A 56,258-nucleotide genomic window follows, 5' to 3' on the forward strand; every position below is an offset into this window, starting at 1 on the left:
AGCGGCAGGTAGCGCTCGGCCAGGATGTCGGCGTGGTGCGCTTCGTGACCGGCCAGGATGTAGAGCAGGGCGTCCACGGTGGCAGGCTGGCCGTTGGCGGTGCCGCCGCGCTGCCGCTGCTCCGCCGTGAAGCTCTGGCACAGGGCCAGGGTAGCCTGACGCACGGCCGCGTACTCGGTCAGCAGGCTGGCCAGCGTCCGGTCGTCGGCGCCGGAGTGTTCGGCGTAACGGTTTTCGTCGAAGCCGGGCAGTTCCTGGCTGTCGGCGCGGGCGAAGCGCAGGGCGCGGTAGGCGAAGATGCGCTCGGTATCGGCCAGGTGCAGCACCACCTGCTTGATGCTCCACTTGCCGGGGGCGTAGCGCAGGGTGGCCTGCGCCTCGCTCACGCCGGCCAGGAGCTGGTGCAGGGCGGTGGGCCGCACCCCGAGCATCTCGAGCGGGTCAGCACCGCGGGCGACGCGGCGAATGTAGGTATCGAAGTAGGGCGGGTAGGTGCCCGGCACCGGGCGCAGCAGTTCGGACATAAGGCGGGCGAGAGTTGCGGGCGTAAGTTACGGGCCGCGCCGTCGCCGGCCGCCGCGGATTCCGCTCATCTTCATGATCTTTTGGTAACATTTAGGTAACATTGTAGCCCTCACGCAGAAGTAACTTTGCCTTCCCACTTAACACGACCTCATGTCGATGAAATCACCTTTACTACTTGGTTTGTTAAGCACTGGTTTACTGAGCTTTGCAAGCCAGGCAGCTTACGCTCAAACCCCGGTCGCGTTGGGCAGCACGCCCTACACCGAGAACTTTGACAACCTGGCATCGGGTCTGCCGGCGGGGTTCGGGGTATACACCGGCGCCTCGGCTACGGCCCCGGGCACGGCGGCTACGTTTGCCCCGGCCAAAGCGGCGTGGAACGCGACGGCCGGCGGCTTCAAAAACGTGGCTTCGGCCACGGGCCTGACGGCTGCCTCGACCGTGGCCGACCAGGATGCGTCGACCAACCGCGCGCTGGCGCTGCGCCAGACCGGTAGCCTGGGAGACCCGGGCGGAGCCTTCGTGTTTCAGGCCGCCAGCACCAGCGGTAAAACCGATTTCGCGGTCAGCTTCAAGCTTCAGTCCCTCGACAACTCGGTGGGCCGCACGGTGAACTGGACGGTGGACTACGCCACCGGCGCCACCCCCACGGCGTTTACCCCGCTGGCTTCGGGCACGGGCAGCACCTCGCCGACCTTCGGCAGCAACACCATCACGGCCAGCTTCGGCACGGCGCTGGACAACCAGGCCGGCCCGGTGTGGATTCGCGTGGTGGCCCTGGCGCCCAGCACGGGCTCGGGCAGCCGCCCCACCTCCGCCATCGACGACTTCTCGCTGAGCTGGCAGGGCAACCCCAACGCCCCGACGCTGACCACCTCGGCCACGACGCTGGCCTTCGGCAGCCAGAACATCGGCACGACTTCGGCCGCGCAGAACTACACCCTGACGGGCGCCAACCTGACCACGGGCGTGACCGTGGCCGCCACCGGCCCCTTCACCGTGTCGAAGGACAACACCACCTTCGCCAGCTCGGTGACGCTGACGGCGGCGGAAGTGGCCACGGCCAAGACGCTGTACGTGAAGTTTGCCCCGACCGTGGCCGGCCCGGCCACCGGCACCCTCACCCACACCAGCACCGGCGCCAGCACCCGCACCGTGACGCTGACGGGCACGGCCCTCGACCCGAACCAGACCAGCTTCGACTTTCAGGCCTGCACCGGCACCACCTCGATTTCCGACGGCTGGACGCAGTTCAGCGTGAGCGGCCCGCAGACCTGGGCCTGCACCAGCTTTGGCCGCGACCCGCAGAACCCGGCCGGCACCACCGCTTTCCCGAGCGGGGTGCAGATCAACGGCTTCGCTAACGGCACCAACGTGCTGAACGAGGACTGGCTGATTTCGCCGGTGCTGAACCTGAGCGCCACCACCTACCCCCTGCTCTCCTACTGGAGCCGCGTGGCCTTCAACGGCGCCCCGCTGAAGCTGATGGTGTCGACCAACTACTCCGGCTCGGGCAGCCCGCTCGCCGCGGGGGTGACGTGGACCGACCTGAACGGCTCGTTCCCGGCCACCGGCACGGCGGAATGGACGCAGACCACCAACGTGGACCTCTCGGCCTACAAGCAGGCCACCGTGTACATCGCCTTCGTGTACAACTCGACCAACGACGAAGGGGCCCGCTGGACCCTGGACGACGTGGCCGTAACGAACTCGACCACGGCCCCGCCGCCCGCCATCCGCACCAACGTGCCGAGCCTGGCCTTCGGCTTCCGCGCCGTGAACAGCACCCCCACGCAAACCTTTACGGCCACCTTCAGCAACCTGACGGCCGGCGCCACCATCACCTCCTCCGACGCGGCCTTCCAGGTATCGACCAACGGCACCACCTTCGGCAGCACGGCCACGGTGACGCCGGCGGCCGCCGCGGCCGGCCCCATCACCGTGACGGTGCGCTTCGCCCCGACCACGGCCTCGCGCAACTACACCGGCAACATCACGCTGGCCTCGACCGGCGCCACGAGCGTGGTGGTGGCCGTGAGCGGCAACACCTACGACGTGGCCAACACGCTGGAAGTGGTGAACTGGAACGTGGAGTGGTTCGGCTCGGCCACCATGGGCCCGACCAACGACAGCCAGCAGGCCACCAACGTCAGCACCATCCTCAACTCGCTGAACGCCGACATCTACGCCCTCTCCGAAGTGGTGGACACCGTGCGTCTGCGCACGATGGTGGCCGCCATGCCCGGCTACGCCTACCGCGTATCGGATTTCGGCTCGTACGCCGATGACCGCAACGACGCTGACTACGCCGACGCCCAGAAGCTGGCCTTCGTTTACCGCACCAGCGTGGTGTCGAACCCGCAGTTTAGCGCCTTCTTCCGCTGCACCGAGGCCCAGGCCTGCCCCGAGCGCAACTACTGGTCGTCGGGCCGCTTCCCCTTCGTGATGACGGCCAACGTGGCGCTGAACGGCGTGACCAAGCAGGTGACCTTCGTGCTGATCCACGCCAAGGCCAACACCAGCCCCACGGCCACCTCCTACGCCCGGCGTAAGAGCGGCGCCGACGGCCTGAAAGCCAAGCTGGACGCCGATTACCCCACCCAGAACTTCGTTATCCTGGGTGACTTCAACGATGACCTGGACCAGACCATCACCACCGGCATCACGCCGAACACCACCTCGTACAGCGCCTTCACCAACGACGCGGCCAACTACCCCGCCCCGACCCTGGCGCTGAGCCTGGCCGGCAAGAAGTCGACGGTGAGCTACAACGACGTGATTGACCACGTGGTGGTATCGAACGAGATGAACGCCTACTACATCCCCGCCTCGGCCGAAATTCAGTCGCAGGTAGCGGGCCTGGTGAGCAACTACGGCAGCACCACCACCGACCACTACCCGGTGCTGACGCGCTACTCCTTCTCGCCGACCACGGCTACGGCCAATGCCCGCACCGCCAAGCTGGGCCTGTACCCGAACCCGGTAAGCAAGTCGGTGCGCGTGGACGTGCCCGAGAAAGGCCAGAAGCTGCAGCTGGAAGTGCGCACCGCCGACGGCCGCCTCGTGCTGAGCACCAGCGGCTCGGTGGAGCGGCTGAACCAGCAGCTGAACGCCAAAGTGGGCGGCCTGCACGCCGGTATGTACGTGGTACGTATCGTGGGCGAGCAGCAGACCTACGTGGAGCGCTTCGTGAAGCAGTAAGCTGCGGCTGAGCCTTCCGGCTTCAACAAAAAAGCCCCGTTCCGGCCTGGAACGGGGCTTTTTTTAATGCAGCAAAAGTGGAGTTGATCGGCTACTGGCCCAGGCGGCGCTCAGGCTGGCGGCCGGCTAGCGGGCTGGCCGGACAAACACCAGCCAGTTGGACTGCCGGGCCGTTTCGGTGCGCAGGGTGCCCAGCGCCACCACCCGGCTGCCGGCCCGGTACCAGCCTTCGTCCCAGTCGCCCATGTCAAGGTACAGGGCGTTGTGGGCGCCGAGCTCCACGAGCTCGGCGGCAAACTGCTGCATGGTGAGCCGGCCCGCCTGGTTTTCGACCACCGCAAACCGGTGGGCGGCAAACTCCACCAAGGCCCGGCGCTGAAAGCGGCTGCCCCCGGCCGGGCGCTGGTTCCGGCCCTGGTACACCAGCAGCTCCTGCAGCAGCAGGGTGCCCTGCCGCCGGCGCACTCGGTGCAGCACGGCCTCCGGCGGCGAGTGGCCGCTGGCAATCCGCGTGATGCGGAGCGAGTCGCCGGTAATCGTCAGCACGCCGTTCAGAAACCCGACGGTGGCCCGCGCTTGCAGCGCGCGGCCGTTGCAGACCAGCAGGTCCAGCGGTTGATTGGTCGCCAGGTCGGTGTACGCGGCGGCCACGCTCAGCTGGTACTGCTGGCTGTCGGGCACCGGGCGGCGGGTGACGACCCGAATGGCCAGCTGGTTGGGGTACAACACGGTGTACTGCGTGCCGGCTTTGGTGGTTCGTCCTTCGGCCGTTACCTGCGGACGGTCGGCCCGGGAGCAGGAGAGCAGCCCGGCGACCAGGCTGAGCAGCACGCTGTTGTGCAGGATGCGCATGAATTGGCGGGTTGGCAGCAAGGCGCTTACGGAGTTCGGCTCGGGTATGGGCCCGGGCGGCAGCCCTGCTCCCACTGCGTCCGGTGCCGCCCCGCGAGGCCCTGTCCCCGCAGGTAATGAACTTCGGCCGGACGGCTGGTCGGGAACCAGGCGCGGCCCTCCCGCACCAGAATCAGCAGGCCGTCGTCGTCGCCGACGGCGGCAAAATCCTCACGGACGGGGCCGCGGTGAAAAACGGGCGCGGCCGTTTCGGCGCAGACGCGCTTGAGGGCTGCGGGCACGTCGGCCACGACCAGCCCGATTTCACTGATGCCCAGCAGGCTGGCGGCGGAAAAGGGCGCGGAACTGGCGTTGGGCAGCGCGTGGCGAGCAATGCATTCGAGCACGTTGCCGGCGGGGTCGAGAAAGTAAAAGGCGTGGGCGTTCCAGTCGGCGAAATCGGCCACGAAGCCGCCCGCGGGCACCGGCAGCAGCGGCGTGCGGGCCTGCACCCACTGCCGGGCGGCCGCCAGCTGATTGTGCGGCACCGAAAACGCGACGTGGTAAAACGGCCGCGTGCCGGCCGGCGCGGGGTAGAAGCGCAACTGCGAATAGCCGACTTCCACCCGGATGGCGCCCGGATCATCCTCGGCCACGGCCACGGTCAGCCCCAGCACCTGCCCGTAGAAATGGCGCAGCGCGGGTAGCTCGGCCGTTAGCAGACTCAGCAGGGTGATTTTCATGGCGAACCGGATACGGGCTCAACTTAGCACGCCGCCGCCGAAATCCGCGCACAACACCCTCCCGGCGCCGCGCGTACACCGGCACAACCAACCTTTTCTCTTCTCCCCAAGATGGCAACCCTCACCGAACGCGGCCTACAGATTTCCAAAAACGCGCTGTTCAACGTCTTTACCTCCCGGGCCGGCAAGCTGCTCGGCAAGCCCTTCAAAGTGGTGCTCGTGCTCAACGAAGTGGCCGACAAGCTGGCCAGCCAGGAAAGCAAGGACAACAAATTCAAGCAGCTCTTCGACGCGGCCCTGACCCTGGTGCGCCTGGTGCGCGCCTACGTCGGCGGCTCGTACCGCGAAGTGCAGACGGGCACCATCGTCTCGGGCCTGGGCGTGCTGCTCTACGTCCTGTCGCCCATTGATCTGGTGCCCGACTTCATTCCGGTGCTCGGCTTTCTGGACGATTTGAGCCTGGTCAGCTGGTTTATTGGCAAGTTTCAGGACGAAATCCGCCGCTTCCGCGAGTGGGAGGCCAGCGCCCGTTCGGCCGAGGCGTCCGCCACGGCCCTGGCCCCCGCCGCCTCGGCCAGCTCGGCCCAGAACGCGGTGGCCGTGGCCGAGTTGGGTCACTCGTAAAGCGCAGCCTCGGGCTGCGGCACCGGCGCGGAAGCCGGCTCTTCGGGGCCGGCTTTTTTCGGTTTAAGCCGGTACCACAGGCTGAACGCGAGCAGGCCCAGCCACAGAAACGAGCAACTGGCCACGATGCTCTGCACGATAACCCAGCGCACGGCGGCGTAGGAAGTCAGCGGGGGCAGCCGCCAGACGTTGTAGGCGATGCCCAGCGCCGTCGCGCCCAGCAGCAGGCCCGCCGCCCACCCGAGCCGGTGGCGCAGCGCCGGGGCCGGGCCGGCCGGCTGCCGCCGCAGCCACTGCCAGGCCCACCAGGCCAGCAGCGCCCCGCCCACGGCCGTGCTCAGCAGCTGCAGCAGCTTGCAGATGGGCATGTGCTCGAAGTACGGGAAGGGCACCTCGCGCAGCAGCAGCGGCCAGTGCTCGGCCACCCAGCCGTCGGTGTGGGTGAAGGCGTCCCAGACGTCGTGAGTAGCGGCGCCGACCAGAACCGCCGTGGCCACCCGGGCCAGGCGCCGGCCGGGGCCGAAGGCAAACGGCTCGGCGGCGGCGCGGGCCGCCCGGCGCCCGGCCCACGCGGGCAGCAGCGCCACGGCCGGGCCTTTCACCACGCCGTGCCAGAGCCCGAGCACCAGCAGGCTCAGCGGCAGGCAGAAAAAGAACAGTCCCCAGAACGAGTGCCCGAACTCGCCCTCCGCCTTCAGCTGCAGGAAATAGATGAAATCGGGGCTGAGGCTGCCCACCCACAGGGCCGACAGGGGCAGCCGCAGCGGGCGGGCCAGCGGCACGGCCGCGGCAGGATGGCTGAAGGTGAAAGGCATTGAGCGAGCGGCAGTTTCGGCGCCGGCTCTGGCGCACGAACCACTAAAGGTAACGGCAGATTCTGACGCCGGGATGAAGCGAGTCGGGTTTGCAACGTAATTTTACCCTAACCATTCCCCACACTCATTCTCTTGCTGACTCCATTCTTAACCCGCCGCGCCGCGCGCACCTGGGCCCTGCTGCTGGCCCTGGTGCTGCCCGCCGCCGCCCGTGCCGACGAAGGCATGTGGCTGCCCCTGCTGCTCAAGCAGCTCAACGAAGCCGACATGCAGCAAAAAGGCCTCAAGCTCTCGGCCGAGGACATTTACTCGGTCAACCGCGGCTCGCTCAAGGACGCCATCGTGCAGTTCGGCGGCGGCTGCACCGGCGAAATCATCTCCAACGAGGGCCTGCTGCTCACCAACCACCACTGCGGCTACGGCCAGATTCAGCAGCACTCGTCGGTGGAAAATGACTACCTCACCAAGGGCTACTGGGCCATGACGCGCGAGCAGGAGCTGCCCAACCCGGGCCTGACCGCCACCTTCATCGTGCGCATGGAGGACGTGACCGGGCCGGTGCTGCAGGGCATTCCGGCCGGCATTCCGGAAGCCGACCGCGAGAAAATCGTGCTGCAGCGCAGCGCGGAAGTGGCCCAGAAAGCCGTGGCCGGCACGCATTACAAGGCCTTCGTGCGGCCCATGTTCAACGGCGGCGAGTACTACCTCTTCGTGACGGAAGTATTCGAGGACATCCGCCTGGTGGGTGCTCCGCCGAGCAGCATCGGCAAGTTCGGCGGCGACACCGACAACTGGATGTGGCCCCGCCACACCGGCGACTTTTCGATGTTCCGCATCTACGCCGGGGCCGACAACAAGCCCGCGCCCTACTCCAAGGCCAACAAGCCCTACGTGCCGCGCCACTCCCTGCCGATTTCGCTTGGCGGCGTGCGCCCCGGCGACTTCACGCTGGTATTCGGCTTCCCCGGCCGCACCACCGAGTACCTGACCAGCTGGGGCGTGGAGGAAACCTACGCCGTGTCGGACCCGGCCAAGGTGAAAATCCGCGACACCAAGCTGCGCATCCTCGACGTGGACATGAAGGCCTCCGACAAGGTGCGCATTCAGTACGCGGCCAAGTACGCCTCGCTGGCCAACTACTGGAAGAAGTGGATCGGCGAGATGCGCGGGCTCAAGCGCCTCGACGCGGTGCGCCGCAAGCAGCAGCAGGAGCAGCAGTTTCGCCAGTGGGTGCAGGCCGGCGACGCCGCCCGGCAGGCCAAGTACGGGCAGATTCTGGGGCAACTGGAGCAGCAGTACCGCACCGTGCGCCCCTACGTGCAGGCCCGCGACTACGTGATGGAGGCCGCCCTGGGCATCGAGCTGCTGACCTACGCCAACGCCCTGCAGCAGTACGTGGACCTGATCAAGGACAAAGCCCCGCAAAGCGAAATCAACGCGGCGCTGGAGAAAACGCGCAAGGGCACCACCGGCACCTTCCGCAACATCAACATCGCCACCGACCAGAAGGTGGCCGCCGCGCTGCTGCCCATCTACGCCGAAAACACGCCCGCCGAGCTGCTGCCCGACCACATCAAGGCCCTGCGCCAGAAAAACACCACGCCCGAAGCCTGGCAGCGCTTCGTGGCCGACCTGTATGCGCGCAGCCGCCTGACCTCGGAGGAAAGCGCCCAGAAAGTGCTCGACGAGGTGGCCAAGGGCAACATCAGCAGCATCCTCAACGACCCGGCCTACCAGCTGGTGGCGCCCATCGTGGCCACGTACCGCCAGCAGGTGCTGCCGACCTACACCCAGGCCCAGGACCAGATTACGCTGCTGCAGCGCACCTACGTGGCCGGCCTGCGCGAGCAGCAGCCCCAGCGCAAGTTCTACCCCGACGCCAACTCCACCCTGCGCGTGGCTTACGGGCAGGTGGCTGGCTACCAGCCCGCCGACGGCGTGCAGTACGACTACTACACCACCCTCGACGGCATCATGCAGAAGGCCGACCCGACCAACGTGGACTTTGAAATCCCGGCCCGCCTGACGGAGCTGTACGAGAAGAAGGACTACGGCCCCTACGCCGCGGGCGGCACGGTGCCGGTGGCTTTCACGGCCACCAATCACACCACCGGCGGCAACTCCGGCTCCCCGGTTATCAACGGCCGCGGCGAGCTGATCGGCACCAACTTCGACCGCAACTGGGAGGGCACCATGTCGGATCTGATGTACGACCCGGACCGGGTGCGCAACATCACGCTGGACGTGCGCTACATGCTCTTCGTGGTCGATAAGTACGCCGGCGCCACGCACCTGGTTCGCGAAATGAAGCTGGTGAACGGCCCCGGCTCGGCCCCGGCCGAAGCCGCCGGTTCGGACGACAAGAAAGCCAAGAAGACCAAAGTGAAAGTGAAGCGCGAAAAGGCCGCGGCCGCCAACTAAGCCGCCCGATTCCGTTAGTTTCGCCGGGAGCTGCTGATGAAGCGGCTCCCGGCTTTTTTATGGCGCCTATGAAGCTTCGCTACCTGCTTTTCCCCGCTCTTTTATTACTCGCTCCCGCGGTTTCGGCCCAGCGGCTGATGCTCACCGGCGGCTACACCCGCGTGGGCCAAGCCTCGTTTCCGGGGGCGCCCTCCGGGGGCCTGCACTTCACCGCCAGCTTCGGCCGGCACCTGGTGCTGGGCCTGACGGGCTCCGCCGCCCGCGCCCGGCAGGCGTACGACCTCTACCTGCCCGGCCCCTGGTACGATATTTCACGCCCCGGACGCTGGGTTTCGCAGGTGCACAACTACGCTTACGCCGGGCACCTGCTGGTGGGCTACCGCAGCAGCTACGCCCGCCCCTGGAGCCTGACGGTGGCCCCGTCGGTCGGGCTGAACGTGGTGGGTAGTCGCGAGAAACGGGGCGGCGAAAAGCTAGGCTTCGGGCTGTGGACCAACCTGAGCTACCACCCCCGCCCCGGCAGCCGACTGCGCTTGGAAGCCGTGCTGCACCCGCGCATCCTCACCAAGGGCCCCAGAGTAACCGACGTCAGCAGGGCTTTCGGCGACGTCAACCTGCTGGTGTGCGACGCCCAGCTGGGTCTTTCCCTCGACCTGCGCCGCGACCCGGCCAAACCCTGACCTCCGCCCATGCGCCTGTATCTGCTTCTGCTTGCGCTGCTCGGCTCCTTTCACAGCCTCCGGGCCCAATCCGCACCGCCCGCCCCGCTCCTGTTGCAGCCCGCCGCCGTGTTCGACGGCCAGGCGCTGCACCCCGGCTGGGCTGTGCTCGTCGAAGGGGACCGAATCAAAGCCGTGGGTCCGGCTGCCCAGCTGGCCGCGCCCGCCGACGCCCGCACCGTGCCGCTGCCGGGCCTGACCTTGCTGCCCGGCCTCATCGAAGGCCACGCGCACCTGCTGCTGCATCCCTACAACGAAACCAGCTGGGACGACCAGGTGCTGCGCGAGTCGCAGGCGCTGCGGGTGGCGCGGGCCACCGCGCACGCCCGGCGCACCCTGCTGGCCGGCTTCACCACCGCCCGCGACCTGGGCACCGAGGGCGCCGACTACGCCGACGTGGGCCTCAAGCAGGCCATCGATCAGGGCCTCATTCCCGGCCCGCGCCTGCTCATTGCCACCCGCGCCCTGGTAGCCACCGGCTGCTACGGCCCCAAGCTGTCCGTGGACGTGGCGGTGCCGCAGGGCGCGCAGGAAGTCAGCGGCGCCGAGGAAATCGTGCGGGCCGTGCGCGAGCAAATCAGCCGCGGCGCCGACGTGGTGAAGGTGTACGCCGACTACCGCCTGAGCGCGGGCGGCCCCGCGGTGCCCACCTTTTCGCAGGACGAGCTCAACGTGCTGGTGGCCACGGCCCGCGGGTTGGGCCAGCCGGTGGTGGCCCACGCCTCCACGCCCGAAGGCATGCGCCGGGCCGCCCTGGCCGGCGTCGAAACCATCGAGCACGGCGACCAGGGCACGGCGGAAGTCTTCCGGCTCATGAAGCAGCGCGGCGTGGCCCTCTGCCCCACCGTGGCCGCCGGCGACGCCATTCTGCAGTACCGCGGCTGGCGCAAAGGCCAGGGCCCCGAGCCGGAGCGCATCAGCCAGAAAAAAGCCAGCGTGGCCGCCGCCCGCCGGGCTGGCGTAGCCCTGGTGCTCGGCGGCGACGTGGGCGTGTTCCCGCATGGCGACAACGCCCGCGAGCCGGAGCTGCTGGTACGCGAGTACGGCTTCACTCCAATGGAGGTGCTGCGCCAGGCCACCAGCGGCAACGCCCAGCTGCTGCACCTGCCGGACCGCGGCCAGATCCAGCCCGGCCTGCTCGCCGACCTTGTGGCCGTGTCCGGCGACCCCACCCAGGACGTGGCAGCGCTGCGGCAGGTGCAGTGGGTGATGAAGGGTGGCGCGGTATATCTTAGCCAGCCATGAGCAACGAAGAAGCCCTGGCAACGGTAACGGCAGCTTTGCCAATAATTGCCGCTGCCCCTTCAGAAGCTGGTTTAATTCAGGAACTGATGAAACGAGGCGTTTCGCGCGATACTGCCCGGCAGCTTTCGGGGTTTGTGCCCTCGGCTTTCGGACGGGTAGCGCTACAGCGTTATTCACCCCGCTTTCATGATGTCTACTGCCTCTTATCCGAAGTCGATGGCACCCACCTGGTTCTTCCTTTGACTGATGAGCCAATCTATTGCGCGGCACTGCTATTAGCGCAGGAAGCCGCCGCGAATGGAACCTGGAATATGCAGCTTCATCAGCTCGTGGCGCTGGGCAGTGCAGAAGTTAATGCTATCAACTCGCTGCACGAACAAGGAAGAAATATCCATGGCCTAAAGTTTACCCCGTTGATTCTTCTGTGGGATATAGGCCCCCGCACGTTGAAACCAGGCTTTGTAAATCCAATTCCGGATTTCGTACCGCGTCTTGACAACCTGAACCCAGACGCCACGAAGCAGGCAACCCCGCCCAAACCATGGTGGAAGTTCTGGTAAAAAGCGACACGTAACAGGTCAGTAAAACCAACATGTCACGTGTCTCCTGTTACTTGTCACCCCGATTACCCCGGCCGCTCTACGCCTAGGTCCTTGAGTTGCGCGGCGTACTTGTCGTAAATCACCTGCAGGTCGGCGCCGTGCTTGGCCGCGTCCACGCCGATGCTGACGTTGGCGCGGTGGAAGCGGTGTAGGTGGCTCAGGTGCGGGCAGATGACGGGCAGGTGCCCGGCCAGCAGAAAGCGCACGTACAGGTCCAGGTCTTCGGCCATGCGCAGCTGCTCGTCGTAGCCGCCCACCTCATCGAAGAGGCGGCGGCTGTAGCACACGTTGCCCTGGATGAAGTGCTCGGCCCGGAAGATGGCTTCCAACATCTTGGCGGGCGTGTCGAAGCGCCAGGCGTAGTAATCCTCGCCGGGCAGGTAGCGGCGTTCTTCATCCACGCGCAGGAAGTCGGCCACCAGCCACTGCCGCTCCGGATTCGCCTCGATCTGGGCGCCGTAGTGGTAGAGGCAGCGCTGCAAGAGCAGGTCGTCGTCGTCGAGGGGCACCAGCCAGGCGGCCGGGTCGGTTTCGTGGATGAGCCGGTTGCGGGCCGGGCCGGGCAGCAGCCGCTCGGCACCCCGGTGCTGCCAGGTGCGGAGGGGCGGGCCCTCCCAGCCGCTGGCCTCGGTGAGGAAGCGGGCCGTGTCGTCGGTGCTGGCGTTGTCGAGGATGAAGTGCTGGTACTGAGCGTCGAGCGGGGCCAGCACGCTGGCGCGCACGCTCTGCACGGCTTCGGGCAGGAAGGCGGCCCGGTTGTGCGTGGGGGTGATGACGGCGAATTGCATACGGGCTGCTTGTTCGGGCGCGGGACAAAAAAGTTGCCTTTCGGGGGCTCTTGTCAACCTTCGGGCGGCGGCTGGCGTTAATTCGGGCAACTCTTCCCGCCGCCGCATTCCTATGGGCTTGTACGTCGTTTCGCTCCGCTTACCCGATTCCTTCGACGAGGAATTCGTTGCCCTGATTCCGCGCCACCGGGCGTTTATCAATAGCCTGATCGAGGAAAACGTTATCCTTTCCTACGCCATCAGCGCCGACCGCTCGCGCGGCTGGGTGACCATGCACGGGGCCACGCCCGAAGCCGTGCGCGGCGTGGTGGAGCAGTTTCCGCTGTATCGGTTTTTGCAGAGCATCGAGGTCGACGAGCTGTTCGTGTTCGACAGCACGGCCACGCGCCTGCCCAAAATCAGCCTGAACTAACGCCCGGCGCCCCGGCGTTCTGCCGGCGCGCCGGGCGTGGGAGCCGGCCAATACCGGGGCCCCGGGTTTACTCGTTTTGTCTTTTATGCAGTCCCTTCTGTCGCTTCCGTTTCTTTCCGTGCACCTGCACCCCGGCCCGGCGCCCGTGCTCGAGGCCCAATGGCGGGGCTTTGCCACCAGCGCCGAGTTTCGCGGGGCCATCCGGCAGCTGCTGCAGCTTGGGCTGGCGCACCGCGTGCGGGGCTGGCTGGCCGACGACCGGCAGCTCGGTGCCGTGCGCCCCCGCGACCTGGAATGGTCGCGCCAGGAGCTGCTGGGCGGCCTGAGCCGCGCCGGCCTGCAGCGCTTCGCCCTCGTCGAGTCGACGGAGGCGCTGAACCGCCACACCATTGCCGCCATGTACGAGCGGGCCGCGGCCGCGGTCGGCTTCGATATCCGCCGTTTCGAGGCCGTCGGAGCGGCCCGCGCCTGGGCGGCGGGCGGCGAATAGCCCGGTTGTTGCAGAGTCTGCGTAGCTTACTCCCTGTATTCCGCCCGCGCTCCTTCCACCCTGAGCTTTTTTCTCCCCATGATGTCCCTGTTGCTCTGGCCGCTGAGCCTGCTGGCTCTGTTCCACCCGGTCACCGCACCGCCGCTCCCCGGCCCGGCCGAGGCCCCTACCACCGATGCCCTGCTCACGCGCCTGGGCACGGCCATCAGCAAGCTGCAAACCCTGCGCTGCAACGTGAAGGCCAACGAGCGGCACCCCGACGGCTACCAGCAGGCCCGCACGCTGATGAAAATTGCCACCACCCCCCTGCGCATTTACCTGCGCAACCAGAAGGGCATCGAGGTGCTCTACGTGCAGGGCCAGAACAACGGCGACGCCTGGGTGTACCCGGCCAAGTTCCCCTACGTCACCATCAGCCTCGACCCGAACGGCTCGCTCATGCACCGCAACCAGCACCACTCGGTGCTCGACGCGGGCTACGGCGTCATTGCCGACCTGATTCGGGTGCCGCCGCAACGCTCCGAAGCCTACCGCCGCTCGTTCCGCTACCTGGGCGACACCACCATTCAGGGCCGTCCCTGCTACCTGCTCCGCTCCGACTTCCCGCAGTTCAAGTACATCAGCTACAAAACCGTGGGCGGCGAGACGGCAGCCAAGATTGCCGAGCGGTTCGGCTGCGGCGAGTTTCGCATTGCCCAGCGCAACGACCTGGGCTACGAAGAGGTGCTGCCCGAGGGCAAGACGCTGCAGGTGCCCAACGCCTACGGCCGCCGCACCATCCTCTGCGTCGACCAGAAAATGATGCTGCCCATGGCCGTGGCCGTGTGGGACGACAAAGGCCTGTTCGAGTCCTTCGAGTTTTCGCAGGTGGTGCCCAACCAGCCCATTCCCGCCGCCGAATTCACCAAGGAATTCCCCGGGTATAAATTCTGACCACGGATTAGCTTCGCTGAACTCCGTTTCGTCGGCTCACACGGATTTTCGGGACGATTGGGTGGAGTGCCCCCACCGTCATTGCGAGGCGTAGCCGAAGCATTCCTTCCTCCAGCACCACCGCCGATACAGTCCCTACTGACCGAAAACAGCCCCGCCCGAACCTGCAGACGCTAGGTTCGGGCGGGGCTGTTTCTACAGTTGGCACGTGGGCCAGAATCAATTGACTAGGTCTTCCTGCGGGTGCCGCGCTTCGCTCGCAATGAAGCCAGCGCGAACCGTTGCACTCGTCCACGAAATCCGTGCAATCCGCCAAATCCGGCGAAACGGAGTTCAGCGAAGCTAATTCGTGGTTAGCGGCGCATCGTTTTCTCGATCATGTCCCACATATCGGACGTGAGCAGCTCCAGCTTGTTGAACTCGCCGGCGCCGTTCAGCCACTCCCCGCCGTCGATGGTCACGACCTCGCCGTTGATGTAGCTGGCGAAATCCGACACGAGGAAGGCGGCCAGGTTGGCCAGTTCCTGGTGCGAGCCCACGCGCTTGAGCGGCACCGAGGCGGCCGGGTCGAGCTTGGAGGCCAGCGGCTCGGGAAACAGCCGGCTCCAGGCGCCCTCCGTCGGGAACGGGCCGGGCGCAATGGCCACCGAGCGGATGCCGTACTTGGCCCACTCCACGGCCAGGGAGCGGGTCAGGGCCAGCACGCCGGCCTTGGCCGTGGCCGAGGGCACCACGAAGGCCGAGCCCACCGAGGCGTAGGTGGTAACGATGTTCAGAATCGTGCCGGGCTGCTGCTCCTTGATCCAGTGCTTGCCCACGGCCAGGGTGCAGTTGTAGCTGCCTTTCAGCACGATATCCACGATGACGTCGAAGGCCTTGTTGGACAGCCGCTCGGTGGGGCTGATGAAGTTGCCGGCGGCGTTGTTGACCAGAATATCCACCCGGCCGAACTCTTCGATGGTGCGCTGCAGCAGCTTTTCCACCTCGTCGTACTTGCGCACGTCGCACTGCACGGCCAGCACCTTGCCGCCCGTCTGGGTGCGCAGCTCGGCGGCGGTGGCTTCCAGCACGTCGAGCTTGCGCGAGCTGATGACCACGTTGGCCCCGAGCTGCAGGAAGTAGGTGGTCATGGCGCGGCCCAGGCCGGTGCCGCCGCCGGTGACGATGATGGTTTTGCCGTCGAGGGCGCCGTCGCGCAGCATGGGTTGGGCGTAGGGAGCAGTGGACATCCGTCAGATTTTTTTGAGGTGGGAATTGCGGTGACGCAAGAACGGCATTTGCCGGAAATTGTATGCATGCCGCGTACTTTTCCCGCCGTTGCGCCCGGCATATTACCGATTGTTTCGCGGCGGACGCGCTTCTTTGCCCCATGAACGACACTTCCATCGCCGTGCTCGGCTGCGGCTGGCTGGGTTTGCCGCTGGCCCGGGCCCTGGCCGGGGTGGGCCACGCGGTAGCCGGCAGCACCACCACCGCCGATAAGCGGCCCGCCCTCGCAGCCGCCGGCATCCGGCCCCACCTGCTGCGCCTCGGCCCCGAAACAACGGCCGCTGACCTGGCCCCGCTGCTGGCCGGAGCCGCGGTGCTGGTCAGCAGCGTGCCGCCCTCCCGCGCCGCGGCCAACCGCAGCGCCTACGCCGCCGCCCTGCAGCCCGTAGCCGCGGCCCTGGCCGATTCGTCGGTGCGCCACGTGGTGTTCGTCAGCTCCACCGGCGTGTACCCCGACGAGCCGCGCCCCATGACGGAAGCCGACGCCGTAGCTTCTGCGGAAGCCGAAAACCATTTGCTGCGGGCCGAAGCCGTATTCCGGCAGCCCGGCCAAGGCTGGCAGACCACCGTGCTGCGCCTGGGCGGGCTGATGGGCCCCGGCCGCGCGCCCGGCCGCTTCCTGGCCGGCCGCACCGACCTGCCCCAGCCCGCCGCGCCCGTCAATCTGCTGCACCTCGACGACGCGGTGGGCGTCATCCGGGCCGTTATCGAACAGGGCGTCTGGGGCCGGACGCTCAACGTGTGCGCCGCCGGGCATCCGCCGCGCCAGCAGTTCTACCAGGCCGCGGCGGCGCAGCTCGGGCTGCCGGCGCCCCAGTTCCGGCCCGACGAAACCGGCGGCAAGCTTATCCGCACCGCGCAGCTGCGCGGCGCCGTAGCGTACGGTTTCCGCTACGACGACCCGCTAGCGGCGCTGCTCTACTGCTGAGCCGACGGCTAGCTTCATCGTTCAACGATAGTGGTAGTACGACTTTGGAGTCGTAACTACCACTTCGTCCGGGCGTCTTCGGGTAAGGTTCGGCCTTGTCCTGCTGCTAAACGCCGGCCCGCCGCCGTACCTTTGCGCCCGTGAAAGACCTGCTGAGTGCCGACGTGGCCGTGCTGGGCGGCGGGGCCGCCGGCTTTTTCGGGGCCATTGCCTGCGCCGAGGCCAATCCGCAGCTGACCGTGGTGCTGCTCGAAAAAACCACCAAGCTGCTGAGCAAGGTGCGCGTGTCGGGCGGCGGGCGCTGCAACGTGACGCACCACTGCTTCCAGCCTGTGGAGCTGGCCCGGCACTACCCCCGCGGCGGCAAGCAGCTGCAGGAGCCCTTCCGGCAGTTCGGCGCCCAGGATACGGTGCGCTGGTTTGAGGAGCGCGGCGTGAAGCTCAAGGCTGAGCCCGACGGCCGCATGTTTCCCGTCACCGATTCCAGCGAAACCATTGCCCAGGCCCTCGAAGAAGCCGCCCGCCGCGCCGGCATCCGCGTGCTGGCCAGCACCGGCGCCGACCACATCGAGCCGCTGGCGGAGGGCGGCTTCCGGCTGACCTTGAGCGGCGCCCAGGCCCCGGCCCGGCAGCTGCAGGTGCGCAAGCTGCTGATAGCCACCGGCGGCAACCCCAAATCCAGCGGCTACGACTGGCTGCGGCAGCTGGGCCACGCGGTGCAGGAGCCGGTGCCGTCGCTGTTCACCTTCAACGTGCCCAACTCCCCGCTCAAGGAGCTGATGGGCGTGAGCGTGCCCCACGCCCGGGTGGTGCTGGCCGGCGAAAAGCTGGAGTACGAGGGCCCGCTGCTCATCACGCACTGGGGCGTGAGCGGCCCGGCCGTGCTCAAGCTCTCGGCCTGGGGCGCCCGCCGCCTGCACGAGCTGCAATACACCGGCACGGCCCTCATCAGCTGGCTGCCGGCCCAGCAGGAGGAGCCCCTGCGGCAGTGGCTGCACCAGTTCCGGGCCGATAACGGCAAGAAAACGGTGCTGGCCAACCCGCTCTTCGGCCTGCCCCAGCGCCTGTGGCGGACGCTGGTGGAGCAGGCCGGCATCGGCGCGGAAACGCGCTGGAGCGAGCTGGCCGGCAAGCTGCAAAACCGCCTGCTGGAGCTGCTGCTGCGCATGCCGCTGCAGGTGCGCGGCAAGACCACGTTCAAGGAGGAATTTGTGACCTGCGGCGGCATTCCGCTGACCGAAGTCAACATGAAGACCCTGGAAAGCCGCAAAGTACCCGGCCTGCACTTCGCCGGCGAAGTCCTCGATATCGACGGCATTACCGGCGGCTTCAACTTCCAGGCTGCCTGGACGACAGGCTATTTGGCGGGGCGGGCTATTGCGGGGTAAAACCGCAGAGGCCTTTTCAGCTTATTGGCCAGTTGCCGGAGCCGCTGGACCATAAACGGCCCGGCCGCAACCAACTCGTCGTGATGGGTCAGGCACAGCAGCCAACGGAAGTGCTGGTCTACGATACTCCACTCGTCCAGATGCGCACTGTTCCGGCTTAGCTTGATGGCTACCTGCTCCGCAGCGGAACCTGTCCCGCGGTGCCACCACCATTTGTCGCCGTCGGAAGCAAACAGAAAGACTTCATCCGTAGGTTGTAACAGCTCCTTAACAACTGCCCAGCTTAGACCCTCAAGGTCGAAAAAGGCGCTAGGCAGCTCTGGCTTCAGCTGATTCCACAGCCACGTAGGTTGCCGGTTCGTTGGCGTCAGTTGGCAGAAGGCTTCCGCGGTACGCTTCTCCACCGCTGGCCACTCTGCCAAGCCCAACGGCCGAAACTGCGCCGGCGTCAGCCCCAGCTCCTGCCGCGCCCGTTCGATTTCCTGCCGGATATCCGTCCACATACCGTCGTTAACATACCGTTTCTACCGCAACCTTCTCCCCCGCTCCGCAGTAAAGTAGCTTATCCATCCGAATCCTTTCCAAACCAAAACTCCAAAACATCATGGCAGCTGAAAATAATAAAGCTCTGCACAGCGTACTCAACGAACTGGTAGAAACCCTGAAAGACGGTGAGCGGGGCTATTCTGAAGCCCTGACCGACGTAAAAGACCAAGACCTCAAGGACGTATTCAAGAAGTACGCCCTGCAGCGCGACGGCTTCCTCACGGAACTGGAAGGCGCCATGCACAAGCTGAACCTGCACCCCGAAGAAGCCAAGGAAAGCGTAACCGACTCCGTGGTCGGCACCGCCCACCGCGCCTGGATCAACATCAAGTCGGTGGTAACCGGCAACGACCGGCACGCCATCCTGGCCGAGTGCGAGCGGGGCGAAGACTACGCCAAGAAAGCCTACGAAAAAGCCTCCAAGGCCGAAGGCGTACCGTCCGACATCAAAGCCATCATCGAGAAGCAGTTCAGCGGCATCCGCGAAGCCCACGACACCATCCGCGGCCTGCGCGACTCGTCTAAATAGACCGCGCATTAGCTTCGCTGAACTTCGTTTCGACGAATGTTTAGGATTGCACGGATTTCGCAGACGATTAAACCTCAGGATTTTTCGGGCTGCGCGGATTTCGTAGACGGATACGTTCCGTCGGCCGCGCAACCCGATAAAACAGAAAAGCCACCTCAGTGAGGTGGCTTTTCTGTTTGCTGCGGCACGGGGCCCCAAGTGTCAGCATACCCAGAGCATGCGTCAAGGTCAGCTGTTGGGGCAACTACGCAATAAAATGGCGCCACAGCATCGAGCTGTGGCGCCATTTTAATCGTCCACGAAATCCGCGGAATCCGACGAAACAGAGTTCAGCGAAGCTAATCCGTGGTCCTATTCGTCGAAGCCGCCGCCCTCGTTCCGGTCGCGGCGGGGCTTGTAGCCGCCTTCGCGGTTGCCGCCGTAGCTGCCCCCGCCGCGGTTGCCGCCGTAGCCACCTTCGCGGTTACCGCCGCCGTAGCTGTTGCCACCGCGGTAGCCGCCTTCGCGGTTGCCGCCGTAGCCGCCCGAGCGTTGCCCGCCACCGTAGCCGCCCGAACGCTGCCCACCGCCGTAACCGCCTTCGCGGTTGCCGCCGCCGTAGCCGCCTTCGCGGCGCTGGTAGCCGCCTTCACGCGGGCCCCCGAAGCTGCGGCGCGGCCGCTCTTCGCCGCCTTCGCCACCCTCGGCACCGGCTTCGCGCTGCGTAGCCAGGCTAAATGATACCGGCCGGCCGTACAGCGAGGTGCGACCCAGCTGCTCCACGATTTCGGTTACGTTCTCGTTCGGCACTTCCACGAAGCTGAACTTGTCGTACAGCTCGATGTCGCCGACGCGGCCCGGCGCGATGCTCGAGGACGACACAATCAGGTCGACCAGGTCGCGGGGGTGCAGGCGGTCCTTCTTGCCCATGGTCACGAACAGGCGGGTGTAGCCCTCGCGCGGCGTGCCTTTCTGGCGGTCGGCTTCCAGGCCTTTGTCGGCCTGCTTGCTTTCCTTCATCACCATTTTGAGCAGGGCGGCGGCAATGTCCAGCGACGTTACCTCTTCTTCCTGGTCGATCAGGCGCTGTACGCGGCCGATGTGCTTCTCCAGGTTGCCCTTCTCGATGATTTCCTTGATCTGGCCGAGCAGCACGGTGGTTTTCACCTCCGACACGTCCTCGAAGGACGGAATGCGCTCCTGCTTGATCTGCGCCTTGGTGAAGCGCATGATGTCACGCAGCTTGTAAATGTCGCGACCCGACACGAAGGTGAAGGCCTTGCCCGATTTACCCGCGCGGCCGGTGCGGCCGATGCGGTGCACGTAGTATTCCTCGTCGGCGGGCAGGTCGTAGTTGATAACGGCCTCCACGTTGTCCACGTCGATGCCGCGGGCGGCTACGTCGGTGGCCACCAGCACCTCCAGGGTGCCTTTGCGGAATTTATCGAGCGTGTTCTGGCGGGCCTGCTGACTCATGTCGCCGTGCAGCCCGTCGGCGAAGTAGCCCTTGGCTTGCAGATCGGCCACGATGTCGTCGACCATGCGCTTGGTGTTGGCAAACACAATCACCGACTTGAGGCTGTACATGTCGATTACGCGCGACAGCACATCCTTTTTCTGGGGGCCGCGCACCTCGTAGTAGGCCTGCTCGATGTTCGAGACGGTCATCTCCTGGTGGTTGACCTTCACGATCTGCGGGTCCTTCTGGTACTTCTTGGTCAGCTCCAGAATCGGCTTGCTCATGGTAGCCGAGAAGAACACCGTCTGGCGCTCCTCCGGCATCTGCGACAGCACCGTCTCGATGTCGTCGCGGAAGCCCATGTCCAGCATTTCATCCGCCTCGTCGAGGATGATCATTTTGCACTGGTCCAGCTTCAGCGTACCGCGCTGCAAGTGGTCCATCACGCGGCCGGGGGTACCAATGACCACCTGCACGCCGCGCTCCAGGGCCTTAAACTGCCGGTCGTACGACGAGCCGCCGTAGATGGGCACCACGGCCAGACCACGCTTGTACTTGCCGAGTTTTTGGATTTCGCCGGATACCTGCACCGCCAGCTCGCGGGTGGGGCAGAGCACGAGCACCTGCACCTCGCGGGAGTCGGCGTCGACTTTCTCGATGGCGGGGATGCTGAACGCGGCGGTTTTACCGGTGCCCGTCTGGGCCTGCCCGATTACGTCGTGGCCTTCGAGCAGCACGGGAATGGCGGCCGTCTGGATGGGCGAGGCTTCCTCGTAGCCCATGTCCGTGATGGCGCGCTGCACCTCTTGCGAGAGGCTCAGCTCTTCAAATTTTACTTTCTCCATGATGTTGGTAGGGAGTGATTAGAACGGCAATCGGAAACCAGCGCGTTCCTTTCCCTACGCAACACGACAGGACAACGGACGACGACAGCAGACGAACTCTTTTTTACTTGAGGCAAGCGGCAAAACAACAGTAGCCGCCTCGGCCGGGACGCGGACCGATTTGCAATTGCGGGTGCAAAGATACGGAAAATATAGCCGAATAGCGAGGTAAGATGGTAATCTACCGCCGCCGTGCCTCCAACCCTATCCGGCGCGGCCCCTGACGGGCCGCCGGCCGGCGGATTGCAGCCGTGCTTTCCGCATCGTTGCCCCTGCCGGACGCAATACCGCTGCCATTAGTTCCGCCCGCGGCCCCAGCGGCCCAAAACAAAGCGGCCCGCCTCAGCTGAGGCGGGCCGCTTAAGCGACGGTATGTCCGTGGCGGGCAGCGCGAACTAGGCGCGGCGAACCTGCACGGCATTCAGGCCCTTACGGCCCTGCTCTACCTCGAATTGAACTTTGTCGTTTTCGCGGATTTCGTCGATGAGGCCGGTTACGTGAACGAAGATGTCTTCGCCGGTCGCGTCGTTTTTGATGAAACCAAAGCCTTTGGTCTCATTGAAGAATTTTACCGTTCCAGTCTGCATGGTAAGGAGGTGATGAAGGAAACTATTTAAGCCAAACCGCGCCACAACCCTGCGTCAGCCTAAACGGCCAACCCAATGAAACGGAAGCATTTTATCTTAAACGCCGGTAAATATAGAGGTATTTGTTTGCTAGGCAAGCGCGGCCGGATGATAGTTGGCCGGGGTATTTGCTAAATTTATTGGCATAAATTAACTTAACGGCGCCAATCTACTTAGCCCCGCTTCCCTCATGACGTTCGACGACCTTTTCGCCCAGCTGCGCGCCCTAGGCAGCGAACAGACCCGCAACACCTACCTGCGCCACGGTTTTGGCGACAACACGTTCGGGGTAAGCTATGCTCACCTTGGTGTCCTCAAAAAGCAGTTCGTTGGGCGCGGCAAGGACAAGGCCCTGGCCACGCAGCTCGCCCGCCAGCTCTGGCAAACCGGCAACCACGACGCCCGGACCCTGGCCACCATGATTGCCGATCCGCAGCAGCTTGCGCCCGCCGAGGCCGAGGCCTGGGCCGCCGAGGTGCGCAACCACGCCCTGGCCGACGCGCTGGCGGGCTTCGTTGCGGGCACTGACTACGCCTGGGCCAAGGCCGCCGAATGGACCGAGGCTCCCGGCGAGTACGCGCAGCGCCTGGGCTACGCGCTGCTGAGCCGCCTGGCCCTGCCGGGCAGCACCGCGCCCGACGACGCCTTTGCGCCGTACGTGGCGCGCATCGAACAGCGGCTGCAGGCCGCCCCGAACCGGGCGAAGGAAGGCATGAACGGGGCGCTGATTGCCATCGGCGGCCGCAGCGAAAACCTGCGCCGGCAGGTAGAACTGGCCGCCGACCGCATTGGTCCCGTCGTCATCGACCACGGTGATACGGCCTGCCAGACGCCCGCCATCCGGCCGTATCTGGCCAAGATGTGGGCGCGCAAAGCGGTGAAGGCCTGATTGAGCGGCCGTAAAAAAGGCGTCGGGAGCCCGTAGCTTCCGACGCCTTTTTTCATGGCCTAGGGCCGCGGGCTAGCGCCGTTCGCCACGGCGGTTTTGCGGCTCCTCGTCGTAGTGGTAGCGGCCGTCACGGTCGTCACGGGCCCGGTCGCGGCCGGGGTAGTCGTCGTCGCGGCGGCGGTTATCCTCGCGGTAGCGGCCGCCCTGGCTGCTGCCATCGTAGCCATCGTGCCCGTACTGGTCATTGATCTGACGGACCCGCTCGCCGGGCTGCCCGTAACCCGAGGGCCGGTCATAGGCTCGCCCCCGGTCGTCGTAGGGGTCCTGCTGCCGCCGGCCGCGGTTTTCGGGGCGGTCTACGTCGTGGCCGCGGCGCCAGCGCGCGTCTTCATCGGAGTAGTAGCCGCGGCCGCCGCGGTAGTCGCCTTCGTAGTGGCCCGGACCGAGGCCGCCGTGGAAGGCGCTCGGGTTTTGCCGCTCGCGCGAGGTGCTGAAGGAGTCGGTGTCGTATCGGTCGTTATACTCCGAACGGCGGCCGTAACTGAACGAGCCCGGCTCGCGGCCGTAGTCGCCGCGGGGCTGGCTGCGGTCGTAGTCCTGGTACTGGTCGCCGCGCTGCTGTTGGTCGTGGTCGTAGCGGCTGCCGGAGCGCTCCTGCGGGCGGCTCCGGTCGTCAGCCGGTCGGCGGTCATCGTGGTGGCGGCTGCGGGGCTGGCGGTGGCGCGGCTCGTCTTGGGGGCGCCGGTCGTTCATGGGTCGAAACTCGAAATCCTGTTCGTAGGGCATGGTTGTGGGTGCATTGGTTGGAACTAACCTGTACTGCCGGGCCGCGGCGAAGGTTTTTGCGTACGAGTTTCTTCCTTTGCGCCCTCGCTCCTGCCCATGCCGACGCCCGCCTTCCGTTTTTCGCGCCCCGTCACCGTGGTGGCCAGCCACATCGACGAGCTTCGCCACGTCAACAACGTGCAGTACGTGCAATGGATTCAGGACATTGCCGGCGCGCACTGGCTCACGGCCTACCCCGTGGGCGAGCGGGAGCAGTACGTGTGGGTGGTGATGGAGCACCACGTGCGCTACCTGAAATCGGCCCTGCTCGGCGACGAGCTGCGGCTGATTACGTGGATTGGCGAATTCAAAGGGGCCACCTCGCAGCGCTTCACCCGCATCGAGCGGATTTCAGACGGCGCCCTGCTTTGCGAGGCCGAAACCAAGTGGGTACTGCTCGACCCGCAGACGCAGCGTCCCAAGCGCGTGGAAGCTAGCGTGGCGGAGCGCCTGTGGGGGCCGGTAGGTGATTAGGGGATGTAGCGCGGGCCATTTGGTGAGCCAAGGCTTACGCGGCTACTGCGTGCAGGTTAAGCAGCGTTGACAACGAGCACAAAAAAGCCGCGCCAGTTACTTTGGCGCGGCTTTTCGCTTGGCGGTTAAGGCTATTCCGCCACGGCGTAGAGGTCGAAGTGCTTCCACTTCAGCATGTCTTCCTTCTGGCGAATGGGCACCACTTCGGCGTCGCTGGCAAAGTCGGCGAAGTAGTAGAGCGAGTAGCCCAGGTTCTTCAGCAGCTCGAACTGCTCGAAGCGGGCGGCGCTGTCGTTTTTGCCGAAGCACTCGGTGATGACGGCCGGCTTGTACTGGCGCAGCAGGCCCGAAATCGACTTGATGATTTCCTTGTCGTAGCCCTCGGTGTCGATTTTGACCAGCTTCAGGCGGGGCAGGCGGGCGGCGTAGTTCTGCTCCAGAAACTGCTGCAGGTTCACGCCCTTGATTTTAACGTTCAGCGAGTATTTGCCGTGGCGGTTGCTGGGCTCGGTGCTGATGCCGCCGTTGTTGAAGGAGGCCTCCGAGGAGTTGTAGTAAAACTCCCCGTCCTGCTCCGAAATGGCGAAGTTGTAGGCGTCGATGTTGGTTTTGTCGGGGTTGAGCCTGGTGTTTTCCTCCAGCACCTCAAACACGTAGGGGTTCGGGTCGAAGCCCAGCGTGAGGCCGGTTTTGCCGGTCACCAGGGCCAGCGGAATGGTCATGTTGCCGATGTTGGCGCCGATGTCAATGGCCACGTCGCCCTCGCCGAGGAACTGCTGGTAGAACTCCACGTTTTCGGCCGCAATGCTCTTGGGCGTTACCAGCGGGTTTTCCCAGTTGGCAAACTTCACCGTCCCGAACCGGCCCACCGTGAACGAGTCGACGCGGGTGGGGTATTTCTTGGTGACGCGGCGGGCGATTTTGCGCTTGATGGAGTTGACCAGGGCTTTAAACATCGGAGCGGGGCGGCAGTTGGGAGCGTTAATAATGGGGCTGCAAGGTAGGTATTGTTTGGCGGTGGCAGGGTGCAACTCTAGGACGAGCCTTCACTGAACTTCGAGCTAGAATAACTCACTTTCGGAGCCTAATAACAGTATTTCGCCCTCCGCTAGCGTCAGCACGCTGACCTGAGATGCGGTGCTTAGCCCTATTATCGGCGCCGGGCCATCCTCGAAATTGACCAAGCACCAGCTCCGGTCATCGGGAAACAAGTAGGCAGTAGCGTCGAACATGGCCTGCTGCAGGAAAGCTACGAACTCGTCCGCCGTTACACGGTACAGCACTTCGTCTTCGCAGGGCAACACCTGATGCATTTGCGGACCCCAGCGCCAGTAATCCTCCACATACAAATTGAGTTTAGCCATCGGCGTGAGTTCGTTCAACAGCTTGCGCAAACGCGCCGCTGTGAGTTCGTCCACCACGGCAAAGCCCCGTTTTGCCCAGGGAAGTTTACTTACCAAGCTCAGGTCGTAGGGCAAGCCAAACTGAGTAACCAGCTGCCGAAAAGTAGTCGGCTGATAATCTGGGGTACGGCCCGCGCTGTAGACGCCATACTGCGTCCAGATGGCCACGTTTTGGTTTGTCTGGTCGATGGATACGCTATTGGGCCGAACCTGCTCGAACGGAAAGCCCGCCAGAACGCCTACGGCCGGCAGCAGCGCCGCGTAATGCGCGTAGTTTGCCGGAATCAAGTGCTTGACCTTAAGCGGTTCGGCAGCAGGGCCGGAATAGTACGCTGGGTTCAACCAACGTACAGCGGACAAGTCGGCAGTATAATCCATTGTTCAAATAGACCGATTAATCCGACCTTTACCAAGCTTATTCCGCCCCGCATGTCCGCCACCTTTCGCATCTATTCCGCTTCCGCCGGCTCCGGCAAAACCTATCAGCTGACCAAGGAATACCTGCGCCTGGCCCTGGGCGCCGACGAGCCGGGCTACTACAAGAACATCCTCGCCATTACCTTCACCAACGCCGCCGCGGCCGAAATGAAGGAGCGCATCATCGGGGCGCTGCGCGGCTTTGTGCACCCGGGCACCGACGCCAAGGCCGACGCGCTGCTGCGGGAGCTGGCCGCCGAATTGGCCGCCGACGGCCTGCTGCCGCCGGAAGCGCCCGAGCTGGCGGAGCAGGAACTGCGCCGCCGCGCCGGGCAGACGTTTCGGCTGGTGCTCTACCACTACGCCGACTTCGCCGTCAGCACCATCGACTCGTTTGTGCAGCGGGTGGTGCAGGCCTTTACGCGGGAGCTGGGGCTGCCGGCGGCCTTCGAGGTGGAACTGGACGACGAATCGGTGCTGCACGCGGCGGTGGCGCTGCTGCTCGACAAGGTGAACCGCGGGCAGGAGCACGAGCTGCTCACCCGCACCCTGCAGGACTACGCCCTGAGCAAGGCCGAGGAAGGCCGCAGCTGGAACATGCTGCCCGACGAAATCATGCGCTTCGGCAAGTTTCTGCTCAACGAATCGGTGCACGAGGCGGTGGCCCAGCTGCAGCAGATGGAGCTGAAGGAGTTTCGGCAGTTGCACAAGACCCTGAAGGAGCGGCGCGAGCAGATGCGCAACGACCTGCAGGCCGTGGGCGACCGGGCCGTGGCCGCGCTGACCCAGCACGGCCTGCAGCCGGACCAATTGGCTGGCGGCAGCCGGGGTGTGCATTCGCACTTCACCAAGCCCCTGCGCTGGCTCGACGACCCGGCCGGCACGCCCACCAGCACCGCCCGCAAAGCCGCCGAATCGGGCAAGTGGGGCAGCGGCGACGCGATGAAGGGGCCGTTGAAGCCGGCTCTGGAAGCCGTGACTGGGGAGCTGACGGAGGCCTTCAACGAGTTGGAGCTGCTGCAGGAGCGGTATTTAAGCCCGTACCTGCTGATCGAAGGGCTGCTGCCGCAGCTGTTTCACGTGTCCTTGTTGAGCGAGCTGAGCAAGGCGGTGCAGCAGGTCAGCCAGGACCGCAACGTGGTGCTCATCGGGGAGTTCAACCGCCGCCTGGCCAGCATCGTGCTGCGCGAGCCGGTGCCGTTCCTCTACGAACGGCTGGGTGAGCGGTACCAGCACCTGCTCATTGATGAGTTTCAGGACACCTCGGAGCTGCAGTGGAACAACCTGCTGCCGCTGGTGGAAAACGCCGTGGCCGGCGGCCACCTGAGTCTGGCCGTGGGCGACGCCAAGCAGGCTATTTACCGCTGGCGCGGCGGCGAGATGGAGCAGATTCTGCGCCTCTACCAGGGCACGCCCCGCCCGCTGGTGGAGCGCGCCCAGGACCCGGAGCTGCGCGCCATCCTGGCCGAGCGCTACATCGGCCTGGCCGGGGCCCTGGAGCCGATGTCCTTGCAAACCAACTACCGCTCGGGCCCGCAGATCATCGAGTTCAACAACGACTTCTTCGCCCACGTGGCGCAGGGGCACCCGGGGCTGGAGCTGGTCGGCTCGATTTACGATGAGCATTTCGGGCAGCAGGCGCCCGCGGCGGCCCTGGCCGGCCCGCCCAGCCACGTCGAAATCCTGCTGACCCAGGCCGACGCCCCGGCCCGCCTGTACCAGCCCGCCGCGGGCCGCTACGCGGATGAGCCCCTGCCCGGCCACCTCGCCACCGACGTGCTCGACTACGACGAAAGCACCCTTTACCTCACGCTGGCGCTGGTGGAGCAGGCCCTGGCCGACGGCTTCCGGCTGGAGGACGTGGCCGTGCTCTGCCGCCGCCGCGACCAGTCGCGGCGGGTGGCCAAGTTTCTGAAGGAGCGCGGTTACGACATCATTTCGGCCGATTCGCTGTCGTTGGAATTCGCCGAGGTGGTCAACCTGCTGGTGGCCATTCTGCGCGTCTTGCACCAGCCGGCCGACTCACTGGCGCGGGTGGAAGCGCTGCTGCTGGTCGACAAAGTGGTGCGCGGGGTGCCGCCCACGCCCACCCGGGCCCGGCGCATCGGCGACATTGCCAGGGAGGAGCGCAGCCGGCCGTTTTTCGACGAGCTGCGCCGCCTGGGCTACGACGTGCAGGAAACGCAGACCGGCAACCAGGACCTCTACGAGCTGTGCGAAACGCTTATGGGCCTCTTCGGCCTGCTGCACCGCCGCGAGGAAAGTGAGTACCTGTTCCGCTTCCTCGACCTGACGCTGGAATACTCCCTGCGCTTCGGCAACAACCTCGGCAACTTCCTCGGCTACTGGGACCAGCGCAAGGCCAACCTGAGCATCAACGCCCCGGCCGGGCGCGGCGGGGCCGTCACCATCACCACCGTGCACAAGGCCAAGGGCCTGGCCTACGGGGTGGTCATCGTGCCCTGGGCCGACTGGAGCCTGGAGCCGACCTCGGCCTTCGGCGGGGCCTACCTCTGGGGCCGCCTGGCCGAGGAGGACAAGCCCGTGCCCGGCATGCCGCCCGTGGCCGTGGTGAAGCAGCGCAAGGAGCTGGCCCAGACGGTGCTGGCCACCCAGTACGCCGAGGAGCGCGAAAAAACCTTCGTGGAGGCCCTGAACCTGCTCTACGTGGCCTTCACCCGCCCGCGCCAGCGCCTCTACATCCTCACCCGCCGCCCCGACGCGGCCCGCGCCGCCAAGGACGACGCCAGCACCCCCGCCAGCAACGTGGCCCAGCTGCTCTACCGCTACCTCGTGGATCTGGGTCAGTGGAACGAGGAGCAGCTGACCTACGTGCTCAGCGTCGGCGCCCCGGCAGCAATGAAACCTGAGCCGCCAAGCCCTGACAACGCGCAACTGACAACTGGCAACCTCTTCCCCCTCACCAACCTCGCCACGGCGGCCTGGGAGCAGCGCCTGCGGCTGCGGCGCCACGCCAGCACCGTGTTCGACTTCTCGGAGCAGCAGCAGCAGCGCGAGTGGAACCGCAAGCTGCACTTCGCCCTGCGCCGGGTCATCACCGCCCGCGACGTGGAGCGCGTGGCCGGGCAGCTGACGGCCGAGGGCCTGGTGAGCCGCCGCGAGCAGCCCGAGCTGCTGCAGCGGCTGCGGCAGGTAGTCACCAACGCCCAGTTGGCTCCCTACTTCCGCCCCGACGTCATTGCCGAAACGGAGCGCGAAATCCTGGTCGGCGGTGCCCCGCGCGAGGACTACAAGCCCGATCGGGTGGTGTTCGAGCCCACCGAAGGCCCCGCGCCCGGCCGCGTGACGCTCATCGACTTCCGCGTGCCGCCGCCCGAAGACCGGCACCAGACCATGCTGCGCCAGTACGGGCAGCTGTTTCGCCGCCTGGGCTACCAGGACGTGCGCGGACTGGTGTACTACTTCGAGACGGAGGAAGTGGTGACGTTTGGGTGCTGAAGACTGTTGCTCTTCGGAACTGGTACCTTATTCTTCGGTTTCTTCTTCGGCAACCTCATCGGCTTCCCAACTCCATTCATCGTTCGCTGTTTCGCGCCAGGCCATCCAGCCCAGCGGCAGCTGATGTAGATCATTGAGCGACGAGTCGCGCTGCACCAGCACTTCCAGCGCTACCACGGCCGCGTGTTCAATGTTTGGGGAATCTTCGCTGTGAAACTGCCAGTCGCCATCCGCATTGTGGTACACGTACCGGATGGGCTGGCCTTGCAGGGCTTCTGTGGTGGTGTACACGCCTAAGTCGCGTTCCTCCAGAAATCTAAAATCAGCGTTACGATCAAGCAGCGGCTGTTTAAACTTCCAATTCGGGTTAGCCTCTGGTTCCCAGGGAAAACGGTGCTGCTTGTCGGGCCATACGAGCTGCAACACCGGAAACTCCCAGCTGCTGCCGTAATACCACCCAGCATACCCTAGGTGACTAGGGTAATAGGCTTGATCAACGGGCAGAAACTGCACGTCATAACCTTCTAAAAAGTCGTCGTACCGCTGACCTGGTGCCAACCGCCGCCCCTCTTTGACTAACTCATGCGCTTTCGCCAACACGGCAAACAAAACCGACTCTGGTAATCCTAGGCAAATAATTTCGGGGTGCTGATACGTGCGATAGAGCCCAATGGTATAAGCAAAGGCTGGCAGGTAGTCATCCCCTCTGATGAGACCCAGATGGCATCCGTATTGCTCGATATCAGCAATAATCCGCTGCTCAGCAGCCCGGTTGTGTTCCTCGTGTTCGGTATCCATATAAGTGCTGCTTGATGGCACAAGATTACTGCGTCGGGTCCGCATGGCAAGACCGTGCCACATCCTTTTCCCCACCCCGGCAGTACCTTCCTCCAAACGCCGCCACTATGGACGAAGCCTCTTTCACCCTGCACGTCAACGGAAAAACCCACCAGGTACAGGCCGACCCGGCCACGCCGCTGCTCTACGTGCTGCGCAACCAGCTCGGGCTGAACGGGCCCAAGTTCGGCTGCGGCATGCAGCAGTGCGGGGCCTGCATGGTGCTGGTCGACGGCTTTGCCCACCCCAGCTGCCAGCTGCAGGTGCACCGCGTGGGCGCGGCCCCCATCACCACCCTGGAGGGCCTCACCTGCCCTGACGGCTCGCTGCACCCGGTGCAGCAGGCGCTGGTGGAGCTGCAGGCCGCCCAGTGCGGCTACTGCCTCAACGGCGTGGCCATGTGCGCCGCCGGGCTGCTGCGCCAGTACGCCCGGCCCGACGAGCAGACCATCCGCAACGCCCTCTTCCGGGTGCTCTGCCGCTGCGGCACCCACGAGCGGTACATCCGCGCCGTGCAGCGGGCCGCCGAGCTGGGCGCCTCGGGGTAGCGAGGATGGTTTCCCGCCGGCCTTAAGGCCAAACGTCCTCATCTCTTAAGTAAAACATGAGGACGTTTGGCCCGAAACCCAGGAAGTCTTGGCCCCAAGGCCCCGTCGTTTCGGCACCACCCCGCCAACGACAGTTTACGTCGGAGCCGTTGTCGCGCGTTTGTTTCAGCTCTATCCCCGCCTTCGCTTATGCCCTCCCGCCGCGCCTTTCTGCAAGACACCGGCCGCCTAACCATCGCCTTCTGCCTGCTCGGGGCCTTGCCGGCCGCCGCCGAAGCCCTGGCCGCCGACGACCCGCGCCCCGGCTCCCTGCAGGACAACCCGCGCCTGAACGCCTGGCTGGAAGTGCTGGCCGACGGCCGCGTGCGGGTGCTCACCGGCAAGATTGAAATCGGCCAGGGCATCGGCACGGCAGTGGCGCAGATGGCGGCCGAGGAGCTGAACCTGCCCCTCAGCCGCGTGGAAGTGGTGCTGGCCGAAACCGGCCGTACCCCCGACGAGCGGTACACCGCCGGCAGCGCCTCCATCGAGCAAAGTGCCCTGTCGGTGCGCTGGGCCGCAGCGGCGGCCCGCCAGCAACTGCTGCAGCTGGCCGCCAAGCGCCTGCGCGTGCCCGCCGCCACCCTGCAGCTGGCCGACGGCGCTGTGCGCACCACCGACGGGCGGCAGCGCCTCACGTTTGCCGAGCTGCTGCAAGGCCGGCAGCTCACCGGCGAAGTGCCCGCCGACACGGTGCTCAAGCCCCAAAACCAGCACCAGGTAGTCGGTCAGCCGCTGCGCCGCGAGGAAATCGAGCGGATGGTGCGGGCCGCCCCGGTGTACGTGCAGGATATGCGCCTGCCCGGCACCGTGCACGCCCGCGTGCTGCACCCGCCCGCCCCCGGCGCCCGCCTGCGGGGCGTCGACGAAGCGGCGCTGCACCAGGCCGTGCCGAGCCTGCTGCGCGTGGTGGTCGACGGCTCGTTCGTGGGCCTGCTGGCGGCGGATGAGTGGACGGCCATCAAAGCCCACGACTGGCTGAAGCCGCGCCTGCAATGGACGCCCGGCCCGGCCCTGCCGGCCGGCAAGCCCCTGCCTCAGGTTATCCGCGCCCTGCCGGCAAAGGTGGACGAAGTAGCCCGCCGGGGCGACGTGGGCAGCGCGCCCGCGGCGGGCGAAAAAACCTTCCGGGCCACCTACTTCAAGCCCTACCTGATGCACGCCGCCATCGGCCCTTCGTGCGCGGTGGCCTTGTTCGAGAAAGGCCAGCTGCATATCTGGACCCACAGCCAGGGCGTGTACCCGCTGCGGGCCGCAGTGGCCAAACTGCTCGGCCTGCCCGAAGATCAGGTGCACGCCAAGGGCGTGCCCGGCGCCGGCTGCTACGGCCACAACGGCGCCGACGACGTGGCCGCCGAAGCCGCCCTGCTGGCCCGCGCCTACCCCGGTCGCCCCGTGCGCCTGCAGTGGACGCGCGAAGACGAGCACCTGCATGAGCCCTACGGCTCGGCCATGCTCTTCGATCTGCAGGCCCGCCTCGACGCCCGCGGCCGCCTCACGCACTGGCACATGGAGCTCTGGTCCGACACGCACAGCGCCCGCCCCGCCGGGCAGCCCGACAAGCTGCTGCCCGCCCAGCTGCTGGCCAAGCCCTTCGAATACAAGCGGGCCGAGTTGAGCGGCGGCACCTCCCGCAACTCCGAGCCGCTGTACCAGATTCCGAACCTGCTCGTCAACGCCCATTCCTTCGCGGGGCCGCTGCGGGTATCGGCCCTGCGCAGCCTGGGCGCCTTCGGCAACGTCTTCGCGCTGGAATCGGGCATGGACGAGCTGGCCCAGCTGGCCGGGCAGGACCCGTACGACTTTCGCCTCGCCCACCTCACCGATGCGCGGGCCCGGGCCGTCATCGAAGAAGTGCGGCGCCTGACGCAGGGCGTGCAGCTCGGCCCCAATGAGGGCCTGGGCGTGGCCTTCGCGCAATACAAAAACCAGGCGGCCTACCTGGCCGTGGTGGCCCGCGTGTGGGTCAGCCCCGAAGACCACACGCCCTGGGTGCGCCAGCTCTGGGCGGCCATCGATGCGGGCGAGGTCATCAACCCCGACGGGCTGCGCAACCAGACCGAGGGCGGGCTTATTCAGGCCGCCAGCTGGACGGTGCTGGAGCAGGTGCAGTTCGACGAGCAGCAGGTGCGCAGCCACGACTGGGAATCCTACCCCATCTACCGCTTCGACGAGGTGCCGCGGGTGGAGGTCAGCATCGTCAGTCGCCCCGACCAGCCGCCGCTGGGCGCCGGCGAAGCCGCTCAGGGCCCCACCGCGGCCGCCATTGCCAACGCCGTGCACCGCGCCTGCGGCGTGCGGGTGCGCGAGCTGCCCATCCGCCCCTGGAAGCTGGCGCCCAGCCCGAAGGAAAGCTAGCGTCTTCCACTTTCAGCGTCAGCGTTGAACGTACTGCTGAGCGCAGTCGAAGCATCTCTACCGCTTCGTAAGTGTATCCCACGAGTTATTTCCTCTCGATTGCCCCAGGGCTCAAACCCCGGGCTAGGTTGTGTGGACAGCAAGCACAAAGAACGTCATGCTGAGCATGACGACCTGGAAAGCCTCACAACACATTTTTCGATTACTGTCCACAGACCCTAGTGAGTGGGTCAACGACCAGGACGTTCTATCACCACAACGTCAGCACGCGAGATGCCTCGGCTGCGCTCGACATGACGTTCTGGTAGTTTCAAATGCGCCCCCGGCGGTTCACCCTACCACCCTGCTCAGGGTTGCGGCGGGGCGGCGGCCTGGCTGCGCAAGTCCCCGCTCACGGTATCGGCGTAAAGAATCAGGCTGGAGCCCAGGCCGGCGGGCAGGCGGAAGCGGACTTCGGCGGGGCGCTGGGGCAGGCGAAATTTGGGCAGGGCCGCGAGGCGCAGGCGGCGCAGGGCGGTGGGCCGCTCGCGCGGGACGAGCACCAGCGTCTCGTCGTCGGGACTGAAAAAGTAGTGCGTGCGGGTCTGATGCAGGTACTGGTAGCTCAGGCCGCGCCCGTGCTGGTAGCCGGTGGCCGTGGCCCCCAGGTGCAGCCGCGTGAGCACCCGGCCATCCACGAGGTCGAGCAGCAGGGCGTTGGCCCGCGGCAGGGGCAGCGGCTGGTTTTGCTCGTCGAGGGCGGGGGCGTAGGCCACCAGGGCGGCGCGGGCATTGAGCAGACGAGTGCCGGCCACCTGCAGGTTGGGCACCGTCAGCTCGACGGGCGGGCGGCCGGCGGTGAGCACCGCGTAGCGGGTGAGCAGGGTGCGGCCATCGGGGGTGAGCACGTTGGCGGCGGGCTGGTCTTCGGCCCGCTGGCTGAGGCCCAGGTAGCGCACCTGCCCGGTGGTGGCGTCGAGCAGCAGCAGGGCCGCGGCGGCCCAGTCGGTGTCGTAGGCCTGAAACCACACGGTGAAGGCCAGCGCGTGCAGGCGCGGCAAGTAGCCCACAAATGTCGGCGCCGCGGGCAGGCTTTCCGTCACCAGCTCCTCGCCCACCGCCGCCGTAAAATCGGCCTTGCGCAACTCGGTGCGAAACTGCTCCCGCCCATCGGCCCCGCGCAGGCGCAGGGTGTACACGGCATCGAAGCCCGCGCCGCTGGCTTTCAACTGGGTCAGCTCCCGGGCGGCGAGCTGCCCGGCCAGGGAGTCGCGCAGCATCAAGGGCCGGCGCGCATCCACGCGGGCGTCGGTTTCGACGCGGCACAGCTGCCCGGCCAGCTGCACGGTGCGGGCCACCGGCTCGGCGGGCAACTGGGCAAACGGCAGCGCGGTATCGGCCGCGGCCACGGGGCCGGTGGCCGCGGCCGCGTCGTCGGCCGCGGCGACGGGGTGCCGGCTGGGGCCGCAGCCCACGCCGCACGCCACCAGCAAAAGGCCCGCAAGCCAGCTGTTCTTCACCATATATCGACGCCTAAACGGGCAAACGGGCCGCAAGATGCACCGCCGCCGCGGAAAGTCAGTCCGAAGGCACCGCCGCCGCCGGCTGGTAGCGGATAGCGCCGCTGCGGGTATCGACGTAGAAAACCGGTGGCAGGCCGCCCGTCGAATACACGGTGAAGCGGACTGCGGCGGCGCGAAGCGCGGCAGCTGTGCCAGCCGCAGCGTGCGGTAGCGCAGCGGCTGCTCGTGCGGAAAGAGCCGCAGCGTGCGGTGCTCGTCGTCGAGCAAGTAGTAGGTGCGCGTCTGCTGCAGGTATTGGTCGCGCAGCGTGAAGCCTACTTCTGCTTCCAGCCCAGCGAGGCGGAAAGCGCCCAGCTCCCGGCCGTCGAGGTTGAGCAGATGGGCGTTGGGGCCGCGGAGCGGGCGGCGGTTGCCCTGCCGGTCGTAGGCGCCCACGTAGGCCACCAGCAAGGTCTGGTCGTTTAGCCAGCGCGTACCGGCCACCTGCTGACCGGGGCGCAGCAGCGAGACGCGGCGGCCGTCGGTGCGTACCAGATCGGAGCCGGTGAGCAGGGCGCGGCCGTTGGTGGTCAGGGTATTGGCGCAGTCGCCGTCGTCCCACTGCCCGTAGGGCAGCACCTGCCGGACGCGGCCCGTGGTGGCGTCGAGCAGCAGCAGGGCCGTCGAAATATTGTCCGTCCCATCCATAACAAAGCCCACCTCAAAAACCAGGGCATGGAAGCCCGGCAGGAAGGCCAGCAAAGCAGGGGCGCTGGTGGCGTAGCCGGCTACCGCCTCCCGGCCGATGGCAGGGGCAAAATCGGGCTTGCGCAGCGTGGTGGCAAAACGGGTCTTGCCGCCCCCATCAAGCAGCCGAATGGTGTACACCGCGTCGTAGCCGTAGCCGAGGACCCGGCTCAGCGAATCGGCCAGGTCGGCTTCCGGTTCCGTAGTGCCAGTCGGCAGCGGCCGGCTGAGGTCGACCTGCACGGCCGTTTCGACGCGGTAGGCCTGGCCATCCAGGCGCACCACCGGCCGGCCCGCTACCGAGTGCAGGCGGGCCGGCAGCTGCTCAAACGGCGCCGCCGTATCGGCTACGAGCGGCCGGATTGGCTGAACCGGCGGAGCCGGGGCCGGCTCCGCCGCGGGCGGCGCGGCGGCCGTTTCGGCGGCGGGCTTGCGCGCTTCGCAGGCCAGCACGAACACGCCCGCCAGGGGCCAATAACGAAGAATAGACATAGCACAGCCCCGGCCGCGTCCTGCATCGGACGCGTGGCCGGGGCTGCAACTTGCGAAACCGGGGCGAAACCCGGGCTACACCTGCGCCACGCTGTTGGGGCCGCTGTCGAGGGCGTTGCGGCCGGCGCGCAGCAGCTCGGGCACGGCCAGCGCCAGGGAGGCCACCGATACCACCGAGGCCGTCTGGCAGTAGAAGCACAGGGCCTTGTTGTCCTGCCACTCCTCGCGGGCCAGGGTGAGGTTGGTGGCAATGTCGCCCACCAGCTTGGCGCCCATCAGCAACGGCAGCCAGGGCTTCATCAGGGCGCGGTCTTTGCCACCGGCCGCGGCCAGGGCGGTGGTCAGGCCGTAGGTGATGATCATGCCGGCCGCGTCGGGCAGATCGAGGCGCTTGTAGGCGTAGTCCGAGGCGTCGACCTTGTCGGAGTCGAAGGGCCCCACGGGCGGGTCGGGCAGGTGGCGAATGATGCCGGTCTGGTAGAGCGTCACGATCTGGCCCAGGGCCACGCCCAGCAGCGACAGGCCGATAATCCAGCGGCGGCGCTTCAGGTCGGGGGTGCGGGCGGTGCGCAGCTCGCGGCTGAGTTGGGTGGGGTTCATGGGCAGATGCGTAGATGAGTGGATGAGCAACTGAAAAAGCAAGGGGCGCTTCGGGCGGCTTCGCGGCACCGGGCGGGCCCTGAAAACGTACGCACCGCGGGCCGCCGGGTTCTGGTTATGCCCGGGCCGGTCTGGCCCGTGTTGCCGCCGCGCCGTAGTTTTGGCCCATGCCCCACGCCCTGCCCGAAACCACCCGTCTGGCCCTGCGCCCCATCACCGCCGCCGACTTCGACCTGTACCTGCGCTTTCAGTCCGATCCGCAGATCATGCGGCACATCGGGGCGCCGCGCCCGGCCGAGGTGGTGCGGCAGTACCTCGACGACATGCCCGCCGACTACGCCCGCTGGCCCGGCATGGGCCGCTGGTTTACCGTCGAAAAAGCCAGCGGGCGGGTGGTCGGCATTCACCTGCTCAAGCCTCTGGACACCTCCGCGCACATCGAGCTGGGCTACCGCCTGCTGCCCGAGGCCTGGGGCCGGGGCTACGCCACCGAAATGGGCCGGGCGCTGATCGAGTACGGTTTCGGGCCGCTGGGCCTGGCCCAGGTTGTGGGCATCACCGCGCCTGATAACGTGGCCTCGCAGCACGTGCTGGAAAAGTGCGGCCTGCGCTACCAGGGCCCGGCTCACTACTACGGCGCCGAGCAGCGCTTCTACACCATCGATAACCCGGCGCCCGTACAGCCCTGATATGCCCGAACCGAAGGAAGGCGCCAGCCAAAGTCAGCTGCTGCTCATCGTCGACGCCACCCTGCGCCTGCCCGGGCTGGGCACGCTGCTGCGCGCCCCGCGCTACGAAGCCGCCCTGCGCCGCTTTCCGCTGCACAGCAGCCTGGAAGTGGAGCTGCGCCTGCCCGCCGGCCCGCGGCTGGTGCCCGCCACCGTGGAGGAGCTGCAGCGGCCCGCCGACGCGCCCGGCGCCGCCGCCACCGCCGACTACGTGCTGCTGCTCGACGCCGACAGCGTGGGCGAGCTGCCCGCCGGCACGGAGGTGTGGCTGCCGGCCGTGTGGGCGGAGATTTACGGGCTCTGAGCCGGGCGGTTAGTCGTCCCAGAGGTAGCCACGAAACTCAGCTCCGTCCGCTCGGTCACGCGCAAGTCCAGCTCAGCCAGGGCCTCTTCGATATCCGCATCGGGCGCGCAGCCAATGACTTCCAAGGCCGCGTAGCCGCCGCCCGCCGTGGTTTCGCCTTCGTGCTCGTCCACGGTATCGAGGATGGCGAGCAGCACCTCGGTAGGCGTGTCGGCCGGCGGCTTGAATACGGTGAGGCCTGCCAGTGGCGCCTTGCGGGGCCGCTCCTGCCAGAGGCGGTGCGCCACGGGGGTGTTTTGCGGGCTGTCGACCACCCACCGCGCCGTGTCGGTGGGCAGGGCGGCCAGCTGCTCGCCGTAAGCCGGATCGACGATGAGGTAGAGGCGGCGCTGCAAATCAGGCTGGCTCAAGGGTGCAAGGAAGGTTCGAGCAACAGCGTCAGCTTGATTTTGCCCTGGTCCTGGTTCCAGCCTTCGATAACGTTGTCTGGAGCGTCTTCGGGATGGAAGAGCAGAAAAGCCCCGGCTTCCGCCAGGGGCTGCCAGGTCTGCGTAGCCGGATCGGCCCAGCCCAGAACGGACGTTACGGCCGGCTCACCGTCCGTGGCTTCCACCACCTGCAGCAGCAGGCCGCCGTGCCAGGGATGGCAAAAGCCCGTAACCAACTGGCCATGCAAACCGGGCAATATCGGCGTAGTCGCAGCCAGGCTCAGCAGGTTTTCATCGCCCACATCGGCCCAGGCGTCGCTCACCTGCTCTTGCTCGAGGGAAAGCGCCAGCGCCGCTTCATCGGTCAGCTCGATTACCAGCCGGGGCGTGTCGAGCACCCGCACGGGCGGGGCCGGAGGCGCCGGCTTCATCGGCTCAGACCGGCGCAGCCAACCCTGCAGGGTGTAGTAGAGGCCGAGCAAGGCCAACATGGCCAGCCCGATCAACAGCCCCAGCAGTACCAGCGGACTAATCAGTAGCAGAAAGAAGATCAGCCCCCAACTGCTGCTTTCCGCCGCCGGCCGGGGCTCCGTTGCCTTGCTGACGCGCCACTGCATCTTAGTGCAGGCAGCCCATGAACATGCGCGTCTTCACCCGAAACGCCGTGGGCACGGTGCGGCGCACCACGGCCAGCAGGCTGTCGGCGCGGGCGGGCTCCTGGTAGATGCCGGTGACCAGGGCCATGCTTTTATCGTGGGCCGACGTGTAGAGGGTGGTATACTCCACGCTCAGGGTGGCGTCGGGCGTGCGGCGCGGAAAATAGTCGCCGGCGTACACCTCATCCGCGTCGTTATCGGGCAAGCGGATCAGGTTCTTCTTGGGGTCGTAGAAGCGGCCCATCGTGTCGATGCGCTGGCTGGTGACGGCCTGCAGGCGCAGCATCTGCCGACGCAGCGGGCGGTACTGCCGACTGGTATCAGCAATGACCACGTACATGGTTTCGTACTGGTCGGCGGTGTCGGTTTCGGCGGCTGGCTCGGCGGCGGCGGCTACGGGGGCGGCAGCCGGGGAAGCCGGTGCGAGCTGCGGCGCGGCGGGCGAAGCCGGTACGGGCTCGGTACGGACGGTGGTCGGGGCCGCGCGGGCGGCCGGATCGGGCTGGGCAGTGCAGGCGGCCAGCAGCCCGCCCAGCATTAGCATTCCTACTGTTGTTTTCCGCATAACATTATCACCTTTGGCTAAGCGCAATAGCCAAATATACAGCCCCGCCGCGCCCGTGGCCCTATCTTTACTCAGCATGAATTCGCCCGCTTCCGCCCCCGCTCCCCTCCTGCCCCCGCCCGCCCTCGACGCCCGCCAGCTGCAACCCTTTCTGCGTCAGGCGGCCAAGGACCTGCTCGGCCGCTTCAGCGGCACCGAGCTGTCGGACCTGGTGGTGGTGGTGCCCACGCGCCGGGCGGTGGTGTACCTCAAAAACGAGCTGGCCCTGGCCGCGCCCGTCGGCGAGGCGCTGTGGAGCCCGCGCGTGACGTCGATGGAGGACTACATGGTGGACTTGGCGGGCGTGCAGGTGGAGGAGCCCATTGCCCTGCAGCTGCTGCTCTTCGACATCCTGCGGGAGCTGGACCCCAACCTGGACTTCGATTTGTTCACCGGCTGGTCGCGCCTGCTGCTCGACGACTTCTCCAACCTCGACCAGAACCTGGCCGACCCGGCCAGCCTGTTTGAGTACCTCTCCGAAGCCAAAGCCCTGGAACGCTGGGACCTCACCGACTCGCCCGCGCCGGCCTCGGCCACGGCGGCCTGGTTCCGGTTCTGGGACGACCTGGAGAAGGTGTACCGCCGCCTGCGCCGCCGCCTCAAGCAGGACAACCTCGCCTACCCCGGCCTGGCCTACCGCCTGGCCGTCGACGTGATGCAGCGGCGGCTCAAGAACGAGGAGCCGGTGCCCCGGCACGTGTTTCTGGGGCTGGGCATTTTGTCGCGCGCGGAGCAATACCTGCTGCGCCAGCTGCAGAAAGCGGGCAGGGCCGAAATCCGCTTCGACACCGACCGGTTTTACCTCGACGGCCCCAACCGCGCCGGCCTGCCCTTCGCCGACCTGCGCAAGCACCTCGACCTGGGCGTGGAGGCCCTGGGCTTCGCCGACGCCGGGGCCGAGGATTTGCTGCGCACCGTGCCGCGGCAGATTCGCCTGATCGGGGTGGCCAACAACTCCATGCAGGGCAAGGTGGCCGGGCAGCTGGTGGCCGAGGGCCTGCAGCTTAGCCCGCACGGCTCGGTGGCCGTGGTCTTGCCCGACGAGACGCTGCTGCTGCCCGTGCTCCACGGCCTGCCGCCGGAGCAGGTGCCGCAGTTCAACGTGACCATGGGTTTGAGCTTCCGCAGCACCCCGCTGTTCAACCTCATCGACCTGCTCTTCGAGGTGCACCTGACCGGCATCCGCGAGGGCGAAACCGGGCCCGACTACGGCGTGCGGCGCTACCACCACCTGACGGTGACCAAGCTGCTGGCCCACCCTTTCCTGCGCCGCTACGAGCAATGGCTGGATCAGCAGCCCGACGAGCAATTCCACCACGTGCTCGACCACCTCTGCCGGCAGATCATCCAGCGCAACGCGGTGCTGCTGACCGAGGAGGAGCTGCGCGAGCTGGGCCGGCACCACCCGCTGGTGGAGGCCCTTTTCCGGCCCTGGCGCAACTGCGACGACGTGGTGCGGGCCTGCTACGAGGTCATCGAGCTGCTGCGCGACGTGTACCGGCAGGAGCACACGGCCATCGAAGCCGAGTACCTGTACCTGTTCTACACCCTGGTGCGCCAGCTCGATTCGGCCTTCGACTGCCGCCAGCAGCGGCCCTCGGTGCGCTCCTTCCGCCGCTTTCTCTACGAGCAGATGACGCGCACCCGCCTGCCCTTCGCCGGGGAGCCGATTGCGCAGGTGCAGGTGATGGGCCTCTTGGAAACCCGCGCCCTGGACTTCGACCACGTCGTCATCCTGAGCTGCAACGAGCAGATTCTGCCCGCCCCCAAGCGCAACAACTCGCTCTTCCCCTACGACGTGCTCACCAAGTACGGCCTGCCCACCTACGCCGAGCACGAAGCCGCCACCGCCCACCAGTTCTGGCGCCTGCTGCAGCGCGCCCGCCGCGTCGACCTGGTCTACATCCTGCCCGGGGCCGAGGGCGTGCAGGCCGGCGAAAGGAGCCGCTTTCTGCTGCAGATCGAACACGACCTCAGAGACCAGAACCCCGGCCTGCAGGTGCTCGACCTGGTAGCCTCGGCCACGTTGCTGCCCTCGGGCGAGCTGATCGGCGGCGAAATTGCCCGCGGCTCGGCCACGTCCCCTACGCCCGGCGTCCCACTCGCGGAGCAACGGCCAACTGACAACCCGCAACTGACCACCGGCCAGAAGTACGAGGGCGACCTGGTGCTGGAAAAGGACTACGAAATGCAGGGTGCCATTCGGGGGCTGTTGGAGCGCGGGCTGTCGGCCTCGGCGCTGAATCAGTTTCTGACCTGCTCCCTGCAGTTTTACTTTTCGCGCATTGCCCGCTTCAAGGAGCAGGACGGCGTGGAGGAGGACCTGGGCGCCGACGTGTTCGGCACGGCCGTGCACTACGTGCTGGAGCAGCTGATGACGCCCTTCGTCCTCGACCGGCGCCCCATCTCGGCCGACGACGTGGCCACCTGGCGCCCGCAGATTGCCGGCCTGCTGGAGCGCGGTCTGGCCCTCGATGACGGCGCCGAAACCTCAACCCCGCGCCAGCAGCTGCCCGACGAAGGCCTCAACCACGTGCTGCGCGGCGTGGGCGTGCGCTTGGTGGAGCGCTACCTCGATACGCTCGCGCAGCAGCTGCAGGATGAGGGGCCGCTGCGCGTGGTGGGCCTGGAAGAAGGCCTGACCGGCGACGTGACCGTGGAAACCCGCGCCGGCGACCGGGTGACGGTGCACCTCATCGGCTTTGCCGACCGCGTGGACGAGCTGCCCGACGGCCGCCGCCGCATCATCGACTACAAAACCGGCTCGGTGCACGGCGGCGGGCTGAACCTGATGGGCAGCGGCTACAAGAAATACTCGCCCGCCGAAGCCCTGGAACGCCTCGTGAGCGAAGCCGGCGGCGGCCCCGACAAGGTGCGGCAGCTCTGGCTTTACCGCCTGATGCTGGCCCAGCGCGGCTACGCGGCCGCCGAAGCCGCCATCGTGCCCCTGCGCAGCCCCGACCCCAAGCTGCTGGCCGCCGATCTGAGCTTCCTCACCGCCGAGGGCCAGCTGTTCGAGGAAGCCAGCCAGCAGGCCCTCACCCGCCTCGTCGACCGCATGCTGGACCCGCAGGAGCCCATTCGCAAAACCGACGACTTGAACGTGTGCCAGTACTGCCCCTACAAGGGCATCTGCGCGCGCTAACGCCCCGCTGTTGCCATGTTTGCCGCTTTTACCATTCCCCTGGCGTTGGTACTGTTGACGCTCTTATGCGTCAGCGTCAGCAATTTGCTGTACCACGGCTTGCTCGGGTTCGACAGGTATGAGGTGGAGGCCGGCACCGTGTGGTGGCGGCACGCCAAGCGCACGTTTCTGGACCTGGCCGGCCTTGGCGTGGTTTGCGGGTCGTTTGAGCTGAGCGCCGCGGCCAGCCAGGCGGTTATCCTGGCCGGCGCAGTGCTCATTCCGGTGGGCCTGCTCGTCCGGGGGCACCGCCGGCACTTCCGCTAGCGGGTTGCCTTCTTCCCCGCTCCACGCGTACTACCGGACGCCTGCCCTGCCCTGCCCTGCCCTGCCCATGCCTCCCTGTCTGGACCTCTACATTCCGGTTGCGCGCACCCGCGCCGTTATCGACCGTTTCTTAAGCCGGTACGCGGATTTGTCGAAGGACATGCGCCGCGCGGACTTTTCCGTGCTGCTCACGGATACCGCTGTGAGCGTTGAAACGGGGACGTTGGAAGCCACCCTGGCTTTTGGTCTGGCCGACCCCAGCAGGGCTTTTGCGCTGTATTTCGCCAGCCGGCTTCCCCGCGTCAACGGCGTCCTGATGTACTTTAGCCCCCGTGACCGGCTACTCCTGGGCCTTTCCATTGAAGCATATGGGCCCGACCAACCCAACGAAGCCGAGGCCCAGCGGCTGCTTACGCAACTTTGCACCGAATTTGGCGCGTCGAAGGCCCTATTCGATTTGGAACTGGCCCCGGCCGACGCCGATGAACAACTGAACTTCCTTTCTTAACCTTCCCCCTCTCCCCATGGACAAATTCATGCAAGTCGCCATCGACGAAGCCCGCCTGGGCCGCTCGCAGGGCGGCATCCCGATTGGCTCGGTCTTGATGCGCAACGGCGAAATCGTGGCCCAGGGCCACAACAAGCGCGTGCAGGAGCTGAACCCCATCCTGCACGGCGAAATGGACTGCCTCAACAACGCCGGCCGCCAGCGCACCTACCGCGACACGGTGCTCTACACCACGCTGATGCCCTGCTACATGTGCGCCGGCACCATCGTGCAGTTCAAGATTCCGAAAGTGGTGGTGGGCGAGGCCCGCACCTTCGGCGAGTCCCGGGAGTTCCTGGAAAGCCACGGCGTGGAGGTGGAAATCCTCGACCTGCAGGAGTGCGTGGACATGATGAACGAGTTCATCACGGCCGAGCCCACGCTCTGGAACGAGGACATCATGGAGCTGTAGGCCCCGCCTGTATCCTTGATTGCGCCCCGCTGCCCCCGGCCCGCTCCCCCGAAGATGTGAGCGGCCGTGCGGGCGACGGGGCGTATGTTTACGGGCATGGAACGTCCCCCGCTTTCGGCCACCAAGCGCTGCCCCCACTGCGGGCAGTGGTCGGCCCACCAGCTGCAGCCCGACGACCGGTGCGAGCATTGCCAGGAGCTGCTCGACCCCTTCGGGCCGCAGCGCCAGGCCGAGCTGGCGCGGGCCTGGAAGTGGGAGATGCCGCCGATGCTGCTGCTGCCCATTCCCCCCACCGACCCGGCCTGGCTGCGCGCCCTGAAGTACGGGGTAGTACAATAGTTGGAACCAAAATTCCCGCTAAGCGAATCGCGGCTCGTTATCCAACCTTGCCATCCCGCCAATACAGCCATATCGTTGTCTCAACCTCACCCTGCCAACCAGCGGGCTTTTAAAGTTCGCAGAACTCCCCATTAGTCGGTGTCCCATAGCTGGAAAGTGCTTGTGTCGTTTTGAAAGCCCCTTGTTCAGGGGCTTTTTTGTTTCTGTTCACCTGAGCGTAGCGCTGCACGTTTGCCCAGTGGCACATGGACTCCCGCACATCCCACCAAGTAAGGTCGACTTCACATCGCTTCTTTTCTGGCTACGCCCAAGCCAACTCGTTGTGCTGATCGAGTGCACACTGCTCCCCCTTCGTTTGGGGATGACAAGCGCTTCCAATAGCCTAGTCCAGACAGCAGAAAAGTGCTTTAGCGTGCTGGAATCAAGGTATCATACCCTGTCCTAGTTTGGGCAACTCCTGAATTCGTGCTTTGTCGGGCTGGCTATTCTTGCCTCACTACTTCGGTGGAGACGGTGTTGAATGCCGGCCTCACCCGTCACAACATCACCCAGGAATTGTATGGATACGCCTACGGACACCCGCCCCACCCGACTTCCCAGCCCCGCGCCAACCGGCCTGTGGAAAGTCCTCAGCATTGTTGCGGAGCGACTCCCACCCCAGCAACTGCTCTGTTTTGCCCGACTCGTGTGTGGCGTGAGCCTGGGGTTCGCCGCCCTGGCTTGTATTAGCCTGAGCCAGGTCGCGGGCAAACCCGCCAAGGTGCTGGCCGATTACCTCGAGCACCATACGCAGCCTGCAGATACCGTGGGGCCACCACCTGCACCCGACAAACTCCCTCTGCCCAGCGTTGGGGTTCACAGCGGACACCGTATATCGGGTAAACCGGCGGCTTTCCGTCGCCCTCATGCAGGTGACTGATTGCCTCACGTGTTACCCCACCCCGTACGGTGCTGCGCTGGTCTCTGTTGATGCTGGCTGCCTTTACCCCACCGGCACAAAGCGTTCCTGCCACTGCGCCGGGTCGCGCAACGGACGCAGCTCCCCCGCCGCGAGGTGGGCAGGCAAGCTGAAGTCATACTGGCCCAGCATGTTCACGTGCTCGTGCAGCAGCGGGGAGAGGCGGGCTATGTCGTCGGCCGCCACGTCGTGCCCCGACGCCCGGTGCTGCTCCAACGCGTGCTGCAGGTAGCGCGTGTTCCACAAAACCACTGCGTTCACCACCAGCCCCAACGCCCCCAACTGGTCTTCCATGCCCTCGCGGTAGCGTTGGCGCAGTTCGCCCTTGCGGCCGTGAAACACGGCGCGGGCCAGCGCGTGGCGGCCCTCGCCCCGGTTGAGCTGCACCAGGATACGCCGCCGGTAGGCTTCGTCCTGGACGTAGGCCAGCAAGTAGATCGTTTTTTCTATCCGGCCCAGCTCCGCCACCGCCCGGCCCAGGCCCGACAGGGAACCTGCGCGCTGCAAGGTGCGCATGACGGCGGTGGCTTTGACCTTGCCCAGCTTGAGCGAGCCGGCCAGCCGCAGCATGTCGTCCCAGTGCTCGGCGAGGAGCCGGGCGTTGACCACGTGGCGGCTCAGCCCGTTGAGCGGCCCGTAGTCGTCGGCCGGCTGCAGGCGCCAGAAGCGTTGGTCGGGCAAATCGGCCAGCCGGGGGCTGAAGCGGTAGCCCAGCAGGGCAAACAGGCCGAACACCACGTCGCTGTAGCCGTGCGTGTCGGCCATGATTTCGCGCGGGTCCAGGCTGGTTTGCTGCTCCAGCAGCCCGGCCAGGATGAAGAGCGAGTCGCGCAGGGTACCCGGAATCACAATGCCGTGAAAACCGGAGAACTGGTCGCTGGTGAAGTTGTAATACGTTACGCCGCGCTGGCCCGGAAAATACTTGCTGTTCCACCCGGCGTAAATAGTGCGCACCGGCACCACGAAGCGCAGGCCATCGGCCGAGGCCACTTCCCCGCCGCCCCAAGCTTGGGCTAGTGGCAGCCGAGCCTGCCCGTCAACCAGCCGGGCATTGGCGGCGGCGAGTGTTTCCTGGCGCAGGTAGTGCTGCTGCACCCACGCCAGGCGCGGCAAGGTCAGGGCCGGCACCTCCGGCCGCGCCACGGTTTTCAGGCCGATGTTGCAAGCCTGGGCCAGCAGCACGGCGCAGAGGCTGCGGGCCAAGTCGGGGTCAGCCGGCTGCCCGTCGGCGACATGGTTAAACGCGCGGGCGAAGCCGGTGAAGGCATCCACCTCCAGCAGCAAGGCGGCCAGTTCCACCGGCGGCAGCTGCTGCGCCAACTGCTCGCGTAGCTGCACCAGGCGGTCCGGCTCGGGCTGCGCGGCCAGGGGGCTGAGCACCAGCGTGGGTGGGTCGCCGGGCACCAGCTGCAGGGCGGTATTCTGGGCCAGGTTAGCCTGCACGTCCGCGTAAGCAGTGTGCAACTGCTGCTGCAAACGGGCGAGTTCCACCGCCGGGTCGGTGGAGCGGTCCAACGCCCGGGCCACGGAGTCGCGGGCGGCTTCCCACCCCTCGCCCCGCAGCAGATCGGCCCGCGGGTCACCGTAGCGCTCACTCACCGGCACAAACACGTCGCGGCGGCGCAACGCATGGTGCAAGCGGTCCAGCACGCACAGCGTGTAAGCCGCCGGGTCCACTTCACCGGGGCGGGGGAACACACGCCGACGCCAGCTGGCGGGCACGACCGCCGCCGGGGCCTTCGCCCACCCGGGCCGGCCTCGTCCCGGCTGCTCGCGTTGCTGCAGGAACGCCCAGGCTTGCAATAGCGGGGTGGCCGCCGGCGTGCCGGCAAAGGCGAGGCCCGCCAGCAGGGCGGGCAAAAACCGCCGTACCGTCGCGTAGCGCCCAGCCAGGACCAGCGGCGCCGGATCGTCAGCGCGACTGGCCAGCGCTTGCACCGCTGCGGCGGCGTCCCGCAGGGCCGTCTCGCCGACGGTGGCCAGCACCTGGGCGCGCACGGCGTCGTCGGGTACGGCCGGGTCCAGCACGAGGCGCGCAGCGTGCTGCAGCACCAAAGCGGCCGCGTCCAAGTCCTTGAGGGTGCGCAGCCGCTCGCGCCGGCGCTGGGCCTCCCCGCGTAACGCCAGCGTCGCCAAGAGCCCGTCGAACAAGTCCAGGATGTCGTCGGTGGCGGTGCGCTCCAAGCTTTGTACAAACGCCAGCAGGGTCGCGGCCCGGCGCTCGGGGGCCATGCGCAACAGGGGTTGGGCCCAGGCCTGGTGCGCGTGCCTGGCCAACCGGGCCAGGCGGGCGTCAGGTACATCGCGCACGGATACGTCGCTGACCCCTACGGCCCGAATGTGCTCCAGCCGTTGCAGGGCCTCACCTAAGGCCGGGGCCGACACGCGCGTGGGCGGGGTGCGCAGCCGCTCCAAGGGCGTCAGCCGTTGCCCGGGGGCCGCGAGGAGCAGCGCGTCCAGCGCTTGTTGTTGGGCCGCCGTCAGCCGGCCCCACAGCAGCCGGTACAGGTGACGGCCGTGGCGCTGGTGCACCCGCGCAATCAGCCGGGCCAGCGGCGACACGCCCGGCAGCACCACGCGCTCAGCGACCAGGTGGGCCGTGGCCAGGTCGAACAGCACGCTGGGGCGCACCGTACTGGTGCTCACCTGAGCGTAGAGCCACCGGGCGAGCCGAAACCCTTCACGCCCCGTGAAGGGACGGTAGCCCAGGTAAGCCACGATGTGGGCCTGGTGTTCGTACCAGGTGCTGGGGCGGGCGCGGTACGCCTCCCACGCCGCGGCGTCCAGCAGCAGCTGGGCCGCCAGGGTGTCGACGACGACCGCGGGCACCTGGAACGGGTTTGGCAGAAACGTACCCAGAAACCGGAGTGTACAGAGCTGGACCGCGTAGCCCAGGCGGTTGGCCGCTCGTCGCCGTTGCGCGACCACCGTCCGGTCAGCCGCACTCAGGTAGAAATAGCGGGCCAGCTGCTCGGCGCTGGGGCCGGTCGAGAAACGGCCGTAGCGGGCCGCCTGCTCATCGCTCAGGAACTCAACGGGCATAGAACTGTACGCTGGTTGTGTTTTCGGGCGCTGCACGCACGGCGCAGCCGCGCACGGCAGCTTAGGCGAGCGGGGACATATCCCAACGAACCAGTCCCTGGCCGCTGGTAGAAGACGCCGCATGCCCAGCGGCGGCACGAACGTCCCCAACTCATCCCGTTCCAGCTCCTTCACCTGCCGCGGCAGCGGATAACTACTCGGCTTGGCCTGCACTTTTTTTGCCGCCTGGCCACGGTCATATGCGCCACGCCCGTCAGGCGCACGATAGCGCGTTAGGAAACGTGTTCGAGCAGCAACCTTTCCACCTGCGCATACTGTGCTGCCTTGCGCGGAGCGGCTGGCGCAAACAAGGCTTCGAGCCGCCAAGCGGTGCAGAGATAGTTGACCTGACCATGACTGTGGCCGTGCTCCCACACTTACCGCAGTTCAACGTGGTCTGAATCATACCGCTTGTACGGCGAAACCACATATTAAACCAGCACCCCGTCACTCTCCTCGGTATTCACATATTAACCGCGGATTGATAGTAGTTCTACTTTATCTGGGAAATCCTCCAGCATCTCGTCCAAGAGTTTAGAGAAGGAAGCACCTCTTCCCCCGTTACGCATATGACGCATAGCGTCTTGCCATTGGGTTCGCCCATTGGGACTCACCGCAATATCGGATACTCGTCCTCCCGCCCGTTCCCAAATGGCAGCGTCCCGAATACCTCCGGAGTATAATTCACTTGCTATAGCAATTAGTTGCTTGGCTTCTTCAGGAGTAGGTAGTCGTTTGGTATACGTAGTTGAATACAGCTGCTTGATCAGAGCGATGGTGAAAGCTGCTGCGTTTGCACTAGCGTAGGGTTGCGACCCTAAGCCATCCGATTTGCTCTTGTCATCGACTAAATCGGAAATTCCCCGGACTATCAATGCATGCACCTGCGGGTGTTGGCGAGCGGCTTCCAAGAAACCAAATCCTTCCATTTCCACAGCTAAGGCGTGGTTGCAATGCTCTTGCAGAAATCTGTGCAGTTCGGAAGTAACCGCTCCATCAACCTTTTCCCCCGAAGCAATTGTGCCGGTGACAATGTTTACCGGTGACGGAAAGTTGCCGTTAGGCAGGTCCCGCGCTATGTCTTGCCAGGGCTGCGAATGCACAAAACCGGTAGCAGCTCGTTCCAACGCATAAGAAGAATTCCCGGCACCCGGGCGCGCTCTAAATCCGTCCGCAGTCGTTTTACCGCGTTCATACCCGTATACATCCTTCCCGATGACAATGTCTCCCACTTCCACATCCTTTAGCCCCCCGGCCACACCTACAAAAAAGGCATATCGTGGCGTAAAGTGAGCCAGCGCTCGATCCGTTTCCAATGCGGCGCTGACATTGGTTTGGTCCGTGCGGCCTAATATCAGCCGAACATCTCCTGTTTCGGTTTGCAGTGTGCCGCTGTAATAGTCGGTTTGCGTGGCCGGGTGGCGGATTACCTGTTCATTCGTGAGAAACGGGCGAAAGATTTGGCGCTCGTTGCCTTCCAAGGCAGAGAGAACGACGACGGTTTGGTTATGCATGGGCCAAGTTGTGACGCAAGGTTGTAAAGGTGTCGTTGCGCGGATGTTGTTTGATTATCGCATCCATTAGCAGGTCAATTCTAGCCCGTGTCTTCCGGGTGCGCAGCCTCCGAATAGCATCCGTCCACTGCTCTTCCACACTGCGGCGCGTATTGATTTCGTGGTTTTCTCCGCCCCCCTCTTCCCACAAGCCGTCCTGCAAGGGGCCTTCGTAATATGCTATCAGCAGTGCTTCTTGCAAGGACTTCCACCAACTATCCTGCAGCTGGTGACGTGTCGGGAGCGAACTCAAACCAGGCATTAGATAAGCAAAAAACCGATTGATGCCCCCCAGCAAACTAAGGCATCCAGCCAAGGCTTCCTGCCAGCCTGGTTGCATACGGCTTAGGGTGTATAGTTCATCCGCCGTGGCGTTCCAGCGCTTCAGCATCACCAATTGGCCGAACGCACGTGCCTCGGCGGCTAGAGGGGTACCGCGGTAGCTACGTAAATAACGAAGCACGGTATGCTCGGGAACAGCGAACCGTTTGCTGTAGTCAATGACACGGCCCAATGACAACGCTGGGTATGTGAACACCTCCGTCTGATAATCATTAGACCCAAACAGCGTCTCTAACTCCGGCTCGAGTTTTTTCGTCCATATGTCAGCCCCATTATCCGTAAGTAACCCGCGTGCTGTGGCACGTAAGAAAGCAGCGCGGGCTCGGGTTGGCAACGTTGACCAGACCGCTTTGCGATTCGCATAGCTGCGTATATCTGCGTACGGCGTGGCACCGATTAACTCCAGCAGTGCGGGGGGCACGCTGCTGGTTAGCCCTTCATCCAATAGCTGCGACAACAGCATCATCGGCTCCTGGATACCAGTCCAGACGTTGCCCGTCTGCCGGGCTGTGGCAAGCCATATTTCTTGCCATCCTGAAACGGTAACGTTGATCGCGCGCAACAACGCCGGCTGTTTGGCGCACAACTCGCCCGCTAATTGCGTGATCCGCTGGTCATCGAGTTCGGCCGCTGCTGCCACAAAGTCCTTGGGCTTGGCGTGGGCGACGGCAATCCGGAGAGCCGCCACATGCGTTGGGGAGGTGTCGTAGGCCAGTTGCCGTTGTAATGCTTCGGCGAGTGGAAACAGGTGGAGTTGGCACGTCATGTACAAGCGGTACCAGTGTTGAGCTTGCGCCAGCAAGGCACCGTTTTCCCACGCTGCTTTTGGCCAGGAAGCAGGCAAGGCAGCCAGCAGTAAATCTTCGATTTGGGACGTAGCCGGTAGAAGCCGTAAATAATCTCTTACGCTGTCCCACGGTTGCTCCAACAGGCTTACTACCAGCTTGCCAGTAGTGGTGCCCCCACTTTTGAAAACGCTACCGACTGCTACTCGTAGGCTGTCCCTCCACCACTGCCGCAAGGGCTCGGCCTCCCACGCCAATAGCGGGACGAGCTGCTCGGCCGGTAACTTGGCAAGTAGCGTGGGGATTTGCGCACTGGCCGCAACTGCGAGCTGGTCTAGTGCATCGGCAGGCAGCATGTCCTTGGTCACCGAGCGCAAGCGGTTTAACTCACCTGCTCCACTTGTGTGTACCAACTGCACTAAACGGGCCAGGACCTGCTGGCTTACCTCTGTTGGTGCCGGATGATACCAATACAAGATGGTGGCCAAGGTCAATACGTCTTGCAGCGGCGCCTGCGCCAACGTTGTAGCCGTTGGGGCTACCCGTTGCAACATATCTAGCTGGGCCCTGTTGGCGGCCGGCGCTGCCAGCTTTTGCAAGAGCGCCATCAGCGATGGTGCCCGGATAGTATCCCCAGCCAAATACGCTTCGGCTTCCGAAAGCGCCACATGAGCATCCGTAGCGGCAATGACGAAGTGGTGGGCTTTCCAGCGTGGCAGAATCGCTTCAGGCACCGCGATGAGTTGTAACGGTGCGGAAACGTCGCGTAGCTGGTGCGGCATGAAGCCCACGTTGAGATTCAGTTCCCCGCGTTCAGTCCCGCTAAGGCATTGCCAGAGCAAGGCGGCGGCGGCGTCAAATCCGGCCTGACCAGCCCAAATAATGGGACCGGTTCGTGTTGGGGTAACCAGTTCTTTAAGTAGATAGCCTAGCCGGGGAGTAAGAGGTATCGCTGCCTTTTTCACGGGCTGCAACTCAACCGGCTGCAGCACAGCTTCCTTGTTCAGCAGAGGAGGAAACAGCTCCAGCAATGGCCGGATATCCGACAGCTGGGCTAGCATCCGTTGCTCAATGATCAGCGCGTGCGAGAATACCCGGCCTGGGCGGACATCCGGAGATTTATCCGCGTACGTTCTAAAGAGCAGGTAGTGATCGTTCCACGCCCGCCCGCGCAGCGCTGGCTGCCAGGCTATCTGACTCGGCACGGTTTCGATCAAGTCCGTCGAATTGCCCATCTGCCGAACAAGTCCCTTGTCAGGATGTGTGGTTTGCAGCAGTTCGTAGCCTTGGCCGTGCTGTTGGTCCTGTCCAAAAAAGGCTTGGTGAATGGTGAAGCTCACGGTCGACGTCGATTCCCCGAAATTACTCGAACAACAGCGAGAGGTCGTGTACCGGCTCTCCTCCGCTGGGCAGGATTACATAAGCGTGTTCGGCAGGGGTGTAATCCAGATACTTGTCTTGGTTTTCCTCCGTGTCAAGCCGAAACCCTTGCGCCGATAGCCCCCACACCTGCAGCGCCGCCGGATGCCAGTTACTGCGTGCGTACTGAAGCAGCAGCGGATACCGATGAGCCAGTACGGCTTCCGGCAGGTCATCGGTCTGCAGCTCATCCCAAAGCGTCAGGACTAACTTAAGCCGTGGCTGCGTAATTGGCACTTGCGTCCCGATGGACCGTGTCGCCAGCAGCATTTGGAGAAGTTCGACGAGTTCCACCGCTTCGTTGGTGTGCACCGGCTCGACGTGCGTATCGCTCGTGACCTCAGTGGACGCGGGCGCCACTTCCGTATAGGATTTTGTCAGCACGTCGTGGGGTTCGACATGGTCGTGCAGGCGGATGAAAATGAGCCAGGTATTGCTGTTGCGGCACATTTCGGCCCATTGCAGTCCCAACTGCCGGTCCCGGATGATGGCTTTTACCTGCTCACCCCCATAGTCTGGAAATTCTACTTCCAACGGTTCGTCGTCTAGCAGTAAGCTTAGCCGCAGCACCTTGTTTTGTTCCGCCGGCGTGCTCTCGGTGGGTTGCCCTTCGGCTAGCCGCCGCCGCGCTTCGTCAATTGCCAACAAGTCCTGTGGCGCCTGACGCAGTTTTAGGCGGCCTGGCGTTGTCACCAACTTGCCGTACAGCTGCGCCAAGAACGTTGTTTTGGACGTGCCCGGCTTGCCGATAATCAGCACACTGTTTCCCCCCTGGTTCATTTGCCCCGGTATAAAAAGAAATGATCCTGCGTGCCGACAGGGATGGCAACCTCGGGCGAGTCTGGCCGGTTGGATTCTATCACTTGCAGAATGTGATCCACAAGCCCGAGGTTGGCCAGCTGCCGCGGATCAGGCTGGCCTTGTAACTGTTTGCTGATCTCGAAATGTGGTACTGCACCCAGGACTTGTTCCAGTTGACTAAGCAGGCTCTGTTTCACGGTTGGCCGTACCTGGTCCATCATGTCTGCTTTCGCCCATGCAACGACTACCGGACGGCCGTTTAGGCCGTGAGCCAGGCGCCCCGCCAAGTCCATCAAATTGGAAACCGCGGCTCCCCGTCGCAACACCAAGGCTTCGCAATCGATGAAAAAAACAAAAGCGTCGGCGTGTCGGTGAATCCAGCGCACGTTGTCCGCGTTGGGGTCGCTCTGGTTTACAGCCCACTGGCTAAAGACTTCGCCGGAAGCGTCCGGAAAAAGCACGTCTCGTAGATAACCATCGGCCCGTCGCATCGCCCAATGCAACAGGCTGTAGTACGTTGGGTCGCTGGGCGTAGCAATTTGATCGGTGGCTTGCCCCCGGTGAAATCGTAATGCAACGGCCAAGTCTTCCCAACCAAGCAAGGTTAGCGAGCCGGCGAAAGTGTACTGGGCCAATCCGTGTCCGCGCAGCAGCAGGCTGTGCAACATACCCAAGAAGGAAGACTTGCCTGCGGATACAGCGCCAACGGGTGCAATGATGAGTGGGTTGGTGCGGCGGCTGACCAGTTCAATTTCGGCTAACCGCAACGGATAGCCGGTCCATTCGACACTCTGGCCCTCCAGAGCTTGGCCGCGCTTGGCGCGGGTTTGCCCCGAGGTCGATTTCGCTTTCTTATTCGATGCATCCGCCGCGTTGGTCGCATCAGGTTGCCAGTGCTCGCAATCAGTCAGCTTAGGGTTATTCAGGAGGCATAGCCCAGTGGCATTGGCTCCGCACTTGATATTTGTGCATCGTCCGTTCTGCATCGGCCCGTCTACTTCGTTTCTGCTAATTTTAGTACTTGCAGTTCCCGAAATAGCCACACAGCCATTTCTTGCCGAGAAATCTGCTCGTCCAGGCCTACGCCCGTTGCCGCTTCAAATGATACGACCGTCGTCGTGCCATCGGCGAGCTTTTTTAGAAAAGCCGATAAGCTCATGCGGCCTGTTTCTGGAGCAACAACAGGCAGAAGGGTCTGCAGTGCTGGGGTGGCCGCTAGTTCCGGCAATAGGTCTGCAAAGGTGAGTTCTGCTTCCGTATCAGCGCTTGCTTCGCGTAACGTTTCCCGCAGGAAGTACTCTACGCTTGCCGGATAGATGGCAGGTACCAGTTCGGCGGCATCGTGTGCCAAGACTGGACCTTGCAGAGCGAGCGGCAACCGCCGGTAGCTGGTCTGTTGGCTGGTCGAATACAGTGTTTCTTTCAACCACAGCAAACGACCACGCAGGTTGTGCGAAGCGGTTTGTCGCTGCATGGTCGTATTTATATCATTTAGGTAGCGGTTCATGGCCTGAGTGAATTCCTCAAGCATTTTCACGCTTGCTGCCTGACCTAATGATTTGTTAGCCGAAGTCGTAATCGCGTCAGCAACAGCTTTAATTGTTGCTCCTGCGATGATACTGAAAGATTCTACCCAATTCGATGAGACTGTAACATTATGATTGTTACCGTAGTTTGAGTTGTATGCAGTTCCAAAACTGTGTTTGTTTCCGCCATCGTCATCACCCTTTATTGATAGCGCTAGTTGATCGACAATGTATTCTTTCGTTGTGGAGCTGACGGCGGGCAAAGATGCTTTGGGAATGACCAGGGAGGGTAGTGCGAGGTTTGTGTTGTCAACACCCCAAACGTGCAGACTCCCTTGTTCAAATAGTGCACCTGTTCCTTCCAGAAATCCAAGCAGAATGCTGGCCTCCCGTTCGAGCGGTTTCATGTAAGAAAAGAAGTTGCTGGCCGTCAGCCAGATCATTCCTGCGTAGGGGACGTCAACCGACAGTTGCTGTAGTGCCGCCAGCATGACCGCCCGAACGTAAGGTATTGGGCGGTCTTTGCACTTACTTGGAAATGCCTTCCACTTGCTGGTAATCAGGTCCTGAACTTCGGCCACCAGAGGTTCCGCAGGATCTGTTTCAGGATCAAACGCTAGCTGGACAACCGTTGAAATCCGCGACTTTTTAGTGCGTAGCTTTTTCTCGAATTCAGAGACGGCTTTTTGCAGAAAACCGAACTCTTCGTTCTGGTCAATAGTAATAATGTGCTCATTCAGAAAGCTTTGAAGAATAGATTGGGCCATGGTGTGAAAACAATGTAGAAAGGAAAGATAGCAGGATTTTTTTGCAGTATCACGCTTGTGACTATTGGCTTTGCTACACATTCAGTTCACCAGAGTCTATAGGATTAAGGGATGATTGTTATCAATTAATCTACATAAACATTCAAGGAAAACAAGTGATAATTAATTTAATATCAGAAGTTTAATTTAAAATAGAGGCATCTTTACCACGACTGAGAGTTGGTAAAGCGATCATGTTTGAGGAAGCAGAATTGTCTCCGAGTTATCTGTTAACTTAGAAAATCCGTACCTTTGTACTAACAGTACTCGCCACGCTTCAGGTCTTCGGGCCCGCGTACCAGGGCGAGTCTTTTTTTTGCCCTGTGGTGAACGATACGCACCAGCCACGATGAAGTACACGAAGGGCGCGGTGACCGTCGCCGACCAGATTGCGATGCTGCGAGAGCGCGGTCTAGTGATTGCTGACGAACCTCTGGCCGCGCATTACCTGAGTACCATCAGCTATTACCGCCTAGCCGGATACCTGCTGCCGCTGCAGAACGACAAAGTCAATCACCTCTACAAGCCTGGCAGCCACTTTGAGCAGGCCGTGGACATGTACCGGTTTGATCAGAAGCTCCGGGCGCTGGTGTTGAGCATCACCGAGCTAATCGAGGTCAGCATCCGCACGCGCCTGATCTACACTCTGTCGCTGCAGCATTCGCCTTGGTGGTTTGAAGACCCTTCGTTGTTCAACAGCCCCGACGAGCACGCCGATTTTCTGGCAGCTGTTGACCGCGAGTTGGAGCATTCGCACGAGGAGTTTATTCGAGATCATCGCCGCCGTTATGGGGACGACGAGCGGCGCCCGCCGGCGTGGAAGACACTGGAAGTGGCCACGTTTGGCGCGCTGTCGCGGCTGTATGGTAACATCCGTCCGACCCTCGCTGGTCGGGGCGACATTGCCGACTTCTTCCTGGTGCCGCGAGAGAACTACCTCTCAGGCTGGCTGCAAAGCATTAGCCAGGTACGCAACATCTGCGCCCACCACG

General features: G+C 64.9%; 49 protein-coding genes (2 of these 49 cut by a window edge). 25 read left to right on the forward strand and 24 right to left on the reverse strand.

All coding sequences use genetic code 11. The features are described from left to right. Positions 1–524, reverse strand: the 5' portion of a protein-coding gene (locus tag DLM85_RS05405; RefSeq protein ID WP_111477016.1) for a DinB family protein. 19 nt of this gene lie to the left of the window's left edge; the window shows 524 of its 543 coding nt (coding positions 1–524); the start codon lies at positions 522–524; its stop codon lies beyond the left edge, outside the window. 244 nt (positions 525–768) lie between these two features. Between DLM85_RS05405 and DLM85_RS05410 the strand changes: the two genes are divergently transcribed. Next, positions 769–3,726, forward strand: a complete 2,958-nt coding sequence (locus DLM85_RS05410; RefSeq protein WP_111477017.1) for a T9SS-dependent choice-of-anchor J family protein — start codon at positions 769–771, stop codon at positions 3,724–3,726. A 126-nt stretch (positions 3,727–3,852) separates the two neighbouring features. On the opposite strand, the gene DLM85_RS05415 is transcribed toward DLM85_RS05410, so the two are convergent. Then, complete coding sequence (locus tag DLM85_RS05415) at positions 3,853–4,578, reverse strand: hypothetical protein (RefSeq protein WP_111477018.1); 726 nt, start codon at positions 4,576–4,578, stop codon at positions 3,853–3,855. Positions 4,579–4,604: 26 nt separating this feature from the next. Then, on the reverse strand, positions 4,605–5,300 hold the full coding sequence (locus DLM85_RS05420; RefSeq protein WP_111477019.1) for a VOC family protein: 696 nt from the start codon (positions 5,298–5,300) through the stop codon (positions 4,605–4,607). Positions 5,301–5,411: 111 nt separating this feature from the next. Between DLM85_RS05420 and DLM85_RS05425 the strand changes: the two genes are divergently transcribed. Then, positions 5,412–5,924 (forward strand): YkvA family protein, encoded by a 513-nt coding sequence (locus tag DLM85_RS05425; protein WP_111477020.1) that lies wholly within the window; start codon positions 5,412–5,414, stop codon positions 5,922–5,924. Here DLM85_RS05425 and DLM85_RS05430 read toward each other — a convergent pair. Further along, positions 5,915–6,739 carry a DUF4184 family protein gene (locus DLM85_RS05430; protein WP_111477021.1) on the reverse strand — a complete coding sequence of 275 codons (825 nt, stop codon included), beginning with the start codon at positions 6,737–6,739 and terminating at the stop codon, positions 5,915–5,917. The two genes, DLM85_RS05425 and DLM85_RS05430, sit on opposite strands and share 10 nt — an antisense overlap. 132 nt (positions 6,740–6,871) lie before the next feature. On the opposite strand from DLM85_RS05430, the gene DLM85_RS05435 reads away from it, so the two are divergent. From DLM85_RS05435 to DLM85_RS24965, 4 genes are all read left to right on the forward strand, one after another. Beyond that, complete coding sequence (locus DLM85_RS05435) at positions 6,872–9,160, forward strand: S46 family peptidase (RefSeq protein WP_243635868.1); 2,289 nt, start codon at positions 6,872–6,874, stop codon at positions 9,158–9,160. Between the two features lie 68 nt (positions 9,161–9,228). Further along, a complete protein-coding gene (locus tag DLM85_RS05440; RefSeq protein WP_133256915.1) occupies positions 9,229–9,840 on the forward strand; it encodes a hypothetical protein in 612 nt (203 codons plus the stop codon). 9 nt (positions 9,841–9,849) lie between these two features. Further along, positions 9,850–11,124, forward strand: a complete 1,275-nt coding sequence (locus DLM85_RS05445; RefSeq protein ID WP_111477023.1) for a metal-dependent hydrolase family protein — start codon at positions 9,850–9,852, stop codon at positions 11,122–11,124. Next, the gene (locus tag DLM85_RS24965) at positions 11,121–11,684 is read left to right on the forward strand and encodes a hypothetical protein (RefSeq protein WP_133256916.1); all 564 of its coding nucleotides are present in this window, start codon (positions 11,121–11,123) and stop codon (positions 11,682–11,684) included. The genes DLM85_RS05445 and DLM85_RS24965 overlap by 4 nt, the downstream gene beginning before the upstream one ends. Positions 11,685–11,749: 65 nt before the next feature. Here DLM85_RS24965 and DLM85_RS05450 read toward each other — a convergent pair whose 3' ends face one another. Next, positions 11,750–12,514: a glycosyltransferase family 2 protein gene (locus tag DLM85_RS05450; protein ID WP_165822015.1), complete on the reverse strand. Its 765-nt coding sequence runs from the start codon at positions 12,512–12,514 to the stop codon at positions 11,750–11,752. A 112-nt stretch (positions 12,515–12,626) separates the two neighbouring features. Between DLM85_RS05450 and DLM85_RS05455 the strand changes: the two genes are divergently transcribed. The 3 genes from DLM85_RS05455 to DLM85_RS05465 all read left to right on the forward strand — a co-directional run bounded on the left by DLM85_RS05455 (position 12,627) and on the right by DLM85_RS05465 (position 14,349). After that, on the forward strand, positions 12,627–12,926 hold the full coding sequence (locus DLM85_RS05455; RefSeq protein ID WP_111477025.1) for a YciI family protein: 300 nt from the start codon (positions 12,627–12,629) through the stop codon (positions 12,924–12,926). 85 nt (positions 12,927–13,011) lie between these two features. Next, complete coding sequence (locus DLM85_RS05460) at positions 13,012–13,416, forward strand: STAS/SEC14 domain-containing protein (protein WP_111477026.1); 405 nt, start codon at positions 13,012–13,014, stop codon at positions 13,414–13,416. A gap of 78 nt (positions 13,417–13,494) precedes the next feature. Next, positions 13,495–14,349 (forward strand): DUF1571 domain-containing protein, encoded by an 855-nt coding sequence (locus tag DLM85_RS05465; RefSeq protein ID WP_111477027.1) that lies wholly within the window; start codon positions 13,495–13,497, stop codon positions 14,347–14,349. 353 nt (positions 14,350–14,702) lie between these two features. Here the strand turns inward: DLM85_RS05465 and DLM85_RS05470 are convergent, their stop codons facing one another. After that, positions 14,703–15,578, reverse strand: a complete 876-nt coding sequence (locus DLM85_RS05470) for an SDR family oxidoreductase (RefSeq protein ID WP_243635869.1) — start codon at positions 15,576–15,578, stop codon at positions 14,703–14,705. Between the two features lie 140 nt (positions 15,579–15,718). Here DLM85_RS05470 and DLM85_RS05475 point away from each other — a divergent pair, with 140 nt between their 5' ends. Together DLM85_RS05475 and DLM85_RS05480 are read left to right on the forward strand one after the other, a co-directional pair. Further along, positions 15,719–16,546 (forward strand): NAD(P)H-binding protein, encoded by an 828-nt coding sequence (locus DLM85_RS05475; protein WP_165822016.1) that lies wholly within the window; start codon positions 15,719–15,721, stop codon positions 16,544–16,546. Positions 16,547–16,686: 140 nt separating this feature from the next. Then, entirely contained in the window at positions 16,687–17,934 is a 1,248-nt protein-coding gene (locus tag DLM85_RS05480; RefSeq protein ID WP_341537757.1) for a BaiN/RdsA family NAD(P)/FAD-dependent oxidoreductase, read from the forward strand. Here DLM85_RS05480 and DLM85_RS05485 read toward each other — a convergent pair. Then, on the reverse strand, positions 17,904–18,437 hold the full coding sequence (locus tag DLM85_RS05485) for a DUF6756 family protein (protein ID WP_111477030.1): 534 nt from the start codon (positions 18,435–18,437) through the stop codon (positions 17,904–17,906). The two genes, DLM85_RS05480 and DLM85_RS05485, sit on opposite strands and share 31 nt — an antisense overlap. 101 nt (positions 18,438–18,538) lie before the next feature. On the opposite strand from DLM85_RS05485, the gene DLM85_RS05490 reads away from it, so the two are divergent. Next, the gene (locus DLM85_RS05490) at positions 18,539–19,009 is read left to right on the forward strand and encodes a PA2169 family four-helix-bundle protein (RefSeq protein ID WP_111477031.1); all 471 of its coding nucleotides are present in this window, start codon (positions 18,539–18,541) and stop codon (positions 19,007–19,009) included. A 351-nt stretch (positions 19,010–19,360) separates the two neighbouring features. Here the strand turns inward: DLM85_RS05490 and DLM85_RS05495 are convergent, their stop codons facing one another. Together DLM85_RS05495 and DLM85_RS05500 are read right to left on the reverse strand one after the other, a co-directional pair. After that, entirely contained in the window at positions 19,361–21,292 is a 1,932-nt protein-coding gene (locus tag DLM85_RS05495; RefSeq protein ID WP_111477032.1) for a DEAD/DEAH box helicase, read from the reverse strand. Positions 21,293–21,726: 434 nt separating this feature from the next. Continuing rightward, positions 21,727–21,918: a cold-shock protein gene (locus DLM85_RS05500; protein WP_111477033.1), complete on the reverse strand. Its 192-nt coding sequence runs from the start codon at positions 21,916–21,918 to the stop codon at positions 21,727–21,729. Positions 21,919–22,147: 229 nt separating this feature from the next. Here DLM85_RS05500 and DLM85_RS05505 point away from each other — a divergent pair, with 229 nt between their 5' ends. Then, the gene (locus DLM85_RS05505; RefSeq protein ID WP_111477034.1) at positions 22,148–22,846 is read left to right on the forward strand and encodes a DNA alkylation repair protein; all 699 of its coding nucleotides are present in this window, start codon (positions 22,148–22,150) and stop codon (positions 22,844–22,846) included. Between the two features lie 72 nt (positions 22,847–22,918). Here the strand turns inward: DLM85_RS05505 and DLM85_RS05510 are convergent, their stop codons facing one another. Continuing rightward, a complete protein-coding gene (locus DLM85_RS05510; RefSeq protein ID WP_133256917.1) occupies positions 22,919–23,632 on the reverse strand; it encodes a hypothetical protein in 714 nt (237 codons plus the stop codon). A 96-nt stretch (positions 23,633–23,728) separates the two neighbouring features. Here DLM85_RS05510 and DLM85_RS05515 point away from each other — a divergent pair, with 96 nt between their 5' ends. After that, on the forward strand, positions 23,729–24,145 hold the full coding sequence (locus DLM85_RS05515; protein ID WP_111477036.1) for an acyl-CoA thioesterase: 417 nt from the start codon (positions 23,729–23,731) through the stop codon (positions 24,143–24,145). Positions 24,146–24,276: 131 nt separating this feature from the next. Here the strand turns inward: DLM85_RS05515 and DLM85_RS05520 are convergent, their stop codons facing one another. Both DLM85_RS05520 and DLM85_RS25355 read right to left on the reverse strand, forming a co-directional pair. After that, a complete protein-coding gene (locus DLM85_RS05520; RefSeq protein WP_111477037.1) occupies positions 24,277–25,101 on the reverse strand; it encodes an FkbM family methyltransferase in 825 nt (274 codons plus the stop codon). Positions 25,102–25,206: 105 nt separating this feature from the next. Then, entirely contained in the window at positions 25,207–25,926 is a 720-nt protein-coding gene (locus DLM85_RS25355) for a hypothetical protein (RefSeq protein WP_165822017.1), read from the reverse strand. Between the two features lie 51 nt (positions 25,927–25,977). On the opposite strand from DLM85_RS25355, the gene DLM85_RS05530 reads away from it, so the two are divergent. Next, complete coding sequence (locus tag DLM85_RS05530; protein WP_165822018.1) at positions 25,978–29,424, forward strand: UvrD-helicase domain-containing protein; 3,447 nt, start codon at positions 25,978–25,980, stop codon at positions 29,422–29,424. Between the two features lie 27 nt (positions 29,425–29,451). On the opposite strand, the gene DLM85_RS05535 is transcribed toward DLM85_RS05530, so the two are convergent. After that, entirely contained in the window at positions 29,452–30,222 is a 771-nt protein-coding gene (locus DLM85_RS05535) for a DUF4262 domain-containing protein (RefSeq protein WP_165822019.1), read from the reverse strand. Positions 30,223–30,329: 107 nt separating this feature from the next. Between DLM85_RS05535 and DLM85_RS05540 the strand changes: the two genes are divergently transcribed. Together DLM85_RS05540 and DLM85_RS05545 are read left to right on the forward strand one after the other, a co-directional pair. Beyond that, positions 30,330–30,809, forward strand: a complete 480-nt coding sequence (locus DLM85_RS05540; RefSeq protein WP_111477042.1) for a (2Fe-2S)-binding protein — start codon at positions 30,330–30,332, stop codon at positions 30,807–30,809. 189 nt (positions 30,810–30,998) lie between these two features. Continuing rightward, on the forward strand, positions 30,999–33,206 hold the full coding sequence (locus DLM85_RS05545; protein WP_111477043.1) for a xanthine dehydrogenase family protein molybdopterin-binding subunit: 2,208 nt from the start codon (positions 30,999–31,001) through the stop codon (positions 33,204–33,206). Between the two features lie 347 nt (positions 33,207–33,553). On the opposite strand, the gene DLM85_RS05550 is transcribed toward DLM85_RS05545, so the two are convergent. Then, positions 33,554–35,926 (reverse strand): hypothetical protein, encoded by a 2,373-nt coding sequence (locus DLM85_RS05550; protein ID WP_133256918.1) that lies wholly within the window; start codon positions 35,924–35,926, stop codon positions 33,554–33,556. Between the two features lie 75 nt (positions 35,927–36,001). Continuing rightward, positions 36,002–36,526, reverse strand: coding sequence for a vitamin K epoxide reductase family protein (locus tag DLM85_RS05555; RefSeq protein WP_111477045.1), 525 nt, complete (start codon positions 36,524–36,526; stop codon positions 36,002–36,004). A gap of 167 nt (positions 36,527–36,693) precedes the next feature. Here DLM85_RS05555 and DLM85_RS05560 point away from each other — a divergent pair, with 167 nt between their 5' ends. Together DLM85_RS05560 and DLM85_RS05565 are read left to right on the forward strand one after the other, a co-directional pair. Further along, positions 36,694–37,215 (forward strand): GNAT family N-acetyltransferase, encoded by a 522-nt coding sequence (locus DLM85_RS05560; protein ID WP_111477046.1) that lies wholly within the window; start codon positions 36,694–36,696, stop codon positions 37,213–37,215. Position 37,216: 1 nt separating this feature from the next. Then, positions 37,217–37,558 (forward strand): hypothetical protein, encoded by a 342-nt coding sequence (locus tag DLM85_RS05565; protein WP_111477047.1) that lies wholly within the window; start codon positions 37,217–37,219, stop codon positions 37,556–37,558. Here the strand turns inward: DLM85_RS05565 and DLM85_RS05570 are convergent. The 3 genes from DLM85_RS05570 to DLM85_RS25715 are packed head-to-tail and all read right to left on the reverse strand — an operon-like array spanning position 37,546 to position 39,186. Next, positions 37,546–37,968 carry a hypothetical protein gene (locus tag DLM85_RS05570; RefSeq protein WP_133256919.1) on the reverse strand — a complete coding sequence of 141 codons (423 nt, stop codon included), beginning with the start codon at positions 37,966–37,968 and terminating at the stop codon, positions 37,546–37,548. The genes DLM85_RS05565 and DLM85_RS05570 overlap by 13 nt on opposite strands. Beyond that, the gene (locus DLM85_RS05575; protein ID WP_111477049.1) at positions 37,965–38,603 is read right to left on the reverse strand and encodes a hypothetical protein; all 639 of its coding nucleotides are present in this window, start codon (positions 38,601–38,603) and stop codon (positions 37,965–37,967) included. Before DLM85_RS05575 ends, DLM85_RS05570 begins: the two co-directional genes overlap by 4 nt. 1 nt (position 38,604) lies before the next feature. After that, a complete protein-coding gene (locus DLM85_RS25715) occupies positions 38,605–39,186 on the reverse strand; it encodes a hypothetical protein (protein WP_133256920.1) in 582 nt (193 codons plus the stop codon). Between the two features lie 97 nt (positions 39,187–39,283). On the opposite strand from DLM85_RS25715, the gene DLM85_RS05585 reads away from it, so the two are divergent. The 5 genes from DLM85_RS05585 (at position 39,284) to DLM85_RS05605 (ending at position 43,995) form a co-directional block, all read left to right on the forward strand. Further along, a complete protein-coding gene (locus DLM85_RS05585) occupies positions 39,284–42,391 on the forward strand; it encodes a PD-(D/E)XK nuclease family protein (protein ID WP_111477051.1) in 3,108 nt (1,035 codons plus the stop codon). Between the two features lie 15 nt (positions 42,392–42,406). Continuing rightward, positions 42,407–42,697, forward strand: coding sequence for a hypothetical protein (locus DLM85_RS05590; RefSeq protein ID WP_111477052.1), 291 nt, complete (start codon positions 42,407–42,409; stop codon positions 42,695–42,697). Between the two features lie 67 nt (positions 42,698–42,764). Further along, positions 42,765–43,205 (forward strand): hypothetical protein, encoded by a 441-nt coding sequence (locus tag DLM85_RS05595; protein ID WP_111477053.1) that lies wholly within the window; start codon positions 42,765–42,767, stop codon positions 43,203–43,205. 16 nt (positions 43,206–43,221) lie between these two features. Beyond that, positions 43,222–43,656 (forward strand): nucleoside deaminase, encoded by a 435-nt coding sequence (locus tag DLM85_RS05600; protein WP_111477054.1) that lies wholly within the window; start codon positions 43,222–43,224, stop codon positions 43,654–43,656. Between the two features lie 96 nt (positions 43,657–43,752). Next, a complete protein-coding gene (locus tag DLM85_RS05605) occupies positions 43,753–43,995 on the forward strand; it encodes a hypothetical protein (protein ID WP_111477055.1) in 243 nt (80 codons plus the stop codon). Positions 43,996–44,977: 982 nt separating this feature from the next. On the opposite strand, the gene DLM85_RS05610 is transcribed toward DLM85_RS05605, so the two are convergent. The 6 genes from DLM85_RS05610 to DLM85_RS24970 all read right to left on the reverse strand — a co-directional run bounded on the left by DLM85_RS05610 (position 44,978) and on the right by DLM85_RS24970 (position 55,227). Then, positions 44,978–47,995 carry a Tn3 family transposase gene (locus DLM85_RS05610; RefSeq protein ID WP_111477056.1) on the reverse strand — a complete coding sequence of 1,006 codons (3,018 nt, stop codon included), beginning with the start codon at positions 47,993–47,995 and terminating at the stop codon, positions 44,978–44,980. Positions 47,996–48,504: 509 nt separating this feature from the next. Further along, positions 48,505–49,548, reverse strand: coding sequence for a 5'-methylthioadenosine/S-adenosylhomocysteine nucleosidase family protein (locus tag DLM85_RS05620; RefSeq protein ID WP_111477058.1), 1,044 nt, complete (start codon positions 49,546–49,548; stop codon positions 48,505–48,507). Continuing rightward, positions 49,541–52,054, reverse strand: coding sequence for a GAP1-N1 domain-containing protein (locus tag DLM85_RS05625; RefSeq protein WP_111477059.1), 2,514 nt, complete (start codon positions 52,052–52,054; stop codon positions 49,541–49,543). Before DLM85_RS05625 ends, DLM85_RS05620 begins: the two co-directional genes overlap by 8 nt. Positions 52,055–52,076: 22 nt before the next feature. Beyond that, on the reverse strand, positions 52,077–52,913 hold the full coding sequence (locus DLM85_RS05630; RefSeq protein WP_111477061.1) for a TRAFAC clade GTPase domain-containing protein: 837 nt from the start codon (positions 52,911–52,913) through the stop codon (positions 52,077–52,079). Then, positions 52,910–53,920 (reverse strand): TRAFAC clade GTPase domain-containing protein, encoded by a 1,011-nt coding sequence (locus tag DLM85_RS05635; RefSeq protein ID WP_133256921.1) that lies wholly within the window; start codon positions 53,918–53,920, stop codon positions 52,910–52,912. Before DLM85_RS05635 ends, DLM85_RS05630 begins: the two co-directional genes overlap by 4 nt. A gap of 8 nt (positions 53,921–53,928) precedes the next feature. Further along, positions 53,929–55,227 carry a GTPase-associated system all-helical protein GASH gene (locus DLM85_RS24970; RefSeq protein WP_133256922.1) on the reverse strand — a complete coding sequence of 433 codons (1,299 nt, stop codon included), beginning with the start codon at positions 55,225–55,227 and terminating at the stop codon, positions 53,929–53,931. Positions 55,228–55,615: 388 nt separating this feature from the next. On the opposite strand from DLM85_RS24970, the gene DLM85_RS05640 reads away from it, so the two are divergent. Beyond that, on the forward strand, positions 55,616–56,258 hold the 5' portion of the coding sequence (locus DLM85_RS05640; RefSeq protein ID WP_111477064.1) for an Abi family protein. The gene runs 272 nt beyond the window's last position; only the first 643 of its 915 coding nucleotides appear in the window; the start codon lies at positions 55,616–55,618; its stop codon lies off the right edge, out of view.

It is taken from the genome of Hymenobacter edaphi (assembly GCF_003258365.1).
In the GTDB taxonomy this organism is placed as follows: Bacteria; Bacteroidota; Bacteroidia; order Cytophagales; family Hymenobacteraceae; genus Solirubrum; species Solirubrum edaphi.

Excerpts from the sequence above, each read along its gene's own strand:
- DLM85_RS05520 (WP_111477037.1), bottom strand. The coding sequence starts at position 25,101 with ATGTTTAAAGCCCTGGTCAACTCCATCAAGCGCAAAATCGCCCGCCGC.
- DLM85_RS05560 (WP_111477046.1), top strand. The coding sequence starts at position 36,694 with ATGCCCCACGCCCTGCCCGAAACCACCCGTCTGGCCCTGCGCCCCATC.
- DLM85_RS05585 (WP_111477051.1), top strand. The coding sequence starts at position 39,284 with ATGAATTCGCCCGCTTCCGCCCCCGCTCCCCTCCTGCCCCCGCCCGCC.
- DLM85_RS05620 (WP_111477058.1), bottom strand. The coding sequence starts at position 49,548 with ATGCATAACCAAACCGTCGTCGTTCTCTCTGCCTTGGAAGGCAACGAG.
- DLM85_RS25715 (WP_133256920.1), bottom strand. The coding sequence starts at position 39,186 with ATGCTAATGCTGGGCGGGCTGCTGGCCGCCTGCACTGCCCAGCCCGAT.
- DLM85_RS05445 (WP_111477023.1), top strand. The coding sequence starts at position 9,850 with ATGCGCCTGTATCTGCTTCTGCTTGCGCTGCTCGGCTCCTTTCACAGC.
- DLM85_RS05505 (WP_111477034.1), top strand. The coding sequence starts at position 22,148 with ATGACGTTCGACGACCTTTTCGCCCAGCTGCGCGCCCTAGGCAGCGAA.
- DLM85_RS05630 (WP_111477061.1), bottom strand. The coding sequence starts at position 52,913 with ATGAACCAGGGGGGAAACAGTGTGCTGATTATCGGCAAGCCGGGCACG.
- DLM85_RS05415 (WP_111477018.1), bottom strand. The coding sequence starts at position 4,578 with ATGCGCATCCTGCACAACAGCGTGCTGCTCAGCCTGGTCGCCGGGCTG.
- DLM85_RS05465 (WP_111477027.1), top strand. The coding sequence starts at position 13,495 with ATGATGTCCCTGTTGCTCTGGCCGCTGAGCCTGCTGGCTCTGTTCCAC.
- DLM85_RS05610 (WP_111477056.1), bottom strand. The coding sequence starts at position 47,995 with ATGCCCGTTGAGTTCCTGAGCGATGAGCAGGCGGCCCGCTACGGCCGT.
- DLM85_RS05430 (WP_111477021.1), bottom strand. The coding sequence starts at position 6,739 with ATGCCTTTCACCTTCAGCCATCCTGCCGCGGCCGTGCCGCTGGCCCGC.
- DLM85_RS24970 (WP_133256922.1), bottom strand. The coding sequence starts at position 55,227 with ATGGCCCAATCTATTCTTCAAAGCTTTCTGAATGAGCACATTATTACT.
- DLM85_RS24965 (WP_133256916.1), top strand. The coding sequence starts at position 11,121 with ATGAGCAACGAAGAAGCCCTGGCAACGGTAACGGCAGCTTTGCCAATA.
- DLM85_RS05500 (WP_111477033.1), bottom strand. The coding sequence starts at position 21,918 with ATGCAGACTGGAACGGTAAAATTCTTCAATGAGACCAAAGGCTTTGGT.
- DLM85_RS05460 (WP_111477026.1), top strand. The coding sequence starts at position 13,012 with ATGCAGTCCCTTCTGTCGCTTCCGTTTCTTTCCGTGCACCTGCACCCC.
- DLM85_RS05590 (WP_111477052.1), top strand. The coding sequence starts at position 42,407 with ATGTTTGCCGCTTTTACCATTCCCCTGGCGTTGGTACTGTTGACGCTC.
- DLM85_RS25355 (WP_165822017.1), bottom strand. The coding sequence starts at position 25,926 with ATGGATTATACTGCCGACTTGTCCGCTGTACGTTGGTTGAACCCAGCG.
- DLM85_RS05485 (WP_111477030.1), bottom strand. The coding sequence starts at position 18,437 with ATGTGGACGGATATCCGGCAGGAAATCGAACGGGCGCGGCAGGAGCTG.
- DLM85_RS05510 (WP_133256917.1), bottom strand. The coding sequence starts at position 23,632 with ATGCCCTACGAACAGGATTTCGAGTTTCGACCCATGAACGACCGGCGC.
- DLM85_RS05595 (WP_111477053.1), top strand. The coding sequence starts at position 42,765 with ATGCCTCCCTGTCTGGACCTCTACATTCCGGTTGCGCGCACCCGCGCC.
- DLM85_RS05420 (WP_111477019.1), bottom strand. The coding sequence starts at position 5,300 with ATGAAAATCACCCTGCTGAGTCTGCTAACGGCCGAGCTACCCGCGCTG.
- DLM85_RS05555 (WP_111477045.1), bottom strand. The coding sequence starts at position 36,526 with ATGAACCCCACCCAACTCAGCCGCGAGCTGCGCACCGCCCGCACCCCC.
- DLM85_RS05565 (WP_111477047.1), top strand. The coding sequence starts at position 37,217 with ATGCCCGAACCGAAGGAAGGCGCCAGCCAAAGTCAGCTGCTGCTCATC.
- DLM85_RS05470 (WP_243635869.1), bottom strand. The coding sequence starts at position 15,578 with ATGTCCACTGCTCCCTACGCCCAACCCATGCTGCGCGACGGCGCCCTC.
- DLM85_RS05515 (WP_111477036.1), top strand. The coding sequence starts at position 23,729 with ATGCCGACGCCCGCCTTCCGTTTTTCGCGCCCCGTCACCGTGGTGGCC.
- DLM85_RS05605 (WP_111477055.1), top strand. The coding sequence starts at position 43,753 with ATGGAACGTCCCCCGCTTTCGGCCACCAAGCGCTGCCCCCACTGCGGG.
- DLM85_RS05530 (WP_165822018.1), top strand. The coding sequence starts at position 25,978 with ATGTCCGCCACCTTTCGCATCTATTCCGCTTCCGCCGGCTCCGGCAAA.
- DLM85_RS05600 (WP_111477054.1), top strand. The coding sequence starts at position 43,222 with ATGGACAAATTCATGCAAGTCGCCATCGACGAAGCCCGCCTGGGCCGC.
- DLM85_RS05545 (WP_111477043.1), top strand. The coding sequence starts at position 30,999 with ATGCCCTCCCGCCGCGCCTTTCTGCAAGACACCGGCCGCCTAACCATC.
- DLM85_RS05575 (WP_111477049.1), bottom strand. The coding sequence starts at position 38,603 with ATGCAGTGGCGCGTCAGCAAGGCAACGGAGCCCCGGCCGGCGGCGGAA.
- DLM85_RS05535 (WP_165822019.1), bottom strand. The coding sequence starts at position 30,222 with ATGGATACCGAACACGAGGAACACAACCGGGCTGCTGAGCAGCGGATT.
- DLM85_RS05440 (WP_133256915.1), top strand. The coding sequence starts at position 9,229 with ATGAAGCTTCGCTACCTGCTTTTCCCCGCTCTTTTATTACTCGCTCCC.
- DLM85_RS05490 (WP_111477031.1), top strand. The coding sequence starts at position 18,539 with ATGGCAGCTGAAAATAATAAAGCTCTGCACAGCGTACTCAACGAACTG.
- DLM85_RS05550 (WP_133256918.1), bottom strand. The coding sequence starts at position 35,926 with ATGTCTATTCTTCGTTATTGGCCCCTGGCGGGCGTGTTCGTGCTGGCC.
- DLM85_RS05635 (WP_133256921.1), bottom strand. The coding sequence starts at position 53,920 with ATGCAGAACGGACGATGCACAAATATCAAGTGCGGAGCCAATGCCACT.
- DLM85_RS05540 (WP_111477042.1), top strand. The coding sequence starts at position 30,330 with ATGGACGAAGCCTCTTTCACCCTGCACGTCAACGGAAAAACCCACCAG.
- DLM85_RS05475 (WP_165822016.1), top strand. The coding sequence starts at position 15,719 with ATGAACGACACTTCCATCGCCGTGCTCGGCTGCGGCTGGCTGGGTTTG.
- DLM85_RS05455 (WP_111477025.1), top strand. The coding sequence starts at position 12,627 with ATGGGCTTGTACGTCGTTTCGCTCCGCTTACCCGATTCCTTCGACGAG.
- DLM85_RS05450 (WP_165822015.1), bottom strand. The coding sequence starts at position 12,514 with ATGCAATTCGCCGTCATCACCCCCACGCACAACCGGGCCGCCTTCCTG.
- DLM85_RS05425 (WP_111477020.1), top strand. The coding sequence starts at position 5,412 with ATGGCAACCCTCACCGAACGCGGCCTACAGATTTCCAAAAACGCGCTG.
- DLM85_RS05495 (WP_111477032.1), bottom strand. The coding sequence starts at position 21,292 with ATGGAGAAAGTAAAATTTGAAGAGCTGAGCCTCTCGCAAGAGGTGCAG.